Source organism: Kitasatospora sp. NPDC001540, from assembly GCF_042894345.1.
Lineage (GTDB): Bacteria > Actinomycetota > Actinomycetes > Streptomycetales > Streptomycetaceae > Kitasatospora > Kitasatospora phosalacinea_C.
Genome location: NZ_JBIAVO010000038.1, coordinates 1 through 56,664 on the forward strand (window position 1 = coordinate 1; position 56,664 = coordinate 56,664).

48 protein-coding genes and 2 pseudogenes (1 of these 50 only partly in view) are annotated in these 56,664 nt (G+C 75.9%); 31 read left to right on the forward strand and 19 right to left on the reverse strand.

All coding sequences use genetic code 11. The features are described from left to right. The first annotated feature begins 200 nt into the window (after nt 1-200). From ACFY00_RS31615 to ACFY00_RS31635, 5 genes are all read left to right on the forward strand, one after another. A complete protein-coding gene (locus ACFY00_RS31615) occupies nt 201-929 on the forward strand; it encodes a TetR family transcriptional regulator (RefSeq protein WP_388035857.1) in 729 nt (242 codons plus the stop codon). A gap of 211 nt (nt 930-1,140) precedes the next feature. Next, nucleotides 1,141-1,491, forward strand: a complete 351-nt coding sequence (locus ACFY00_RS31620; RefSeq protein WP_388035860.1) for a Zn-ribbon domain-containing OB-fold protein — start codon at nt 1,141-1,143, stop codon at nt 1,489-1,491. 232 nt (nt 1,492-1,723) lie between these two features. Next, entirely contained in the window at nt 1,724-3,130 is a 1,407-nt protein-coding gene (locus ACFY00_RS31625; RefSeq protein WP_388035862.1) for a hypothetical protein, read from the forward strand. Between the two features lie 152 nt (nt 3,131-3,282). Beyond that, nucleotides 3,283-3,654, forward strand: a complete 372-nt coding sequence (locus tag ACFY00_RS31630; RefSeq protein ID WP_388035864.1) for a tetratricopeptide repeat protein — start codon at nt 3,283-3,285, stop codon at nt 3,652-3,654. A gap of 136 nt (nt 3,655-3,790) precedes the next feature. Next, nucleotides 3,791-4,216 carry an SRPBCC family protein gene (locus ACFY00_RS31635; protein WP_388035866.1) on the forward strand — a complete coding sequence of 142 codons (426 nt, stop codon included), beginning with the start codon at nt 3,791-3,793 and terminating at the stop codon, nt 4,214-4,216. Between the two features lie 45 nt (nt 4,217-4,261). Here the strand turns inward: ACFY00_RS31635 and ACFY00_RS31640 are convergent, their stop codons facing one another. Continuing rightward, entirely contained in the window at nt 4,262-6,334 is a 2,073-nt protein-coding gene (locus ACFY00_RS31640) for a SpoIIE family protein phosphatase (RefSeq protein WP_388035869.1), read from the reverse strand. 706 nt (nt 6,335-7,040) lie between these two features. Here ACFY00_RS31640 and ACFY00_RS31645 point away from each other — a divergent pair. Continuing rightward, nucleotides 7,041-7,400, forward strand: coding sequence for a 5-carboxymethyl-2-hydroxymuconate Delta-isomerase (locus ACFY00_RS31645; RefSeq protein WP_388035871.1), 360 nt, complete (start codon nt 7,041-7,043; stop codon nt 7,398-7,400). A 110-nt stretch (nt 7,401-7,510) separates the two neighbouring features. Here ACFY00_RS31645 and ACFY00_RS31650 read toward each other — a convergent pair whose 3' ends face one another. Together ACFY00_RS31650 and ACFY00_RS31655 are read right to left on the reverse strand one after the other, a co-directional pair. Further along, nucleotides 7,511-7,861 carry a VOC family protein gene (locus ACFY00_RS31650; protein ID WP_380474124.1) on the reverse strand — a complete coding sequence of 117 codons (351 nt, stop codon included), beginning with the start codon at nt 7,859-7,861 and terminating at the stop codon, nt 7,511-7,513. A 12-nt stretch (nt 7,862-7,873) separates the two neighbouring features. Beyond that, nucleotides 7,874-8,566, reverse strand: a pseudogene (locus tag ACFY00_RS31655) (TetR/AcrR family transcriptional regulator); the annotation flags it as partial. Nucleotides 8,567-8,753: 187 nt separating this feature from the next. Between ACFY00_RS31655 and ACFY00_RS31660 the strand changes: the two are divergent. Beyond that, nucleotides 8,754-9,785, forward strand: a complete 1,032-nt coding sequence (locus ACFY00_RS31660; protein ID WP_388035874.1) for a hypothetical protein — start codon at nt 8,754-8,756, stop codon at nt 9,783-9,785. Nucleotides 9,786-9,797: 12 nt separating this feature from the next. Here ACFY00_RS31660 and ACFY00_RS31665 read toward each other — a convergent pair whose 3' ends face one another. From ACFY00_RS31665 to ACFY00_RS31675, 3 genes are all read right to left on the reverse strand, one after another. Beyond that, nucleotides 9,798-11,531 (reverse strand): hypothetical protein, encoded by a 1,734-nt coding sequence (locus tag ACFY00_RS31665; protein WP_388035875.1) that lies wholly within the window; start codon nt 11,529-11,531, stop codon nt 9,798-9,800. Next, a complete protein-coding gene (locus ACFY00_RS31670) occupies nt 11,528-12,271 on the reverse strand; it encodes an ABC transporter ATP-binding protein (protein ID WP_388035878.1) in 744 nt (247 codons plus the stop codon). The genes ACFY00_RS31665 and ACFY00_RS31670 overlap by 4 nt, the downstream gene beginning before the upstream one ends. A 102-nt stretch (nt 12,272-12,373) precedes the next feature. Continuing rightward, nucleotides 12,374-13,252 (reverse strand): alpha/beta fold hydrolase, encoded by an 879-nt coding sequence (locus tag ACFY00_RS31675; RefSeq protein ID WP_388035880.1) that lies wholly within the window; start codon nt 13,250-13,252, stop codon nt 12,374-12,376. Nucleotides 13,253-13,364: 112 nt separating this feature from the next. Between ACFY00_RS31675 and ACFY00_RS31680 the strand changes: the two genes are divergently transcribed. Then, nucleotides 13,365-13,859, forward strand: coding sequence for a MarR family winged helix-turn-helix transcriptional regulator (locus tag ACFY00_RS31680; RefSeq protein WP_388035882.1), 495 nt, complete (start codon nt 13,365-13,367; stop codon nt 13,857-13,859). 115 nt (nt 13,860-13,974) lie between these two features. On the opposite strand, the gene ACFY00_RS31685 is transcribed toward ACFY00_RS31680, so the two are convergent. Next, nucleotides 13,975-15,204, reverse strand: coding sequence for a glycoside hydrolase family 6 protein (locus ACFY00_RS31685; RefSeq protein WP_388035885.1), 1,230 nt, complete (start codon nt 15,202-15,204; stop codon nt 13,975-13,977). 226 nt (nt 15,205-15,430) lie between these two features. On the opposite strand from ACFY00_RS31685, the gene ACFY00_RS31690 reads away from it, so the two are divergent. Beyond that, complete coding sequence (locus ACFY00_RS31690) at nt 15,431-15,874, forward strand: hypothetical protein (RefSeq protein ID WP_388035888.1); 444 nt, start codon at nt 15,431-15,433, stop codon at nt 15,872-15,874. Between the two features lie 23 nt (nt 15,875-15,897). Then, nucleotides 15,898-16,980 carry a hypothetical protein gene (locus ACFY00_RS31695; protein WP_388035891.1) on the forward strand — a complete coding sequence of 361 codons (1,083 nt, stop codon included), beginning with the start codon at nt 15,898-15,900 and terminating at the stop codon, nt 16,978-16,980. A gap of 95 nt (nt 16,981-17,075) precedes the next feature. Here ACFY00_RS31695 and ACFY00_RS31700 read toward each other — a convergent pair whose 3' ends face one another. Further along, on the reverse strand, nt 17,076-17,870 hold the full coding sequence (locus ACFY00_RS31700) for an AraC family transcriptional regulator (protein ID WP_388035894.1): 795 nt from the start codon (nt 17,868-17,870) through the stop codon (nt 17,076-17,078). A gap of 49 nt (nt 17,871-17,919) precedes the next feature. Here ACFY00_RS31700 and ACFY00_RS31705 point away from each other — a divergent pair, with 49 nt between their 5' ends. Beyond that, nucleotides 17,920-18,402 (forward strand): DUF2000 family protein, encoded by a 483-nt coding sequence (locus ACFY00_RS31705; protein WP_388035895.1) that lies wholly within the window; start codon nt 17,920-17,922, stop codon nt 18,400-18,402. 39 nt (nt 18,403-18,441) lie between these two features. Here the strand turns inward: ACFY00_RS31705 and ACFY00_RS31710 are convergent, their stop codons facing one another. The 3 genes from ACFY00_RS31710 to ACFY00_RS31720 all read right to left on the reverse strand — a co-directional run bounded on the left by ACFY00_RS31710 (nt 18,442) and on the right by ACFY00_RS31720 (nt 21,566). Then, entirely contained in the window at nt 18,442-18,927 is a 486-nt protein-coding gene (locus ACFY00_RS31710; protein ID WP_388035897.1) for a hypothetical protein, read from the reverse strand. An 88-nt stretch (nt 18,928-19,015) separates the two neighbouring features. Next, nucleotides 19,016-20,314, reverse strand: coding sequence for a metallophosphoesterase (locus ACFY00_RS31715; RefSeq protein ID WP_388035900.1), 1,299 nt, complete (start codon nt 20,312-20,314; stop codon nt 19,016-19,018). Between the two features lie 607 nt (nt 20,315-20,921). Next, nucleotides 20,922-21,566, reverse strand: a complete 645-nt coding sequence (locus ACFY00_RS31720) for a hypothetical protein (RefSeq protein ID WP_388035903.1) — start codon at nt 21,564-21,566, stop codon at nt 20,922-20,924. Here ACFY00_RS31720 and ACFY00_RS31725 point away from each other — a divergent pair. The 4 genes from ACFY00_RS31725 to ACFY00_RS31740 all read left to right on the forward strand — a co-directional run bounded on the left by ACFY00_RS31725 (nt 21,547) and on the right by ACFY00_RS31740 (nt 25,587). Then, on the forward strand, nt 21,547-21,786 hold the full coding sequence (locus ACFY00_RS31725) for a transglycosylase SLT domain-containing protein (protein WP_388035906.1): 240 nt from the start codon (nt 21,547-21,549) through the stop codon (nt 21,784-21,786). The two genes, ACFY00_RS31720 and ACFY00_RS31725, sit on opposite strands and share 20 nt — an antisense overlap. 232 nt (nt 21,787-22,018) lie before the next feature. Next, complete coding sequence (locus ACFY00_RS31730; RefSeq protein WP_388035909.1) at nt 22,019-23,014, forward strand: glycosyltransferase family 2 protein; 996 nt, start codon at nt 22,019-22,021, stop codon at nt 23,012-23,014. 214 nt (nt 23,015-23,228) lie between these two features. Continuing rightward, nucleotides 23,229-24,068, forward strand: a complete 840-nt coding sequence (locus ACFY00_RS31735) for a hypothetical protein (protein ID WP_388035912.1) — start codon at nt 23,229-23,231, stop codon at nt 24,066-24,068. Nucleotides 24,069-24,468: 400 nt separating this feature from the next. After that, nucleotides 24,469-25,587, forward strand: a complete 1,119-nt coding sequence (locus ACFY00_RS31740) for a hypothetical protein (RefSeq protein WP_388035915.1) — start codon at nt 24,469-24,471, stop codon at nt 25,585-25,587. A 616-nt stretch (nt 25,588-26,203) separates the two neighbouring features. Here the strand turns inward: ACFY00_RS31740 and ACFY00_RS31745 are convergent. Together ACFY00_RS31745 and ACFY00_RS31750 are read right to left on the reverse strand one after the other, a co-directional pair. Further along, complete coding sequence (locus ACFY00_RS31745; RefSeq protein ID WP_388035918.1) at nt 26,204-27,202, reverse strand: Gfo/Idh/MocA family protein; 999 nt, start codon at nt 27,200-27,202, stop codon at nt 26,204-26,206. Between the two features lie 111 nt (nt 27,203-27,313). Beyond that, on the reverse strand, nt 27,314-28,420 hold the full coding sequence (locus ACFY00_RS31750) for a PP2C family protein-serine/threonine phosphatase (RefSeq protein WP_388035921.1): 1,107 nt from the start codon (nt 28,418-28,420) through the stop codon (nt 27,314-27,316). Between the two features lie 99 nt (nt 28,421-28,519). On the opposite strand from ACFY00_RS31750, the gene ACFY00_RS31755 reads away from it, so the two are divergent. Both ACFY00_RS31755 and ACFY00_RS31760 read left to right on the forward strand, forming a co-directional pair. Continuing rightward, nucleotides 28,520-28,975, forward strand: coding sequence for a PaaI family thioesterase (locus tag ACFY00_RS31755; protein ID WP_388035925.1), 456 nt, complete (start codon nt 28,520-28,522; stop codon nt 28,973-28,975). A gap of 166 nt (nt 28,976-29,141) precedes the next feature. Next, entirely contained in the window at nt 29,142-30,077 is a 936-nt protein-coding gene (locus ACFY00_RS31760; RefSeq protein ID WP_388035927.1) for an SGNH/GDSL hydrolase family protein, read from the forward strand. Between the two features lie 144 nt (nt 30,078-30,221). Here the strand turns inward: ACFY00_RS31760 and ACFY00_RS31765 are convergent, their stop codons facing one another. Further along, complete coding sequence (locus ACFY00_RS31765) at nt 30,222-30,644, reverse strand: CBS domain-containing protein (protein WP_388035929.1); 423 nt, start codon at nt 30,642-30,644, stop codon at nt 30,222-30,224. Between the two features lie 109 nt (nt 30,645-30,753). Further along, nucleotides 30,754-31,716, reverse strand: coding sequence for an SPFH domain-containing protein (locus tag ACFY00_RS31770; protein ID WP_388035931.1), 963 nt, complete (start codon nt 31,714-31,716; stop codon nt 30,754-30,756). 159 nt (nt 31,717-31,875) lie between these two features. Between ACFY00_RS31770 and ACFY00_RS31775 the strand changes: the two genes are divergently transcribed. Then, nucleotides 31,876-32,634 (forward strand): uracil-DNA glycosylase, encoded by a 759-nt coding sequence (locus ACFY00_RS31775; RefSeq protein ID WP_388035934.1) that lies wholly within the window; start codon nt 31,876-31,878, stop codon nt 32,632-32,634. Nucleotides 32,635-32,915: 281 nt separating this feature from the next. Here the strand turns inward: ACFY00_RS31775 and ACFY00_RS31780 are convergent, their stop codons facing one another. Both ACFY00_RS31780 and ACFY00_RS31785 read right to left on the reverse strand, forming a co-directional pair. Continuing rightward, complete coding sequence (locus tag ACFY00_RS31780) at nt 32,916-33,773, reverse strand: CHAD domain-containing protein (RefSeq protein ID WP_388035937.1); 858 nt, start codon at nt 33,771-33,773, stop codon at nt 32,916-32,918. A 440-nt stretch (nt 33,774-34,213) separates the two neighbouring features. Beyond that, a complete protein-coding gene (locus ACFY00_RS31785) occupies nt 34,214-35,260 on the reverse strand; it encodes a LacI family DNA-binding transcriptional regulator (protein WP_388035940.1) in 1,047 nt (348 codons plus the stop codon). Between the two features lie 515 nt (nt 35,261-35,775). Here ACFY00_RS31785 and ACFY00_RS31790 point away from each other — a divergent pair. After that, nucleotides 35,776-36,003: pseudogene (locus ACFY00_RS31790) on the forward strand (HAD-IA family hydrolase); the annotation flags it as partial. Between the two features lie 113 nt (nt 36,004-36,116). Here the strand turns inward: ACFY00_RS31790 and ACFY00_RS31795 are convergent. Next, nucleotides 36,117-37,094 carry an NADP-dependent oxidoreductase gene (locus ACFY00_RS31795; protein WP_388035943.1) on the reverse strand — a complete coding sequence of 326 codons (978 nt, stop codon included), beginning with the start codon at nt 37,092-37,094 and terminating at the stop codon, nt 36,117-36,119. Nucleotides 37,095-37,250: 156 nt separating this feature from the next. On the opposite strand from ACFY00_RS31795, the gene ACFY00_RS31800 reads away from it, so the two are divergent. From ACFY00_RS31800 to ACFY00_RS31845, 10 genes are all read left to right on the forward strand, one after another. Continuing rightward, entirely contained in the window at nt 37,251-38,270 is a 1,020-nt protein-coding gene (locus tag ACFY00_RS31800) for an AraC family transcriptional regulator (protein WP_388035946.1), read from the forward strand. Nucleotides 38,271-38,428: 158 nt separating this feature from the next. Further along, a complete protein-coding gene (locus tag ACFY00_RS31805) occupies nt 38,429-38,857 on the forward strand; it encodes a CU044_2847 family protein (RefSeq protein WP_388035948.1) in 429 nt (142 codons plus the stop codon). A 24-nt stretch (nt 38,858-38,881) separates the two neighbouring features. Next, entirely contained in the window at nt 38,882-41,047 is a 2,166-nt protein-coding gene (locus ACFY00_RS31810; protein ID WP_388035950.1) for a trypsin-like peptidase domain-containing protein, read from the forward strand. Continuing rightward, nucleotides 41,044-42,114, forward strand: a complete 1,071-nt coding sequence (locus tag ACFY00_RS31815; RefSeq protein ID WP_388035953.1) for an AAA family ATPase — start codon at nt 41,044-41,046, stop codon at nt 42,112-42,114. The genes ACFY00_RS31810 and ACFY00_RS31815 overlap by 4 nt, the downstream gene beginning before the upstream one ends. Next, entirely contained in the window at nt 42,111-45,887 is a 3,777-nt protein-coding gene (locus tag ACFY00_RS31820; protein WP_388035955.1) for an SAV_2336 N-terminal domain-related protein, read from the forward strand. The genes ACFY00_RS31815 and ACFY00_RS31820 overlap by 4 nt, the downstream gene beginning before the upstream one ends. 78 nt (nt 45,888-45,965) lie before the next feature. Further along, entirely contained in the window at nt 45,966-46,472 is a 507-nt protein-coding gene (locus ACFY00_RS31825) for a MarR family winged helix-turn-helix transcriptional regulator (RefSeq protein ID WP_388035958.1), read from the forward strand. Next, nucleotides 46,469-47,845 (forward strand): MFS transporter, encoded by a 1,377-nt coding sequence (locus ACFY00_RS31830; protein ID WP_388035961.1) that lies wholly within the window; start codon nt 46,469-46,471, stop codon nt 47,843-47,845. Before ACFY00_RS31825 ends, ACFY00_RS31830 begins: the two co-directional genes overlap by 4 nt. A gap of 1,057 nt (nt 47,846-48,902) precedes the next feature. Continuing rightward, entirely contained in the window at nt 48,903-50,441 is a 1,539-nt protein-coding gene (locus ACFY00_RS31835; protein ID WP_388035964.1) for an MFS transporter, read from the forward strand. A 77-nt stretch (nt 50,442-50,518) separates the two neighbouring features. Continuing rightward, the gene (locus ACFY00_RS31840) at nt 50,519-51,268 is read left to right on the forward strand and encodes a TetR/AcrR family transcriptional regulator (protein ID WP_388035967.1); all 750 of its coding nucleotides are present in this window, start codon (nt 50,519-50,521) and stop codon (nt 51,266-51,268) included. A gap of 117 nt (nt 51,269-51,385) precedes the next feature. Further along, nucleotides 51,386-52,708 carry an MFS transporter gene (locus ACFY00_RS31845; protein ID WP_388035970.1) on the forward strand — a complete coding sequence of 441 codons (1,323 nt, stop codon included), beginning with the start codon at nt 51,386-51,388 and terminating at the stop codon, nt 52,706-52,708. On the opposite strand, the gene ACFY00_RS31850 is transcribed toward ACFY00_RS31845, so the two are convergent. Next, on the reverse strand, nt 52,701-53,204 hold the full coding sequence (locus ACFY00_RS31850; RefSeq protein WP_388035973.1) for a PadR family transcriptional regulator: 504 nt from the start codon (nt 53,202-53,204) through the stop codon (nt 52,701-52,703). The two genes, ACFY00_RS31845 and ACFY00_RS31850, sit on opposite strands and share 8 nt — an antisense overlap. 305 nt (nt 53,205-53,509) lie before the next feature. On the opposite strand from ACFY00_RS31850, the gene ACFY00_RS31855 reads away from it, so the two are divergent. Further along, complete coding sequence (locus tag ACFY00_RS31855; RefSeq protein ID WP_388035974.1) at nt 53,510-55,216, forward strand: glycoside hydrolase family 13 protein; 1,707 nt, start codon at nt 53,510-53,512, stop codon at nt 55,214-55,216. Between the two features lie 408 nt (nt 55,217-55,624). After that, nucleotides 55,625-56,664 carry the 5' portion of an NADP-specific glutamate dehydrogenase gene (gdhA, locus tag ACFY00_RS31860; RefSeq protein WP_388035977.1) on the forward strand. It continues 340 nt past the right edge of the window, so the window shows 1,040 of its 1,380 coding nt (coding positions 1-1,040); its start codon is at nt 55,625-55,627; its stop codon lies beyond the right edge, outside the window.

Here is a 56,664-nt window from a genome sequence, read left to right on the forward strand (position 1 = left end):
CCGCCGCGAACGGAGCGATCTTCGCCTCCGCCAACGCCCGCACCGACTCCCGGAGCATCACGTGCTCCTCGCCGAGCCGGTAGAGGTCGAAGTCCTTGGTCATGGCAGTCTCCTCGGTGTGGCACTCAGTACCCCCGATTATGCACACTGAGTGTCGTCCGACCCAGCCCGAACACCCCGGTCGGTGCTACCGTCCGGGTATGAGCGAGGTGCACGAGCAGGAGCGGACCGCCGGGGGCGGGGCGGGGCGGCCGACGATGCGGGACGCGCTGGTGGAGGCCGCTTTCGAGCTGTTCTCGGAGCGGGGCTTCGAGCAGACGACGATCGACGACATCGTCTCGCTGGCGGGGGTCGGGCGGCGGTCGTTCTTCCGCTACTTCCCGTCGAAGGAGGCGGTGGTCTTCCCCGACCACGACGGCTGCCTGGCGGACATGACGGCCTTCCTGGCGGCGGCCGACCCGGCGGGCGACGCGGTGGAGCAGGTGTGCGACGCGGCCCGGCTGGTGCTGCGGATGTACGCGGGCAACCCGGCGTTCTCGGTGGGCCGCTACCGGCTGACCAAGCAGGTGCCCACCCTGCGCATCCACGAACTGTCGGTGGTGTGGCGCTACGAGCGCACCCTGGCGGGCCACCTGCGCACCCGGTACGCGGCCCGCTCGGACGGCGCGCTGCGGGCGGACGTGATCGCGGCGGCGGTGGTCGCCGCGCACAACTTCGCGCTGCGCTCCTGGCTGCGCTCGGGCGGCGAGGGCGACGTGGGGGCGGCGGTGGACGAGGCGCTCCAGCTCGTGGTCGACACCTGGGGCGACGGCGCCGCGGACGGTCCCGGCGGGGCCTCGCAGGACGACGAGGTGGTGGTGATGGTGGCCCGGCGGGGGACGCCGATGTGGCGGGTGGTGCAGGGCGTCGAGGCCGCGCTGGAGGGCTGAGCCCGCTCCGGCCGCCCGTCCGCCCGCGCACCCGTCGGCCCGCCGACCCGCGGAGCCGACGACCCGTCGAAGATCGGCCGGTATGACTGGCACTCCGTACCTTTACAGGAGGCACTGAGTGCCATACCTTCCTTCTGGCAGACGCCCCGACCGCACGCCCGTTCCCGGGCGGCGGTACGGCGGCGCACCCAGGCTCAGGGAGGAGACGGCCATGACCCTCACGATGCTCGCGCCGGCCGAGGCGGAACTCGACTACCGACGCTGCCGCTGGTGCCACTCGGCCAGTGCGGCGACCTGCCTGCTGTGTCCGGTGTGCGGCTCGGCGGACCTGACGCCCGCGCGGGCCTGCGGCCAGGGCACGGTGCAGCGCCTGCTGCGCCCGACCCGCCGCGGCCCGCACCTGGGGCGCCCGTACCTGATCGTGCTGGACGAGGGCTTCACCGTGCAGGCCGCGGTGCTCGGCGGCCTGCCGGGGGCGGTGCCGATCGGCGCCCGGGTGCACCTGGTGACCAGCGAGGAGGGCGGCCGGGTGCTGACCTTCCGCCTCGCGTCCCGCCCCTGACCCACCCCACCCCGACCACCGGCCGCCGCCCCACCGGCGCCCGGTCCGCGCCCCCGGCGGATGGCACTCGGTGCCATCCGCCGGGGGCGTTCCTTCTCCGGACGTCCGCGTCGTGCGCACACTTCCGACATGCCGTGGACCGTCCGTGCCTGCCTGGCGGGAACCGGTGCACGCACCGCCGCCGCGCGGGTAGGGTCGATGGCGTTTGTCGTTCCGGGGGAGGTATCCACAGGTGCTCGATCTGAGCGCACATCAGTCGGCTGCCGTCTGGCGCCCGTTGTCCGGCCCGCCACCGGTGCGGGCCTGGCGCGGCGGCCTGGCGGCCAATCCGGGGGCCCCGGCCGAGGTGCTGGAGCGGCTGCTGGCGGACGGCGCGGAGCCCGGCTGGCTGGCGCGCCGCGCGGAGCTGCCGGCGCCGGTGGTGGAGGCCGCGCTGCGGCATCCGCAGTGGCAGGTGCGGGCGGCGCTGGCCGAGCGTCCGGGCCTGTCGGCGCAGGCGCTGGCGGTGCTGGCGGGCGACCGGGAGCGCCGGGTGCGGCGGGCCGCGGCCTCGGCCGCGCACCGGGTGGCACTGCCCCCGGCGGTGCTGGCCGCGCTGGCCGCCGACCGGGACCCGGACACCCGCCGCCGGGTGCCGGGCTGCGCGGGCCTGCCGCCGGAGCTGCTGGTGCGCCTGGCACAGGACGGCTCGGCGCTGGTGCGGGCGGCCGCGGTGCGGGCGGAGTCCTGGCCGCTGCTGCCGCCGACGGTGCGCACGGGGCTGCGGGCGGACCGGGACCCGGCGGTGCGGGCCGCGGTGCGGCGGGCGCTGCGGGTGGAGCGCGAGCTGCCGGTGACGCTGGCCGGGTACATCGCGGAGAGCGACCCGGCGCGCCGGGAGCGGACGGCGGCCTCGGCGGCCGTCGAGCGGGCGCTGGGCGAGTGGCTGGTGCTGGACGACGACCCGCGGATCCGGGCCGCGGTGGCGGGCAACCCGCGGCTGCCCACCGACCTGGCGCTGACGCTGGCGGCGGACCCGCACGAGGCGGTGCGCCTGGCGGTGTCGCTGCGCGCGGACCTGACGGAGGCCCAGCGCGCCACGGTGGCCTACCGGCTGCCGGACGTGCCCCCGGCGCTGCCGTGGGTGGCGGAGCGGGCGGACGACCCGGCGGAGCTGCTGCGGCTGGCGGGTTCGGCGCACCCGCTGGTGCGCTGCGCGGTGGCCTCGCTGGAGCGGCTGCCCGGCGAGGTGGTGGCGGTGCTGGCCGCGGACCGGGAACTGACGGTGCGCCTGGCGCTGGCGGAGCACTGCGCGGACGCGCCGGGCGAGCTGCTGCGCGCGGTGTACGAGCAGTTGCTCGGCCCGGCCTCGCTGGTGGCGGACCCGCGGTTCGCGGCGCCGGGCCTGGCCCGCTGGGCGGACCGGGCGGAGCCCGCGCTGCGCCTGGCGGCGCTGCGCGACCCGGAGTTGGAGCCGGGGGTGCTGGCGGCGCTGGCCGCGGACGGGGACCCGGTGGTGGCGCGGGCGGCGGCGGGCGATCCGCGGCTGCCGCTGCGGGCGCTGCTGGGTGCGCTGGAGCCGGACGCGCAGCCGGAGGCCGCGGCGGCGAACCCGGCGCTGCCGGTGCCGTTCATGCACCGGCTGCTGGAGCTGTCCTGAGCGGTGCCGGGTCGTTCCGGGTCGTTCCGGGTGGTGCCGCGAGGGCGCTGCGGGGGTGCCGTAGGGCGCGGAATACCCCTCGGTAGGTGAATGTTCAACCGACTGTCGGGCCGTCGCGGCCCGGCAGGACCCGGAAACGGGAAGGAGCAGGCATGACCACCGACCTCCGCCACGGCAGTGCGTCCCTGGTGACCCCCGGCGAGAGCACCGCCGAGCGCTGGGCCCGCGCCCAGCTGTTCTTCGACTCCAAGGCGTACGCGGACGCCGCGCTGATCCTCGCCGGGGTCGTCGACGAGGTGCCCGAGCAGGTCGGCCCGCGCCTGCTGCTGGCCCGCGCCTACTACCACTCGGCCCAGCTGCGCCGCGCCGAGGAGCAGCTGCGCGAGGTGATCGAGCGCGACCCGGTGGAGCACTACGCGCACCTGGTGCTCGGCCGCGTCCTGGAGCGCCAGGGCCGGGCCGCCGAGGCCGCCCCGTACCTGCGGCTGGCCGCCGCGTTCGACGGGGAGTTCCCCGGGGCCTGACCCCGCCCCGCCCGCGGGCCCGCCCCTGCCGCCCCCGACCGTCCGACGGTCGGGGGCGGCGTGCTGTCGTCGCCCGGCCCGGCGCCTGGCAGGCTGGAGGGAGCGCGCCGAGGGACCCGACACGGAGGTGCGGCCGATGCCGACGCTGGAGGAGCAGATCGAGGTGACCGCCCCGGTGGGGACGGCCTGGTCGCAGCTGCACCGGGTGGCGGAGTACCCGCTGTTCGTCGCCGGGGTGGTGCAGGCCAGCGCACACGGCCGCCACCACGCGCACCTGGACGTGGAGTTCGGCGGCGGGCGGCACGCGGTGGACGCCGAGCTGACCGACCACGGGCGGGGCCGGGTGATGAGCTGGGAGACGGTCGAGGGCCCGCCGCTGCGCGGCACCTTCGCGCTGCGCCCGCTGGACGCGGCGCACACCCGGGTGCAGCTGCGCCTGGAGTACGACCCGCAGGAGCTGGCCGGGGCGCTGGGCGGCCCGCTCGGCTTCGCGCAGAGCCGGGCGGTGGAGGAGGCGGTGCGCGCCGACCTGGAGCTGTTCAAGCAGCTCTGCGAGGAGTGAACCGTTCCGGAGCCGTCCGGGCGGCTCCGCGGGGGCGCCCCGGTCTCACTCCCCCAGCGGGAGTTCGGCCCAGATGACCTTCCCGCTGGCGGGGTAGCGGGTGCCCCAGCGTTCGGCGAGCTGGGCGACCAGGAACAGGCCGCGTCCGCCCTCGTCGGTGTCGGTGGCGTAGCGCAGGTGCGGGGAGGTGGCCGAGCCGTCCCAGACCTCGCAGATCAGCGCCTGGTCGCGGAGCAGCCGGACCCGGATCGGCGGGGCGGCGTACCGGATGGCGTTGGTGATCAGTTCGCTGAGCACGAGTTCGGCGGCGAAGGCCTGCTCGGACAGGCCCCAGTCGTCGAGGCGGCGGGTGACGGCGGCGCGGATCCGGGCGACGGCGGCCGGGTCGGCGGGGACCTCCCAGTCGGCGACGTGGTCGGCGGGCAGCGCCCGGGTGCGGGCGACCAGCAGGGCGACGTCGTCGGCGGGATCGGCGGGCAGCAGGGCGGCGAGCAGGTCCTCGCAGGTCTGCCGGGGGTCGCGGCCGGGGCGGGCGAGGGCGGCGCGCAGCAGTTTCAGGCCGTGGTCGAGGTCGTGGCCGCGGGGGGCGAGCAGCCCGTCGGTGTAGAGCACCAGGCGGCTGCCCTCGGGGAGTTCGAGTTCGGCGGTCTCGTAGGGCAGGCCGGTGACGCCGAGCGGCGGCCCGGCGGGCAGGTCGACGATCTCGACCCGCCCGTCGGGGTGGACCACGGCGGGCGGCAGGTGGCCGGCCCGGGCGATCGTGCAGCGGCGGGTGACCGGGTCGTAGACGGCGTACAGGCAGGTCGCGCCGGTGATCGGGCGCTCGGCCCCGTCGGGGGCGGGGTGCTCCTGGTCGAGGCGGTTGACCAGGGCGTCGAGGTGGCCGAGCAGTTCGTCGGGGGCGAGGTCGAGCGAGGAGAAGGTGTGCACGGCGGTGCGCAGCCGGCCCATGGTGGCGACCGCGTGGACGCCGTGGCCGACCACGTCGCCGACGACCAGGGCGACCCGGGCGCCGGAGAGCGGGATGACGTCGAACCAGTCGCCGCCGACGCCCGCCTGGGCGGGCAGGTAGCGGGAGGCGACCTCCAGGGCGTGCTGCTCGGGGAGTCCGGCGGGCAGCAGGCTGTGCTGCAGGGCGACGGCCATGGTGTGCTCGCGGGTGTAGCGGCGGGCGTTCTCGACCAGGACGGCGGCGCGGGCGGCGAGCTCCTCGGCGAGGGTGCGGTCCTCCTCGTCGAAGGCCGGGCGCGGGCGGGCCCGCCAGAAGGTGGCCACGCCGAGCAGCGTCCCGCCGACCGCCAGCGGCACCGTGACCAGGGTGTGCACCCGCTGCTCGCGCATCGCGTCGACGGTGCCGGGGCTGATCTCGTCCCAGGCCGCGAGGGCGGCCGACAGGTCGGGTTCGACCACCGAGCACAGCCCGGCCACGGCCCGGGCCCGGGGGGTGCCGGGGATCAGCGGGACGGGCGAGCCGGGGGCCAGCAGCGGCGGCAGGTCGGTGACGCCCGCCAGCGCGGCGCGGCGCAGCGGGCGGTTCTGCCCGGGGCGGGGCTCGCCGCCCGCCGGGACGCCCTCGTACAGGTCGACGCTGGCGAAGTCGGCGAACGCGGGGACGAGGGCGGCGGCGAGTTCCTCGCAGGTGCGGGTGATGTCGAGGGTGGTGCCGATCGAGGCACCGGCCCGGTAGAGCAGTTCCAGGCGCAGCCGGGCGGTGTCGGGGCCGGTGGGCGGGGCGCTGTCGCGCAGGGTGGCGATCCGGCAGGACGGCCCGCCGGTGCGGGCGGTGGGGTGCAGGTCGGTGGGGTGCGGGTCGGTGGGGTGCGGGTCTGTGGCGGGCAGGTCGACGGCGTGCAGGTCGACGGTGAGGGTGCGGCCGTGGACGGCGGCGGGGGCGCCGGTGAGTTCGCCGTCCTGCTGCAGCAGGGTGCTGAGGCCCTCCGGCAGGCCGAGCGCGTCGACCGGGCGGCCCTCGCAGTCGGCGGGCAGGTCGAGCAGGCGGCGGGCCTCGTCGTTGGCGTAGCGGATCCGCAGATCGGCGTCGAGCAGCAGGACGCCTTCGCGGACGAGGACGGGTTCGGGCGCGCGGTGCCGTCCCGTCCCGCGCGCCGCGGCCGTCATCCGGGCCGTCCGGCGGGGGCGGGGGCCGGGGGCGGCGCGGGAACGGGGCGCGGGGGACGCGGGGGGATGGACAGCTGTCGCGGAGGGGCCTGGTCCGCCACGCTGCGTCCACCGGGTGCTGCCCGAAACCGGGTCATACGCTCATTCCTACACTCCCGGCTCGGACCGGGCCAATGGCCGCGCCCGGATTTCCCCGGTCGGCGATCCGGTTCCCACCGGCGTCCGTTCACCTGACAGGGGGTCAGGGCGGCGGGCAGACTGGTCCGCATGGACCAGGAGCCGGGCGGGGACGAGGAGAGGTGGGTGCACGTGCTGGAGTACCGCAACAGCGCGAAGCAGCCGTCGTGGGAGGAGCACCTGCGGGCTTGACTGCGCGCCCGCGGCATCGACTGGTTCCCGCTCGGGGGCGACGAGATCCGCCTCGACCTGCTGAACTGCCTCGGGCCGGACGGGCAGCGGTGGTGCGTGGCGCGGGTGAGCGTGGACGCGGCGGCGCTGCGCAGGCTCGGCCTGCATCCGGAGCAGCCCTCGGCGGTGCCCGCGGAACCGCCCCCGCCGCCGTGGTGGGGCCGTTGGTGACTTCCCGGTGACCGTTCTCCGGTCGGGGGCGTCCGCTGATCGGGCACCCCGGGCGCGGGGACGGGGCGGGGCGGGAGGAGGATGGGCGGATGTAGAAGCCAAGCATCTGCGCGGAGAGGTTCCCGTCATGCCGCACATCACCGTCGACTACTCCCCGCAGCTCGCCGACGCCTTCGACCGCCCCGGCTTCGTCCGCGAGCTGCACCCGCTGGTGCGCGAGTGGGTGGCCTCCCGGGGCGTGTGCAAGACCTTCTTCCGCCCGGCCGCGGAGACCTGGGTCGACACCGCGGACGGCCAGCTGGTCGCCTTCGTGCACATCGCGATCGGCCTGCTGCCGGGGCGGCCGGAGGGCCTCAAGGCCCGCCTCTCCGAGGAGGTGCTGCGCCTGCTGGACAAGCACCTGCGGCCGGTGCTCGGCCGCGAGGTGGTGCGCTCGGCCGAGGTCCGCGACCTCGCCGCCTCCTACCGCCTGCGCACCGGCTGGTAGCCGCGCGCCGACCGCCCGGTCCGGCCTCGGGGTCCGGCCATCCGGTCCGGCCTCGGGCTCCGGCCTTGGGAGCCGGTCTCGGGAGCCGGTCTCGGCGTTCGGGCGGGTCCTCAGCGGTGGCCGAGGACGTTGACCACCCGGCCGTTCGGGTCGCGGACGAAGAAGCGCCGCACGCCCCACTCCTCGTCGCGCAGCGGGTGGACGATCTCCGCCCCCGCCTCCTGCACCGCCGCGTACGTCGCGTCCACGTCGTCCACCTCCACGCTGAGGTCCGGGACGACGGGCGCGGTGCCGTCCCGGGTCGCGAGGCTGAGCTGGGCGGTCGGGTTGCCGGGGGCGAACAGCGTCATGATCCATCCGTGGTTCATCGCCTCCTCCAGGCCGAGCAGGCGGTAGAACTCCAGGTTCCTGCGCTGCGCCCCCTCCCCCGCGACCCGCAGGTTCGGCACCACCCGCCGCACCTGGCGGCGCTCCGGCCGGGCCTGCCGCTCGGCCGCGTCGAAGGCGGGCGCGAGCGGGGCCAGCACCGCGCGGAGCCGCTCGGCCAGCGAACCGGTGGGCACGACCAGGCCTCCGACCGCCGCGCCACCCGTTCCCGTGGCGCCCGTTCCCGTGGTGCCCGTTCCAGCACCGCCCGTTCCCGCGTCGCCCGCCGGGCGGAGCCAGTCCTGGAGCGCGAGGCGGACCGCCGCGGCGGTGCCGGCCGCGAGGACGCGGGCGGTCTCCGGTGCGGCGCCGTCGCCGAGCCGGGCGGCGATCGCCTCGGCGAGCGGGGGCTCGATCCCGGCGGTGGTGCCGAGGAACGCCTCGCGGAGCGCGGGCCGGGTGACGACCAGCAGCAGGGCCTCGGGGGCCTGCGCACCGGTGTCCGCGTACTGCTCGACCACCGCGTCGGTGACGGCCTCGGCCAGCCGCACGTCCGCGGGCCGGGCGATGACGGCCGCCGCGATCCGCGCCTCCCGGTCGGCGCTGACGGCGGAGGCGATCGCCTGCTCGCGGCTGGCGAAGTAGTTGTTGTAGGTGCGCGGGGAGACTCCGGCCGCCTCGGCGATCTCCTCGACCCGCACGGCGTCGGGGCCCCGCTCCAGGGCCAGGCGCAGCGCCGCCTCGCGCAGGGCCGCACGGGTGGCCCGCTTCTTCCGCTCCCGCAGCCCGGGTGTCGTCACGCGGCCAGCCTTCCACACCGCTCTGCGCGCCCGCAAACATGCCCACCCGCAAACTTTCGCCCTCGCAATCCTTCGCGGCAGCAATCTTGCGTGTAAGCAAATTTGCGTGCCCGCACTTTTCCTGTCAGTCTCGGCACGCACCGAGCAATGGTCCGAGGAGAGGAAGCACACCGTGCGGGCAAGGGGAATGACCTACGACACCGGGTTCGTCGTGCACGGCCGGACGTCCCGTCCGGACTTCGACCCGGCGGTGGTGCGACGGGAGCTCGCCGTCATCCGCGACGACCTGCACTGCAACGCCGTCCAGGTGATCGGCGGCGATCCGGAGCGGTTGGAACTGGCCGCCGCGGCGGCGGCCGGGTTGGGGCTGGAGGTCTGGTTCTCGCCCTACCCGTTGGAGTTGGAACCGGAGCAGGTCCTCGCCCTGCTGCGCGACTGCGCGGAGCGGGCCGAGCGGCTGCGGCGGGGCGGGGCCGAGGTGGTGTTCGTCGCGGGGGTCGAGCTGAGCGTGATGAACCGCGGCTTCCTGCCGGGGGACGGTCCCGAGGAGCGGGTCGGGCGGCTGATGGCCCGGCCCGAGGAGCGGGCCGGGGCGCTGCGCGAGCTGGGCGTGCGGATGAACGCCTTCCTGGGCCGGGCCGCGGCCGAGGTCCGGGCCCGCTTCGGCGGGCGGCTCACCTACGCGGCGATCCAGTTCGAGCAGGTCGACTGGACGCCCTTCGACTTCACCACCTTCGAGCTGCTGCGCTCCGCCGAGGTCGCCGACGTGTTCCGCGAGGCGGTGCGCACCCTGGCCCGGGGCCCGAAGCCGCTCGCCGTCACCGGTTTCGGCACCGCCGCCTACCGCGGCGCGGGCGACCGCGGCGGGCGGGTGCTGGAGGTGGTCGAGCACGACCCGGTGACCGGGGCGCCGGTGCGCCTGGACGGCGTGCACGAGCGCGACGAGGAGGGGCAGGCCGCGTACCTGGACGAGCTGCTGGAGGTGTTCGAGGAGGAGGGCGTGGACAGCGCGTTCGTCTACCTGTTCGCCCTCTCCGGCTACCCGCACCGCCCGGACGGCGACCCCCGGGACGACCTGGACCGGGCGTCCCTGGGCATCGTCAAGCTGCTGGAGGGCCGCCGGGGCACCGCCTACCCGGACATGGCCTGGGAGCCCAAGGCCGCCTTCGCCGCGGTGGCCCGGCGCTACCGCGGCCGACCGGCTCCCGGGACGCCGTGACCGCCCGGGACGCTAGGCCCGGGCCGCCGCAGCGGCGGCGGCCCGGGCCCGCCGGGGCAGGGCGGCCGCCCGGAGCCGGGCCCACTGGAGCAGCGCGGCGGCCAGCAGCAGGCCGAACGCGGCGGCCGGGAGCGGTCCGGCCTCCGGCCCGCCGCGCAGCACCACCGACAGCGGCAGGGCCAGCAGCGGCACCGTCACGGCCGGACCGGCCGCGTACCAGGCGGTGAACATCAGGACGCCGGTGCTCCCGCCGCTGGGCTGCGGCGAGCGGTACAGCAGGTCGTTGCGGGCCGGGCCGCGGCAGGCGTTCACCAGCCCGGCGGCGACCAGCGGCGGCACGGCCAGCGGGGCGAGCCAGGCCTGCGCGCCGCCGCCGAGCGCGAGCACCGCGCCCGCCCCGGCCGTCCCCAGCAGGAGGCCGAGGGCGGTGGGCACCACCGCGTGGCGCAGCATCAGCCCGGCGAACGGGTACGGGGACCAGGAGGAGCGGCGCACGTCGTCGGTCTCGATCCGGGCGGGCTCCAGCAGCTGGGCCAGCGCCAGGTAGCCGAAGAGCAGGGCGAGCCCGGTGACCGCCCAGGACAGCAGGCCCCGGGTGTCGCCCGCCGGGACGGCGCAGAGCAGGGCGGGCACGGCCAGCAGCACCGCGCGGCCGAGCCGGGCGGGGGTGCGGAGCAAGGAGAGGGTGTCGCGCCAGTACAGGACCAGCCAGGGCCGCCGGGGCGCGGGCAGCCGCACCCGCAGTCGGCCGCCCTCCCCGGAGGCGCTGGAGACGGCCAGCCGGGCGGCGCGCAGTTCGACCGTCCGCAGCGCGGCCAGCACTCCGGCGGCGGTGCGGGCGCGCTCCCGCAGCAGGGCCAGCGACACGGTGGCGACGGCCCGGTCGGCGAGCACCAGGCCCAGCGCGGTCGGCACCACCAGCAGGGCGGCGGCGAGCAGCCCGCCGGGGACGGCGGCGGGGGTCGGGGCCAGGGCCGCGATCCCGGCCCAGCCCCACGGGCCGGACCACAGTTCGACCCGCTCCAGCCAGTGGACGGGGTGGCCGGCGACGGCCAGCGCGCTCTGCACGGCGAAGGCGACGACCAGCGCGGTCGCGTACGGGGTCAGTCGGCGCGCCCAGCGTGCGGCCCGCGGGTCGCGCTGCACCAGCAGGCCCGCGCAGACGCCCAGCAGCGGCAGGCAGGCCCCGCCGACCAGGCACCAGGCGAGGGCGGCGGGCAGACCGGTGCGCACGGTCAGGCCGAGCGCGACCATGCCGCCGAGGGCGGCCACCAGGCCGGGGAGGACGGCCAGGGCGCAGGAGAGCCAGAACCAGGGCCGCAGCACCGGTCGGGGCCGGACGGGGTGGGCGAGCAGCCAGTCGGTGGTGGCCCGGGGCGGGACGACCGGCCCGCGCCACAGCCCGTCGCGGACGGCCAGCAGCAGGACGGCGAGCCCGGCCGCGGCGGCCCCGCTGGGCAGGCCCGCGAGCAGGCCGGGGCCGTAGCCGGTGTAGTCGGCGCCCATCGAGGCCTGCAGGAAGAGGCCGAGGCTGGGGATGCCGCCCCAGACCACCAGGAGCAGCACCGTGCAGTAGAGGGCGAAGGCGATCTGCTTGGCCCGGTTGCGCCGGTGCGGGGCGCGCAGGGCGCGCAGCAGGGCGAGCGCCTCGTCGGTCCAGTCGTCGTCCGCCGTCCACTCGGCGGCGGACGCGTCCTCTTCCTGCTCCTCGGCCCCGGCCTCGACCGCGGTGTCCGGGCCGCTCACCGGAGCCGGGCCGTTCCGGTGCCGGGGGTGGCGGCGGCGACCGTGGTGGCGGCGAGGACGCGGGCGGGCGGGCCCTGGCGGACGACCCGGCCGTCCTCCAGGACCACGGCGCGGTCGGCGACCTCCAGGGCGAGGTCGGTGTGGTGGGTGACCAGCAGCACCGCGACCCCGTCGGCGAGTTCGGCCTTCAGGAGTTCGGCGAGCCGGCGGCGGGCCTCCGGGTCGAGGCGCTGCTCGGGTTCGTCCAGCAGCAGCAGGTCGCGGGGGCGGACCAGGGCGCAGGCCAGCAGCAGGGCCTGCATCTGGCCGGAGGAGAGGGCGGTGGGCAGGGCGTCGGCCCGTTCGGTGAGCGAGCGGTTCTCCAGCACCTGGTCGACCCAGTCGGCGGCGTCGGCGACCCCGTGCGCGACGGCGACCAGCAGCAGGTGCTCGCGGACGGTGAGGTCGGGGTAGCAGGCGACGGTGTCGCCGACGACGGCGACCCGGGCCCGGATCCGGGGGTCGTTCTCGTCCATCGCCAGGCCGTCGAAGCGGACGGTGCCCTTGGTGGGCAGGTCGCGTCCGGCCGCGACCCGCAGCAGGGTCGACTTGCCGGAGCCGTTGTGCCCGAGCAGGGCCACGCACTCGCCGGCCGCGAGGGCGAGGTCGACGGGGTGCAGCACCTCCCGGCCGCCGTACGAGCGGCTGACGCCGGTCAGTTGCAGCAGTGCTCCGCGTGGTGCGGAGGAGTTCTCGGCCATCCGGGCGGTGCCTCTCGACGAGTGATCGCCCAAGTATGGACCGTGGCCCGCGCCCGACCCCCACCGGCCCGGGCGTCGCTGCGGGCCGGGCGGTCAGGGCGGTCAGGGCGTCGGGAGGTCAGGCGTCGGGGAGGGGGCGAGGAAGGCGGTCAGTTCGGCGTCGAGTTCGGCGGCCCGCAGGTACGGGAGGCCGTGGTGGGAGACGCCCGCCAGGGTGCGGACGCGGGCCTGCGGGAGCAGCTTCGCGGCGCGGGCGGCGAGGGTGCGCGGGTCGTGGGTGCGGCTGTCGGCGGCGGGCAGCAGCAGGCAGGGCGCCGTCAGGGTGGCGAGGGCCGCGGGGGTGGGGCGGGGGCCGGTGACGGGGCGGGTGGCGGGGAAGGTCGCGGCGAGGCCGTACAGCCGGGTCCAGTCGGGGTCGAGGGGGACGCCGCCGGTCTCCCAGGCGAGGAAGGCCCTGGCCCGGCGCTCGCTGGGGCGGGCCAGCATCGGGGCGGCGTGCAGCAGGTACGAGGGGCGGTAGCCGGTGAAGCAGCCGGTGGGGTCGAGCAGGGCCAGCCGGGAGACCCGGTCGGGGCGGCGCAGGGCGTGGCTCAGGGCGATCCAGCCGCCGTGGGAGTGGCCGCACAGGTCGACGCGGTCGGTGCCGACGAGGGCGTCGAGGACGGTGTCGAGCCAGCGGTGGAGGTCCTCGACGGTGCGCGGGGGCGTGCGGTCGCCCGCCTCGGAGCGGCCCGCCTCGCCGATCCGGTCGACGGCGTACACCCGGGCGGTGCGGGTGAGTGCGGCGGCGTTGGCCCACCAACTGGCGGCGGTCGCGCCGCCGCCGTGGAGCAGCAGCAGGGGCGGGGCGTCGGACGCTCCGGCGGCGTTGACCCGGGTGGTGCCCCAGGGGGTGTCGAGGTCGAGGGTCTCGACCGGGACGGGCCAGCGGTCGAGCAGGGCGTCGTAGGCGGACAGGAAGGCGGACCGGTCGAATCCCATGCTGGTCTCCGGGGGAAGGTTTTGTCTCGCTCGGCAATCTTCTCGCTCAGCGAGATAATATGCACACCGGAGCCACCCCGGACAACCGACCCGACCCGTCGAAAGGCCCGGCATGACCGACCCGACCCCGACCCCGACCCCCTCCCCGGATCCCGGCCCCGGCCTGCGCACGGTGCACCAACTGCGCGCGCTGACCGTCGAACTCGACCTGCTGGCCGCCGCGTTCGCCCAGCGGCACGGCCTGCACCCGACCGACCTGCGGGCGCTGATCGCCCTGCTGGACGCCGCCCGGGAGGGCACGCCTGCCACGCCGGGCCGGCTCGGCCGCGAGCTGGGCCTCAACTCGGCGGGCACCACCGCCGTCCTGGACCGGCTGGAGCGGCTGGGCCACGTCCGCCGCGCCCGCGATCCGCACGACCGGCGGCGCGTCCTGCTGGAGGTCACCGAGCGGGCGATGGCGCTGGGCCAGGGCTTCTTCGGGCCGCTGATCGGCGAGACGGTCGCGCTGGTCGACGGGCTGTCGGCGGCCGAACGGGAGACCGTGCTGGGCTTCCTGGCCGCGATGCGGGGGATCGTCGCCCGGCACGCCGACGCGGCGGGCGACTGAACGGGCGGACGGGTGAACGGCGGACGGGCGGACGGGCGGACGGGTGAACGGCGGACGCCCGGGCGAGTGGTCACTCGCCCGGGCGTCCGTGGGTGGTGCGGGTCGGTGCTGCGGGTCAGTGCTGCGGCAGCAGGCCGGTGTTGAAGGTCAGCTTCGGGGCGGCGTTCTGCGCGAGCGCGTGCGCCTGCTCGGGCCACCAGCCGCCCGCGGCCGGGTCGACCGAGCCGTACTCGGGGTCGGCCGGGCCCGCGGTGCCGCGGGTGCAGCTGCCGTCGGACTCGCCGGGGACCTTGATCCACAGGAAGGCGTCCAGCAGGGGCCGGCCGGTGTTCGCGGTGGGACGGGAGCCCAGGCCGCGGCCGGGCGGGTTGCACCAGGTCTGCGGGTCGCCGGTGTACTTGCCGGGCTCCGGCGTCCAGGCGCCCTGGCCGTTGCGGCTGCTGTCGATCACGAAGTGGGTGAGCTTCGCGTCGGCCGGGACGCGCTCGGCGTACCAGGCGTCGGCGTCCGCGGCGGGCCAGTACTGGTTGGCGCAGGAGTCGGCGGTGGCGCCCGGGGTGTTCTGCAGGTACCAGACGCACTTGGAGACCAGGGTGCCGTAGCGGGTCAGCGCGGCGTCGGTCTGGTAGTTCGACACGTTCAGGAAGAAGCCCTGCGCCTTGGCGACGCCGCCGTCGATCAGCAGCTGCGCCTGGGTGCCGACGTTCTGCCAGCTGCTGTGCCCGGCGTCCAGGTAGACCATCGCGCCGCGCTGCTGCTCCAGCCGGTCCACCGCGCCCGAGATCTCGGCGAGGCGGTCCTGCTGCTGGGCGGCGGTGCCGCCGCAGTACGCGGGCGACAGCGCGAGGCCGTCCGGCTCCAGGATGACCACGGTCCTGCGGTCGCCGATGCCGCGGGCCAGGGCGTCGATCCAGGCCGCGTACTCGGTGCTGTTGGAGGCGCCGCCCGCCGAGTACTGCGAGCAGTCCCGGCCCGGCACGTTGTACGCCACCGCGACCGGCACCTGCCGGGCCCTGGCGGCCTTCGCCTGCAGCGCGGCCATCGCGTCGGTGGTCTGCTGCGGGGCGGCCGTCCCGTTGAACCACTGCGCGACCGGCCAGGACGCCAGCTCGGCCATCGCCAGGGCGCCCGGCAGGTCGTGGGCCTTGAGGTCGGTCAGCGCCTGCTGCGCGGCCTTGCTCGCCGGGTCGACGTAGAACCGGGTGTCCGGCGCGAGGCTCCGCGCCCCGGACGCGGCGGGCGCGGGCGGCGCGGCCTGGGCCGGGACGGCGGTGGCGAGTCCGAGGCCGGACGCGAGCAGCACGGCCAGCGGGGCCGCGGCTCGGACGGGGTGGGGTGGACGCATGGCAGGTCTCTCCGTCAGGGGTGGGCGAACGGAGCCGCCATGCAGCCAGCCCCGGCGACACCCCGTCAAGGCCACCCGCCCGCACCCGCCCGAACCCGCAGCCGGGCCCTCCCCCGGGGTGAAACTTTCACCTCCGCCGGACCCGGCCCGGGCGGGTACGGTGGGCGGCGGGGCGTTCCCGGGCGGGTGGGACGGGGCGCGCGGTCCGCGAGTGGTGGAGGCGGAGTTGACGGAGTTCCCGGTCCTCGGGATCCCCGGCTGGAGCGGGCACCGGGGCATGGCCGTCGTCGGCGGGAGCAGCAGCGGCGGCGGACCGCGCGTGGTCGACTCGGTGGTCCACTCGTACCTGACCGCCGGGCGCCGCTCCGCCCCGCTGCTGGTGTTCGCCCAGTCGGCCGTGCGGGAGCAGAGCGCGGCCGCGCTGCGCAACCTGCTGGGCCACCGAGGGCGTCCGGAGCACGCCGGGCTGCTCGGGACACCCGACCTGGAGGAGACCACGGTCACCGTCACCGGGGTGCCCCGGCCCGCGGTCCGCCACCACTGGGCGGACCGGCGGGTGGCCCTGCTGGTCTTCGACTGGGAACGCACCCACGTCAGCGTGGCCTCCTGGGAGCACCCGCTGGACGAGGCCCTGCTCGCCGCCCTGGGCCCGCTCCGCCCCCGGCCCTGAGCGCACGGCGCTACGCTGCCGCGGTGCCCCGACCCCCGGCCCCGCCGCTCACCCCCGACGTCGCCCGCGAGCTGCTGCGGCTGACCCGCGCCGAGATCGGCCCCGGCCTCACCGGGCACGAGCTCGACGCGGTCGAGGAGCGGTACGGCTTCCGGTTCGCCGCCGACCACCGGGTGCTCCTCTCCGCCGGGCTGCCGCTCGGCTCGCGCGCGTGGCCGGACTGGCGCGGCGGCGACCCCGCGGACCTGCGGTCCCGACTGGACGCGCCGGTCGAGGGCGTGCTGTTCGACGTGGGCAACAACGCCTTCTGGCACCCCGGTTGGGGACCGCGCCCGGCCGACCCCGCGCAGGCGCTGCGGGTGGCCCGGGCGGAGCTGGCGGACGTCCCGCCACTGGTGCCGGTGTACGGGCACCGCTACCTGCCCGGCACCGCGGGCGAGTCCGGGCACCCGGTGCTCTCCGTCCACCAGACCGACATCATCCACTACGGCAACGACCTCGCCGACTACCTCCGGCACGAGTTCGGCCGGGGCCCGTACCCGGTCGTCCGGGCGCGCTCCACCGTCGACTTCTGGACCTACCTCGTCGAGGACGGCTCCGAGGGCTGGACCACCCCGCACGACCCGTACGCGACCACCGCGGAGGAAGCGGTCGAGCACCTGCGGATGCTCGCCCTGGAGTTGCTGGTCGGTCGGGACGTCGACGAGTGGCTGCTGGCGCAGGCGGGGCTCGCGGCGCTGGTGCTCGGGGTCGAGGCGCCGTCGCTGGCGGAGCTGGCGGGCCTGCCGGTGGAGGAGGCCGCACGGATCCGGGAACTGTTCGGCCGGGTGCTCGCCGAACTGGGCATCGCCGACGCCCTGCCCGCCGACGACACCGACCTGTCCTGGGAGGCCGCCCGCTGGGAACTCGTCCGTTGGTGGCTGCGCCTGATCACGAACGGCACCCTCCGCCCACGCGTCGGCGCCGAGGTGATCGCCTACGGCGGCTGGGCCGACCTGGCCCGCCCGGCGGCCCTGACCTCCCTGGTCGGCCTCACCGACCCCGCCGAGATCACCGCCGAGGCCGAACGCCTCCTCGCCGGGCCCTGGCCCCCGCACCCGCGCTGACGCGTGGCGCCTGCCCGAAAACGCCCACCACTGCCGCCGTCGCCACCCCGCGAAGCGGCCGGGCAGCGCACCGACCCCGGCCCGCCCCTTGCCCGTTACCGCCGCCGCGCGAAGCGGCCCGGGGTGGTGCCGACGATGCGGCGGAAGTGGCGGGTCAGGTGGGACTGGTCGTGGAAGCCGAGGGTGGCGGCGACGGCGGTCGGGGGGTGGCCGTCGAGGAGGAGGTGGCGGGCGCGGTCGATGCGGCGGGCGGTGAGGTACTGGTGCGGGGGCAGGCCGAACGTCGCGGTGAAGGTGCGGACGAGGTGGGCGGGATGGGCGTGCAGGCGGTGGGCGGCGTCGTCGAGGGTGGTGCGTTCGGTGAGGCGGGCGTCGAGCAGGTCGCGCAGGTCGTGGGCGAGGCCGGGCGCGGGCGGTGGCGTGCTCGTGCGGGGGTGCAGGTGGTGGCGCAGGCGTTCGGCGATCAGGGCCAGTCGGCTCTCGGCCTCCAGCTCTTCGCCGGGCGCGCCGAGGGCGGTGTGCAGTTGGCCGACCCGGCGGTGCAGCAGCGGATCGGCGAGGTCGGGGCCGTCGACCGCAGGGCCGATCAACTCGCTGCCGAGCCGGTCGAGTTCGAGGTAGACGACGCGTTTGCGGAAGCCGTCCTCGGTGGCCGGTGCGCCGTTGTGCGGGACGTGCGGGGGCAGCAGGCTGACGGTGTCGCGCGGGGTGCCCCGGTGGTGGCGGTCGAGGTCGTAGCGGACGGCGCCGTCGTCGACGATCAGCAGCGTCCAGGAGTCGTGGACGTGCATGGGGTAGCGGTGCGCGGTGAAGTGCGCGTGGAACACCTCGACCACGCCGGGGACGCGCGGCCGCCAGGCGGTGGTCTCCTCCGGCGGCGCTGCGGGCATGCAAAGAACGTACAAGATCCGGCGGCGGGGCGGGCGGCAGGCTCGGTCCATGGACAACACCTCGACCGCCCCCGCCCCCGCCCCCGCGACCGTCGGCGGGAGCGCCACCACGACCGCCCCCGTGCGCTTCGACAGCAAGATCGCGGTGCTGCTGCGGGAGGACCTCGCGCCGTGGCAGCGGCTGAACGTGACGGCCTTCCTGGTGAGCGGACTGGGCACCGCCGTACCGGAGTTGATCGGCGAGCCGTACGCGGACGCGGACGGCACCGGCTACCTGCCGATGTTCCGGCAGCCGGTGCTGGTCCTGGAGGGCGGGCGCGAGCTGCTGACGACGGCGCACGGGCGGGCGCTGGCGCGGGGGCTGCCGCTGGCGGTGTTCACCGCGGACCTGTTCGCCACCGGCAACGACCGGGACAACCGGGCCGCGGTCCGGGCCGTGCCGACGGCGGGGCTGGACCTGGTCGGCCTGGCCCTGCACGGGCCGCGCAACGCGGTGGACAAGGTGCTCAAGGGCGCCCGGATGCACCCCTGAGCCCCGGGCCCACGGCCCGGGCCGGGAGCCCGGGCTCGGTCACTTCCGGTCGGTGCCCTGGTGGCGGGCGATGGCCGGGACGACGCTGACGAAGGAGGACAGCTTCTTGCCCTCCTCGCCCTGCAGCACCCGCAGGGCGTTGTTGAACGGGAAGGCCGTCAGGCCGAGGACCTCGACCGCCGGAGGACCGGCCGGGTCGTCCCCCGGGACCCACCGGCCGCCGTACTCGTGGACCAGCAGCTCGCCCGCGTACATCGAGAGCAGGTTCCACCAGAGGTTGAGCCGCTCCCCCTCCAGGGGGCCGTCGGCGGTCAGGTCCTCGCTCAGGGCGTCGAGCTCGGCCAGCGTGGCGACCGTCCCGTCGAGTCGGCGGCCGTGGTTGTCGGCCGCCAGTTCCACGCACGCCGCGGCGCCGGACGCCGGGTCGATCCGCGGGTCCCCACCCTGCCGCTCCTCGTCCTGCCGCTCCTCGTCCTGCCGTTCCTCGTCCTGCCGTTCCTCGTCCTGCTGCGGTTCGCGTTCCATGGACGGTGATCCTGCCGACCGGCGCCCGGTCGCCGCCACCGGTTTTCCGGGGCCGAACGGCCGCCCCGCGCATGGGAGTTGCCGTCGGTCAGGCCTGCAGCGAGGCGAGGGTGACGACCGTGATGTCGGACGGGGCTCCCACCCGGACCGGCGGGCCCCAGGCGCCCGCGCCGCGGGTGACGTAGAGCTGCGTGTCGCCGTAGCGCTCCAGGCCCGCGACGGTGGGGTTGGCCAGTTCGGCGAGGTAGTTGCCGGGCCAGAGCTGGCCGCCGTGGGTGTGGCCGGAGAGCTGGAGGTCGACGCCGTGGTGCACGCTGTCGTGGATGGTGACCGGCTGGTGGGCCATCAGCACGGAGGCGCGGCTGCGGTCGCGGTCGCCGAGCGCCTTCGCGTAGTCGGGGCCCTGCCCCTGCGCGGTGCCCGCGAGGTCGTTGACGCCCGCCAGGTCGAACCAGCCCAGCTCGACCCGCTCGTTCTCCAGCGGGTGCACGCCCAGCTCACGGACGAACTCCACCCAGGGCGCGGCGCCGGAGAAGTACTCGTGGTTGCCGGTCACGAAGTACGCCCCGTCCTTGGCCCGCAGGTCCGCCAGCGGGCGGGCGGCCGGGCCGAGTTCGGGGACGGTGCCGTCGACCAGGTCGCCGACCACGGTGATCAGGTCCGGCTGGACGGCGTTGATGGTGTCGACGATCCGCCGGGTGTGCGAGCGGCCGAGGATCGGCCCGAGGTGGATGTCGCTGACCACCGCGATCCGGTACCCGTGCGCGGCGCGCGGGAGCTTCGCCAGCGGGACGGTCACGTGCTTGAGCCGCGGCCCGCGCAGCACCCCGTACGTGCCGTTGCCGACCACCCCGACGGCCACCGCCGCCGCGCCCCCGGCCACCAGCCGGGAGACGAACAGCCGCCGCGACGCCCCGGCGGGTTCGGGCGCGGTGGCGGGTTCGGACGCGGGCGCGGCGGGCGCGGCGGGCTCCGCGGGGGCCGGAGGCGCGGCGGGGACGGTGACGGGCGCGGGGACGGTCGCCGCGGGTTCCGGGGTCCGGCGGCGGTGCGGGCGGTACCGGCGGTGGAGGTGGTGCGAGCGGTGCAGCAGGGGGCGCAGGGCCTCGCCGGCCAGCAGGGCGAGCAGGAGGTAGAGGCCGACGGCCGTCCAGAGGTAGCCGGGCCAGGCGAACCAGCGCTCGACGGCGAGCGGGAAGGCGCGTCCGCCGACCAGCGCGAGCAGCATCAGGGCGGGCAGCAGGAAGGCCAGGACGGTGCCGGTGCGCCGGTACCGGCCGCCGGGGCGGGAGACGTCGCGGACCAGCCGCCGCCATAGGTACCAGTGCGCCGCCCCGAGCAGCCCGAGCACTCCGATGGCCGCCACCGCCATCACCGCGATCTTCATCCGGCCAGTATCGGTGCCGGTCCGGGCGCACCGGTCGGCGGGGCGGCTCCGGGCGGACGGTGGGTGGTCGGGCGGGCGCGGTGGGTGGCGGTCCGGGTTCGGTTCCCGTTCACCCCCTGTGAGCCCGCGCACATCGGGGCGGTGGTCCACGATCCCGGGTAGTTGGTGTGCGGCGGACTGCGGTGGCGGTCGTTCCGGGGAGCCGGTCCGAATGGCCGGGCGGGGAAAAGCACCAGTTCAGTCGCGGTGCGGCGAGGTGGTGGCCGGGGCCCGGAGGGGCGGTTCCGCGGTCCGGGCGGGTGCGGGCCGCGGCGGCGCCGCCGTCGGGGCGGCTACTACGGTGCGTAGTTTCGGGGGCCATTGTTCGGCTGTTCGGCGTCTGCCAAGAATGTCCCCGTCCGCCAGGCAGTCCGGCCGGTTCGAGCGCCGGACTCCCTGCCACCGCGTGCGCCGGGTGCGCCCCGGCCGGTCTCCGGCCGCCGGGCCCGTGGCGCGCCCCCGCGTCCCGGTCGGCGGCCACCGTGTCCGTCCGGCCGTCCGGCCCCGCGCGAGGAGAGGTCTCCGTGCACCATCGCAGGACCCTGACCCTGTCGGAGAAGCTCCGCCGTCACCGGAACGTCCTGGTGACCGGCATCGCCACCTTCGCCGTCGCGGGCACCGCCACCCTGGCGCTCGCGCTGCCGCAGAACGCCGACCCGGCCGCAGCCACCGCCGACCCGGCGCCGGCCAACCAGCCACAGCTGGCCGCGGACGCCTTCGCCTCCCGGTCCTCGGCGGCGACCGCGGCCTCGGCATCCGCGTCCACTTCGACTTCCACTTCGGCTTCCGCGTCCGAGGAGGCCCGGGCGGAGGCGGAGGCGGCCGCCTCGGCATCGGCTTCGGCCCGGGCGGAGGCGGAGGCCGCCGCGTCGGCGCAGGCGCAGGCGGCGGAGGAGGCCAGCGCGAGCGCGTCGGCGTCCGCACAGGCGGAGGCCAGCGCCGAGGCGGAGGCCGCCACGAAGGCGAAGGCCCGGGCGGAGGCGGCGGCGAAGGCATCCGCAGAGGCGTCCGCGGCGGCGAAGGCCCGGGCGTCCGCCTCCGCTTCCGCTTCCGCGTCCGCTTCGGCGGCGTCCCGGGCGCAGCAGCGCCCGTCACTGGCCGCCACCGCCTCCCCGTCCTCCCCGTTCTCCGCATCCTCGGCGTACAGCGGTACGCCGCAGCAGATCGCGGCGCAGATCGTGCCGGCCGGGCAGTTGTCGTGCTTCTCGAACATCGTGGAGCGCGAGAGCAGTTGGGACGTGCACGCGACCAACGCCTCCTCGGGCGCGTACGGGCTGATGCAGGCGCTGCCGGGGTCGAAGATGGCCTCGGTGGGGGCGGACTGGCGGGACAATCCGGTGACGCAGATCAAGTGGGGCCTGCAGTACATGAACGAGGCGTACGGCAGCCCGTGCGCGGCGTGGTCGTTCTGGCAGGCGAACGACTGGTACTGAGGGACGGCTGCGGGGCCGCTCGCACGGGGTCTCCGCAGCTCCACCACCGCGCGTACATCTGACGATACGTCAGCAAGTCGCGGCGTTCCGTCCCCTATCCGGACATTTCATCGCACAATCATGTCCGTTCGGTGAAGATTCAGCCAACGTCCCGTGGCCGATGTCCGGTATCGCCGCTTTGGTGCGGCTTCCGACCTTTGCCTGAGGCTGTCCCCGCCCCTAGCCTCCGGCCATGGCCCCACCACTGATCACCGTCGTGCTGCCCGCCTACGACGAGCAAGGACAACTGAAGGATTGTCTCGACTCGCTGCTCGGGCAGTCCTTCCGCGAGTTCGAGATCATCGTGGTGCAGACCCCGTCCGAGCACTGCCCCGAGCGGCTGGTCGAGGCGTACGAACTGCGGGACGCCCGGGTGCGGGTGCTGAGGCTGGACGCCGAGACCGGGATCGGGCGGGCCCGGATGGCCGGGGCGGCGCACGCCCGCGGCCAGTACCTGCTGTTCCTGGACGCCGACCACCTGCTGCCGGAGGACGCGTTCGAGGCGATGGACGCGCGGCTCGCAGAGACCGGCGAGGTCGACGTGCTGCTGTTCGGCCACAACCGGGAGTACCGGGGCAAGCTCTGGCCGGGCAACGCCGCCGAGCTGCTCTCCGCCGTCGGGCCCGCGGTGTTCTCCCCCTCCGAGCGCCCCGAACTGTTCGGCGCCCCGCCGCTCGTCTGGGACCGGCTGATGCGCAGCGGGACCATCCCGGCGTTCCCGGACGGCTTCTACGAGGAGGTCCCGGCGGTGCACCGCTCGCTGCTGGCCGCCACCCGGGTCGCGGTGCTGGACCGCGAGTGCGTCACCATCCGCCGCCGCCACACCCTGCACCCGGCGGGCAGCGAGGGCGCCAGCCACTTCGACGTCTTCGACCGCTACGAGAGCACCTTCGAACTGCTGGACGCCCAGCCCGCCGAGGCCGAACCGGTCACCGCCACGGTGCGCCCGCACCTGTTCACCCGGATGATCCGGCACTACCTGTTCGTCTTCGACCTGCCGGGGTGCCTGACCCGTGCCGAGCGCCCGCAGTTCTTCCAGCGCGCCGCCGAGCACTACAAGCGCTTCCTGCCGCAGGGGTACCGGCGCCCCGAGGGCCGCGAGGGCATCAAGTTCTCGCTGCTGGCCTCGAATTCGTACGCCACCTTCGAGGTCGCCAAGTTCTCCCGGTTGGCGGGCGGCCGCCGCTGAGCCGCCCCCGCGAGGACGACCGCGACCCACCGACGACCCGCCGACGTCCCACCGACGACACGGCTGCGACGGTGTCCTGACGCCCCGTCGACCCGGTCCGCGGGGTAGAGTCCGTGCCCGCGGACAGTTCGAGTCCGCCCGCGCTCTGCTCACCGCGCCCAGTTCCGTGCACGCAGGCACGCACGTACCACCGGACCGGAAGGCGAACTCCCCGATGTCCTCCACCGCTTCCCCGTCGGCAGCCCCGACGCCGGACCCGACGCCGGACCCGGCCGCCGACCCCTCGGCCACCGACCCGACCGAGACCTCCGGCGGACCGCTCCCGGGGCCGTCGGGTCAACTGCCGCCGCAGCGGCAGCTCTCCGGCTGGACGCTCCTGCTGCTGGGGGCGCTGCTGCTGGTCGAGGCCTTCCTCTGCATGGCCGTGCTCATCAGCGTCTGGACGCCGCTCACCACGCTGACCGCCGAACACGCCCCCACCGGCGACCCGTTGCCCTGGACGGTGCTCGGCCTCGGCCCCTGGCACCTGACCTCCAACACCGCCATGCTGCTGGCCGTGCTCGCCGCCAGCGGCCTCGGCAGCTTCGTGCACGCGGCCACCTCCTTCGCCACCTACGCGGGCAACCGGCAACTGCTGCCCAGTTGGCTGCCCTGGTACCTGCTGCGCACCGCGATCGGCGGCGCGCTCGCGCTGCTGGTCTACTTCCTGCTGCGCGGCGGCCTGTTCGCCAACGGCACCGACGGCACCGCCACCAACCCGTACGGCTTCGCCGGGATCGCCGGGCTGTGCGGCCTGTTCTCCAAGCAGGCCACCGACAAGCTGCGCGAGGTCTTCGACACCGTCCTGACCACCAAGGACGGGGCGGGCGACGACGAGCGCGACGACAAGATCCAGCCCGTTCCCACGGTCTCCCCCGCTCTCGCTCCCGCCTCCGTTCCCGTCATGGCCCCCGCTCCGGCTGCGGCGGCCACCGCGCTCCCCCAGCCGGAGCCCGCCGATCCGGGCCAACTGGTGATCCCGCAGCAGCCCTCCACCGCACCCGACGGCACCTGACGCCACCTCAACTCCGCCCCAACGGACGGCTGGCGCTCCCTCCGGTGACCAGCGCCACGCCGTCGTAGCACGCGCCAAGCACCACCGGGGCGCGCTGGAAGCGGTGGCTCCAGCGCGGCGCCATTGCCTCGAACTCCCGTACGCCCTGCGGCTCGTGGAGCCAGGCGTGTTCCGAAGGTGCTGGGCGCAGCCACTCGTTGGCGGTGGCGGCCAGCTCGGCCCCGGCAACGCCCGCGGGGCTCGCTACTCACCCGAGCCGCCAGCGGTGGAGCCGTCGCCGACGACTGGCTGAGGGAAGCGACCCGTCCCCCGGAGGGCTGCGGAGCTGCCGGTCCGGGCTTGTCCGGTCCCCACCCGGCTGCCGTGGAGGTCCGCACCGGAAGTTGCTAGCGTCGCAGCCATGTCCGAAGGTGCGTTCGAGTCCGTGTCCGGGTGGATCGCCGAGTTGCTCGCGCAGATGCGTGCGGGCTCCGAGGAGGGGTTCCGTGCTGCGCTGGCCTCGTTGGCGGAGGTGGCGCGGGCGGGCGGGCCGGCTTCGTTGACGGCGGCCGTCGAGGGGCTGGCCCCGCTGCTGCCGACCCTGCACGGGTCGTTCGCGAGGGCGGCGGTGCTGGCCGGGGCGTGCGTGGAGCGGGGCGGCTCGCCGATCGCGCTCGCGGGGGTGCTGCCCGAGCGGACGGCGGTGGCGCTGCGGATGTTCGCGATGGTGCCCTCGCTGTGGGCGCAGCAGGTGCCGGACGGGTTCCCGCCCGCACCGCGGGAGGCCCGGGTGGACGAGTTGGTGCGGGTCTGCACGGCGGCGGGCGCGCGGGGCGGCTACGACGCGGCGACGATGGAGGCGGTCGCGCTGTCCTGGTTCGACGCCGAGGACTGGCTGAAGGCCACCCTCACCGCCCTGACCCGCCGCGAGTTCCGGGACGCGGTCGACCCCGCGCAGCTCCGGGAGCTGTCCGCAGCCACCGAGGAGGTCGCCGAACTGGCCTCCGTCCCGCCGGAGTTCGGCCTCGGCGGGGTGGCCGGACGGGCCCGCTGGGTGCAGCAGCTGACCACCGTCCTGGACGACGAGCCGCTGGTCGTCCTGGACCGTGCCTCGGGGCGCGGCTTCGCGCTGACGATGAGCGGGATCGGCGACAACTTCCAGTTGCACACCCTGCTCGCGGACCGCCTGATCGGCAGTCGGCTCCGCGGCCTGCTGCCGGGCGAGCGGCCCGCCCCGAGCTGGGTGGCGGCCGCAACCCACGGCGACCCGCGGCGACCCGCGGACGATCCGGTGTTCCGCCGCTTCCGCCTGTTCGACGGCCACGGCGGCTACGTCGCCCCCGAGGGCGTCCCCGCCGACGTCCGGCCGCTCGACGGCGTGCGGGTGCTGGTCCTGGAACCGCCCGGGGAACCGTTCGGCTGGACCAGCGGGCGGGTCTTCGAGGGGCTCGCACCCACGCTGCGACTGGAGCGCCGCCTGCCGCGCGAGGAGGCTGCCGCCTGGCTCGGCCGCACCACCCGGCCCGGGGGAACGGCCTGACCGGGGAGACCGGAGAGCTCGAGCCCTCCGGGACGCGCCGAGGGTTGCCGGCGTTCGGGCTGGCTGCTGCGGGGGAAGGCCGGGAGCCGTGACCCCTCGGAGAACCGGCGCCCCTTTCCCCACGAGAGGCCGCTGTCCGAGATCGCGTTCCGGGAGGATCCGGAGCGGGCCACCGTTTCGATCGTCGCGGAAGCCCGGCCCCTGAGGATCCGGGGAGGATCGGAAGCCCTCGACCTCCTCGCCGACAACCTCGAGGACTTCGCCGCCGAGACCGACTACCGGGCCACCCTGTCGGCCGCCTCTCCGCCCGGGGCCCGGCGGTCCTCGACCCCGCACCTGCCCGGGGTCGTGGAGCACGTGGTGCTCAACGCGGGCCGGACGCCGGTCGGCACCGCCGACGAACCGGTGGAACTGCGCCCGGGGCCCCGGCCGGCGGGAGGTCGGCGCTGCGCACCGCCCGTACGGGGCCGGACCACGGCGTCGGACGAACTCCGGCCCGCAGTACGGCCGTTCGGGCCGCACTGCGGGCCGGACCCGTCCGCCCGCACGGGCGGGGGCGCTGCGGGCCTGCGGGCAGGCCGAGGGGCCGTGCGAGCCGGGAGGCCCTGACGGGGGATCACTCGCCCGGGTAGCGGACCCCGATCCGCTCCCGCACCGCGTCGAGGGTGCGCATCACGGAGAGCGTGGAGTCCAGCGGCACCAGCGGGGACTCGGTCTCGCCCGCCCGCAGGCAGCGCATCACCTCGGCGGCCTCCAGCCCGTAGCCGTTCCCCACCCTCGCGGGGCCGGTGAAGACCTCGGGCTCGGCGCCGTAGCGGTGCAGGGTGAACCCGGTGGGGTGGAAGAAGTCCCGGTCGATCTCGATCCGGCCGGCGCTGCCCTGGACGGAGGCGCGCTGGCCGCACTGCACGTCCAGCGAGCAGGACAGCAGGGCGGTCGCGCCGTTGGCGTAACCGAGCAGGATGCCGGTGTTGGCGTCCACCCCGAGGTCGGTCAGCCGGGCCCGGGCCTGCACCGACTCCGGTGCGCCCAGCAGCAGGTGGGCGAACGCGACGGGGTACACCCCGAGGTCGAGCAGGGCGCCGCCGCCCGCCTCCGGGTCCCACAGCCGGTGGGTCGGGTCCTCTTCCGCGGTGAACCCGAACTCGGCCTGCACGGAGCGGACTTCACCGATCGCCCCGTCCGCGACCAGTTCGGCGATCCGCCGCACCGTCGGGTCGAGGTACGTCCACATCGCCTCCATCAGGAAGACCTCGCGCTTGCGGGCGAGCGCGACCAGTTCGGCGGCCTGCCCGGCGTTCAGCGTGAACGGCTTCTCGCACAGCACCGCCTTGCCCGCCTCCAGCAGCAGCGCGGTCGCGGTGTGGTGCGCGGCGTGCGGGGTCGCCACGTAGACGACGTCGACCTCGGGGTCGGCGGCCAGCTCCTGCCAACTGCCGTACGCGTGCGCGATGCCGTGCCGCTCGGCGAAGGCCCGGGCGGTCTCCTCCCGCCGGGAGGCGACGGCGAACGCCTCGGCGCCGGGGACGGCCGCCAGGTCCGCCACGAAGGAGGTGGCGATCCCACCGGTGGCGAGGACGCCCCAACGGATCGGGCGGTCAGTGATCGGCTGCACGGGAGGTTCCTCCGGTCCGACGACGGTGCGGGCCGCCCCACCCTATCCAGCGCCCCACCTGCGCGGACAGCCCCGTCCACGGGCCGAACGCCGCCCGCCCGGGGCGCCCCCTCAGCGCGTCCGTGCGACGGCGACCAGCGCGGCGTCGTCCATCAGGCGGCCGCCGACGTGGGCGAGCAGGTCCAGCCGCAGCGCGTCCAGCAGGGCGCGGGGGCCGTCGGCCGGGAGGGCGGCGGCGCGGTCGGGCAGGGGGTAGAAGGCGCCGTCGGCGCCGCGGGCCTCGGTGACGCCGTCGGTGTGGAGGAGCAGGGTGCTGCCGGGCGGGAAGTCGAACTCCTCGGTGCGCCGCTCGACCGGCCCCAGTGCGCTCATGCCGAGCGGCGGTGCGGCGCGGCGCAGCGGGAGGGGCCGGGCGCGGCCGGGGGTGAGGAGCAGCGGCGGGGGGTGCCCGCAGTCGGCGATCCGGGCGGTGGGGCGGTCGTCGGGGAGGTCGAGGACGAGGGCGGTGACGAAGTTCTCCTGGACCTCCTGGCCGCTGTCGGCGAGTTCGTCGAGGTGGCGGCGGTAGGAGGCTTCGAGGGCGTCGGCCAGGGCCGCGGGGTCCTCGTGCCGGTGGGCGAGTTCGCGGAACGCGCCGAGCAGCGCGGCGGCGTCGCCGACGGCGGCGAGGCCCTTGCCACGGACGTCGCCGATCAGCAGCCGGGTGGCGCGCGGGGTGCGGACGGCGGCGTACAGGTCGCCGCCGACGTTGGCCTCGTCGTCGGCGGCGAGGTAGCGGGTGGCGATCCGCAGCGGCCCGGCGCGGTCGGGCAGCGGGCGCATCAGGACGCGCTGGACGGCGTCGGAGACGGTGCGGACCCGGTCGAGTTCGCGGTCGTGGCGTTCGCGGAGGCGGGTGTAGGCGACGATGACGCAGGTCACCACGGTGAGGGCGAGCAGTTGCGCCTGGTGGTTGGGGGTGAACAGGCCGCCGTGCAGGGTGGCGATGACGGCCTGCGCGACCAGGGCGAGGACGCCGACCAGGGCGGTCAGCCGGGTGCCCCCGATGGAGGGGGTGATGGCGGGGGCGACCACCAGCAGCGGGCCGAGGTGGATGTTCGGGGAGATCGAGATGTCGACGGCGGAGATCAGCACGATCAGGCCGAGCGGCAACAGCACCATCAGGTGTCCGGTGCGCCACTCGCCCAGCAGTCCGGCCAGTCTCCGCCGCGCTCCCACCCCACCACCATGCACCGCGGCCGCCACCCCCACGACCCGGTGCACGCTGCGCGCACGGACTATGGCGCTGCGTCACCACCGGCCCCTACCATCGGCTCCATGACCACCTCCCCCACCCCCGCCACCGGCGGCGCGGACCGCAAGCTCACCCCCGCCGAGGCGGACGGGATCCTCGCCGCGCACTTCGCCCCCTGGGTGCAGGAGCTGGGGCTGTCCGTCGTGGAGACCGGCGAGCGCCACGCGGTGCTCCGGCTGCCCTGGTCGGACCGGCTGGCCCGGGAGGGCGGCGGGCTGTCCGGGCAGGCGATGACGGCGGCGGCCGACACCGCCACCGTGATCGCGATCTCCGCGGCGCTCGGCGGTTTCGCGCCGATGACCACCGTCCAGTTGTCCACCACCTTCCAGCGGCCGGCCCGCGACACCGACCTGCTGGTCACCGCGCGCCTGACCAAGCTGGGCCGCCGGGTCGCCTTCGCCGACATCACCCTGGCCACCCCGGACGCCCCGACCGACCCGGTCGCCCACGCCACCACCGTCTACGCCTTCCCCGGCTGAGCGGCCCCGCCCACGCGGCCCCGCCCGGGCAGGGCGCGGACGGGCAGGGCGCGGACGGGAAACGGGGGCGGGGACCGGCAGTCGGGCCGGGACCCCTACCCACCGGCGGTACCGGGCAGTAGCCTCCCCTGGTCGATCCGATCGTGATCCACCGCCTGGAGGTTCCGTGCGCCCGATCGCGCGCCGCCGCACGCTCGTTGCCGCCGCTCTCGCCGCCCTGACGCTCGCCGCGGCGGGCACCGTCCCCGCCGCCGCCGCGCCGGGCGGGCAGCCCGGACCGGACGGGAGCGGCGGGAGGGGCGGCCCGCACCGCCCCACGTACTACCTGGCGCTCGGGGACTCGCTGGCGGCGGGCTACCAGTCGACGCCGACCGGCGGTCACGTGGTGGGCCGGGGCTACGCGCAGGACCTGGCCCGGACGCTGGGCGCGCGGGCCGCGCAGCAGCACCGCGCGTTCGAGTTCACCGACCTGGGCTGCCCGGGCGAGACCACCGGCACCATGGCGGACGGCGGCTGCCCGTACCCGCACTCCTTCTCCGGATCCCAACTGGAGGCCGCCGTCGCCTACTTGGCGGCGCACCGGAAGGACGAGGTGCTGGTGACCATCGACATCGGCGCCAACGACGTGCAGCGCTGCGCCGCGGGCGGGACGCTGGACCTGCCGTGCGCGCTGAACGGCATCGAGCAGGTCCGCACCGGGCTCGACCGGATCCTGGGCCAGTTGCGGGCGGCGGCGGGCCCGCACACCCGGATCGTCGGGATGAACCTGTACGACCCGTTCCTGGCCGCCTGGACGACGGGCGACCGGGGCAAGGAACTCGCCACCGCCTCGGTGCGGTTGAGCGATTCGCTGAACCAGGTGATCGACTCGGTGGACGCCCGCCACCGCGTCCCGACGGCCGACGTGGCGGGCGCCTTCGCCACCGACTCCTTCACGCCGACGGTGCCGCTGGGCGGGCAGCAGGTGCCGTTGAACGTGGCCCGGATCCTGCAGTGGACCAACATGGCGCGCGGCGACATCCACGCCAACGACGCGGGCTACCAGGTGATCGCGGACGCCTTCCTGGCCGAGGTGCCCAAGCAGTACCTGCGCCTGAAGTGACGCCCTGCGGGCCCCCGCTCACCCGGCGGCGAGCGGGAAGTCCTCGCCTCCGGCGGGTCGGAGGCCTGACGGAGGGTCGGAGGCCCGCCGGAGGGTCGGAGGCCGCCCGCCCCCGGTTGCGGGTGGCCGGTGGTGCGGCGGGGTTCAGCGCGCGGTGACGGCGGTGACGAACTCGGCGAGGCGCTCCTGCGAGAGGTGGCGGGCGATGTCCGCCTCGCTGATCATGCCGACGAGCCGGTGGTCCGGGTGGTTGATCACCGGCAGGCGGCGCACCCGGCGCTCCTCCATCACCTGCAGCACGAGGTCCGCCTCCTCGTCCTCCTCGATCACCATCGGGCGCCCGGCGGCGAGTTCCACGCAGCGGACGGCCGCGGGGTCGCGCCCCTCGGCGACGCACTTGAGGACGATGTCGCGGTCGGTGAGGATGCCCAGCAGCTTCTGCCGCTCGCCGCAGATCGGCAGCGCGCCGACGCCGCGGTCGCGCATGATCCGGGCGGCTTCGGCGAGGGTCTGCTCGCCGGTGACGCACTCCGCTCCGGGGTGCATGATCTCTTTCGCGGTGGTCATGACCGGACCTCCCGAGGTGGCTGGCGCACGGCGGCCCCGTGCACGGTACGTCCGTCCCCTCCATGCTCGCCCCGGGCGGGGGCGGTCCGCCACCGCTGGGGCGGGCCGCTCAGGCCGCGTGCGGCGGGGCCACCCGCAACGGGCCCTGGCCGTCGGCGCGTTCGGCCGCGGCGGCGACCTGCGGGAGTTCCAACTGCTCCACGCCCCGCGCGTCCTCCGGGCCCCGTTCGCCCTCCGGGCCCAGGTCGTCCTCCGCGCGCCCGTCCGGGCCGATCGCCCCGGCGGCCCGGGCCGCCTCGGTGGCCTGAGCGGTGGCGCGCCCGGTGGCGCTCTCCAGGAAGCGCAGCAGCTCGACCGGGAACGGCAGCACCAGGGTCGAGTTCTTCTCCGCGGCGACCTCCACCACGGTCTGCAGCAGCCGCAGTTGGAGCGCGGCGGGCGTCGCGGCCATCACCTTCGCGGCCTCCGAGAGCCGAGCGGACGCCTGGAACTCGCCGTCGGCGGTGATGATCCGGGCCCGCCGCTCCCGGTCCGCCTCGGCCTGCCGGGCCATCGAGCGCTTCATCGACTCGGGCAGCGCCACGTCCTTGATCTCGACCCGGTCGATCTGGATGCCCCAGCCCAACGCCGGGCTGTCCAGCATCAGTTCGAGCCCCTGGTTGATCGGCTCCCGGTTGGCCAGCAGGTCGTCCAGCTCGCTCTTGCCGATGATCGACCGCAGCGAGGTCTGCGCGACCTGCGACATCGCGAAGCCGTAGTCCTGGACGTCGACGATCGCCTTCACCGGGTCGACCACCTTGAAGTACACCACCGCGTCGACCCGGACGGTCACGTTGTCGCGGGTGATGCCCTCCTGCGCGGGGATCGGCATCGTGACGGTCTGCACGTTCACCCGCCGCAACCGGTCCGCGACGGGCAGGATCCGGGCCAGCCCCGGCCCGCGCACCTCGCCCCGCACCCGGCCGAACCGGAACACCACCCCGCGCTGGGTCTGCTGGACCATCCGCACGCTCAACCCGGCGTACACCGCCAGCACCACCAGCAGCGCGATCAACGCGCCGACCACGATCATCGCCGTCACCTCGACCCGAGACCGAGAAACCGAGAACCCGGGCCGCGCCCGGACCCGTACCTCCACGCTACTCCGCACCGTCCCGCACCGTCCGACGCCGGAGCGCGGCCGACCGCGCCGTGCCGCCCCGGACCGGTCGCCGATCGTAGGATTCCGACCATGGAACCGACCCCCGCACCGTCCCCGGCCGTGCTGGCCCCGCAGGTCCGCGACCTCGCCGAGCTGGACGAGCTGGTGGTCGACTGCCGGGCCTGCCCGCGGCTGGTGGCCTGGCGCGAGGAGACCGCGCTGGTCAAGCGCCGGGCCTTCCAGGACCAGGAGTACTGGGCCCGTCCGATCCCCGGCTTCGGGCCGTACGACGCCCGGCTGCTGCTGGTCGGCCTCGCCCCCGCCGCGCACGGCGGCAACCGCACCGGCCGGATCTTCACCGGAGACCCCTCCGGCGACCTGCTGTACGCCTCGCTGCACCGGCTCGGCCTGGCCAACCGCCCCGAGTCCACCTGGCGCGGCGACGGCCTGCGGCTGCACGGCGTGCGGATCACCGACCCGGTGCGGTGCGCCCCGCCGGAGAACAAACCGACCAACGCCGAACGCGACACCTGCCGCCCGTGGATCGTCCGGGAGTTCGAACAGCTCCGTCCCACCGTCCGCGCCGTGGTCGCCCTCGGCGGCTTCGCCTGGCAGGCCCTGCTCCCCGTCCTGGCCGCCGCGGGCTGGCAGGTGCCCCGCCCGAAACCGGCCTTCGGCCACGGCGCCCACGTGGCGCTCCGCCCCGTCGACCCGGCCGACCCCGAACTGCACCTCTTCGGCTGCTTCCACGTCAGCCCCCGCAACACCTACACGGGGCGCCTCACCCCGACGATGGTCGACGACCTGCTGCGCGCCGCCGCACGGGCCGCGGGGCTGGACCCGACCTGAGCCCGGCCCCCGCACGAGGGCCGCGTCACAAGGGCCACGTCACGAGGGCCACGTCACAAGGGCCACGTCACAAGGGCCCCGTCACAAGGGCCCCGTCAGGGGCCCGGGGAACGGCGGGTCCGAGCTGCTGGTGGCCGGAGCCCATCGGGATGTCCGTGCTGCTTCGGGCCGCGGTAACAGAACCCGAAGCCAATGGCACGCACCGGCACTGCACCGTGAGCAGCCCCGAGCCCGCCGTTCCCCGGGCCCCTGATCGTTCCCGCCCCGTCTGCCGAAGAGTCTCAGCGCAGCTTCCGCGGCCGCCGGGCGGCCTCCTCCCAGGCCTGCGGCAGCAGCTCGCGGGCGAAGGCGAGCTCGGCGGTCTGGCGGCCGTAGAGCGCGCCGTAGCCGAAGCTGCCGTCGGAGAGGGTGCGGAGGGCGTCGCGGGCGACGACGGCGTCCTGGTGGCGGCCGAGGACGTCCTGGAGGGCCTTCATCCGGCGGGTGAAGGCGCGGGCGGGACGGCCCGCGGTCTCCCCCGCGTAGCGGGCGCGTTTGGCGGCCTTGCGGGCGTCGTGCAGGGCGCGTTCGAGGGCCGGGCCCTCGGGGGTGTGGCGGGCGGCGGCGAGGCGTTCGGCGGTGCGGCGGTGCTCGCGGCGCAGGGTGCGGGTGAGTTCGGGCCCGTAGGGCTTGGCGGCACGGGAGTTGAGCGGCGGGTCGGCGGCGAGCGCGGTGAGGGTGGCGAGCAGGCGGCGGAAGCGTTCGGTGTCCAGGGCGGCGAGGACGCGGGTGCGGGCGTCGCGGGTCTCGCGGGCGTGCCAGGCGGTGAGTTCGCCGAGGACGCGGTCGCGACCGCTGCCGGGGGGCAGTTCGCGGGCCTGGGCGAGCAGGCGGGCACCGAGGACCTCGGCGTCGCGGGCGCGGCCGAGGGCGCGGCCGAGCCAGCGCAGTTCGTCCTCGGTCGAACTGTGGTCGCCGCGCAGGTGGCGGCGGTGGGTGCGCAGGGCGCTGCGCAGGCGGCGGGTGGCGACGCGCATCCGGTGGACGGCGTCGGGCCGGTCGGCGCGGACGTCGGGCTCGAGGGCCGCGAGTTCGGCGGTCTGGGCGCGCAGGCGCGCGGTGATGGCCTCCCCCGCGCTGCCGTTCTTCCGGTGGGCCACGTCGTCACGTCCTTCCGTGCTGTCCAAGGGTAGGCCGCCCACGAACGCCTGTCCGTTCCGCCGCACGGCAATCGTCCGCCCCCGTACGGACCGTCAACCGGACGCCTCGGGGCCCCCCCCCGCATGCCCGTGCCGCCGCGCTTGCGCGTCCGCGGTCGGCGAACCGGGGTGCGCGGCAGGGCGGTTCGGGGCCGGTCGGAGCGGGCGCACGATGGGTGGACGTGGTCGATCCCGCCGTGCCCGTCCTCTCCTGTCCTCGCCGCACGGGCGCGGCGACCTGGTGGCGGTGACCGGGCTGGTGACCTGCCCGCACCGGAACCACCGGCGACAGCGCCGGCTCGTCCGATCGGCTTTCCGGCGCTCGCAGTTGGTGCGCTGCGCCGACGCAGTGCGGGCCGAGGCGGACGCGGCCGCCGGGTGGCCGACCGTCGCGGACGGGGCTACCTCCTTCGGGTGGGCGGGACGGGGGTGAGCAGCGGGCCGCTGCTCTGCCGGGGGGTGAGGACGGGGGCCAGCAGGACGAGTTCGTCCTCGGGATCGGTGCCGCGTTCGGCGGCGGCGATCCGACGCATCACCTGGTCGACGGCGACCCGGCCGAGTTCCTGGGCGGGCCCGGTGACGGCGGTCAGCCCGGGGGCGTACTGCTCGGCGAGCTGTTCGGGGCAGAGTGCGACCACCGAGGCGTCCTCGGGGACGGTGCGTCCGCTGGTGGGCAGCAGTTGCAGCAGCGGGCCGATGGCGTTCTCGTTCTGCACCACGAAACCGGTGGTGTCGGGCCGGTCGGCGAGGATCCGGGCCAGGGTGCCCGCCGTGGATTCGTAGGTGCCCTCGCAGGGGCGGTGGAGGAATCTCAGGCCCCGGGTGAGGGCGCGCTCCCGGAATCCGGTCAGGGTGCGTTCGGCGTACCCGGCGTGCCGCTGGTAGACGGCGGGGGCGTAGCCGATGAAGGCGACGTCCCGGTGGCCGAGGTCGGCGAGGTGGTCGGCGCACTGGGCGCCGGCCGCGGCGAAGTCGTGGTCGACGCAGGACAGGCCGGTGCTGTCGGCGGGCAGGCCGATCAGCGAGGCCTGGATGCCCTGCTCGCGCAGGATGGGGATGCGCTCGTCGTCGAGTTGGACGTCCATCAGGATGACCCCGTCCGCGAGTCCGCTGGCGGCGACCCGGCGGACCCCGTCGGGGCCCTCGTCGTTGGTGATCAGCAGCACGTCGTAGCCGTACTGGCGGGCCGCCATGGTGACCGAGACGGCGATCTCCATCATGATCGGCACGTACACGTCGGTGCGCAGCGGCACGACGAGCGCGATGATGTGGGAGCGCCGTCCCGCGAGCGCCCGGGCGCCCGCGTTCGGGTGGTAGCCGAGCTCCTCGACGGCCTGCTGGACGCGGCGGCGGGTGGCCTCCGAGATCGAGCGCTTGCCGCTGAGCACGTAGCTGACGGTGCTGGGCGAGACGCCCGCGTGCCGGGCCACGTCGGCGAGATTCACCATGGGTGCGGTTCCTGCTTTCCTGGTCGGTGGGGGGTGCGGCCCCTTGCGGCGCCAGACTACTGACGGCGGATCGTGCGCGGACCCCCTGCGGCCGGCTCTTGACGGCGCGGGGGCGGGCGCGGGGGCGGCGCGGAAGTGCTCCCTGCGCGGGACGGTGACGCCCTGGCTCGGTCACGGACCGTGCACGACACCCGCTCCGCCGCCCCGTTCGACGCCTCCTGTGCGTCCTGGACCGCGTCGTCCGCTTCTACGACCCGGACGAGGTGGAGCGCCCGGAGCGGGCCGTCGGCCTCGCTCGCGGCACCACCGCGAAGATCGCCTACGCCCCGGGGCGGGACCTGCCGCTGCTGCTGGGCCGGATCGGCCGGGAGGAGTGGGCCGCCTCCGTCGCCGAGGCGCCGGCCGCCCTGGTCCCCGCCGCGCGGGCGACCGAACTCGCCGCCGCTTCCGCCACGCCCCGTCCCGGGTGGACCGGCAGGTGGTCGAGCTGCTCCGGCGCGTGTGCCGTCCCGCTGGTGCCGGTCACCAACGCCGCCGTCCGGCTCGACGAGGACCTCGCCCACCTCGGCATCGCCGACCTGGCCGACCTGGCCGACCACGTGGTCAACAGCTCCCGCCCCCACCTCGCCGAGCCCGACCCCGGGATCTACCGGATCGCCGCCGGACTCGCGGGCGTCCCCGCCCACCGCTGCGCCTTCGTCGACGACAGCCGCACCAACACCGAGGCCGCCCGGCGGACCGGCACGACCGCCGTCCGCTACCGCGGCGTCTCCGACCTCCGGCGCCTCGTCACCCCCGGCCTGGACGGGGCCGCCGCACCGGCCGCCCGCTGCACCCCCGCCCCCGGGGAGCCGCCTCAGGGGGTGAGCAGCACCTTCCCCCGGATCCCGCCGGACTCGCCCAGGCGGTGCACCTCGGCGAGGTCGGCGAGCGGACGGGTGGCGCTGATGTCGAGGACGAGTGCGCCCCGGTCGACCAGTTCCACCAGGGCGGCCAGTTGCTGCGGGTCGTTGCGGGCCACCAGGTGCGTCGCCGTCACCCCGGAGCCCGCGGGGGCTTCGACGGGGGTGGTGACCGAGACGGCCCGTCCGCCCGGGCGGACGGTGGCGACCAGGGCGGCGGTGTCGGCCGGGCCGAGCGGGACGAGGTTGAGCAGCAGGTCGACGGGCTCGCCGTCCAGGGCGGCGGCGACCGGTCCGGCCGTGTAGTCGATCAGCAGGTCCGCACCCTGCCGCCGCACCGCGTCGGCGCTGCGCGGGCTCGCGGTGGCGATCACCTCGGCTCCGGCGTGCTTGGCCAGTTGCGTCGCGAAGCCGCCGATGCCGCCCCCGGCGCCGTTCACCAGCACCCGCTGCCCCGTCGCCAGCCGCCCGTGCTCGAACAGCGCCTGCCAGGCCGTCAGCCCCGCCACCGGCAGCGCGGCCGCGTGCGCGAGCGGCACCGACTCCGGCGCGGCCACCAGCGCCCCGGCCGGGGCCACCGCGTACTCGGCGGCTCCGCCCCCCGCGTCCACCCGGCCGACCACCCGGTCGCCGACGGCAAACTCCGTTGTTCCCGGCCCCAGTTCGACCACCGTGCCGGAGACGTCCCAGCCCGGCGCGTACGGCAGGTCCACCGGCAGGAAGGACTGCAGCAGCCCGGCGCGCAGCGCGGCCTCGGTCGGGTTGAAGGAGGTGGCCGCGACCCGCAGCAGCACCTGCCCGGCCACCGGGCGGGGCCGCGGCGCGTCCGTCTCGAGGCGGAGCACGGACGGGTCGCCGAAGGCGTGCAGGCGTACGGCCCGCATCGTCGCCGTCCCGTCCGCGGTGCGGTGCGTCGTGGTCGTGGTCGTCATGGTGGTTCCCCTCGTTCCGGCGCCGGTCCGTGCCGCGTTCGTGCGCCCCGTGCCGCGCTCGTCCTCGTACCGAGAACCTACGGCCGCCGTGGCGAGACGATCCATGTGTCAGGGTGCCCTTTTCCTACGCGAGCGTCTCGCCCGTAGGCTCGCCCCGTGGACGTGCTGAGCGATGTGGTCACGGTGGCGCGGACGGGGCGGCCCCGGTCGGCCCGGGTGCGGTGGCACGCACCGTGGGCGCAGGAGTTCGCCGCGGTGCCGGGCGCGTTGGCCTTCCAGCTGGTGCTGGAGGGACGGTGCTGGCTGCTGCGTCCGGACGCGGCGCCGCTGCGGCTGGAGCGGGGGGACGTCCTGTTCCTGCCGCGGGGCAGCGGGCACGTCCTCGCGGACTCGCCGACCGCCTCCGACGTCGCGCCCGCGTGCACCCCCGACAGCTTCCCGACCGGCACCGGCCCGACCGGCACCAGCCCGGCCGACACCGCCCTGGTCGCCGCCGACCGCGTGGACCGGCTCGGCCTGGACGGCCCGGCGACCGTGCTGCTCTGCGGGGCCTACCGGACCGACCCGTCCCGGACGCACCCGCTGCTGCACACCCTGCCGGAGCTCCTGCACCTGCCGTCGGCTCCGGCCGACCACCCCGAACTCCACGCCGCGGTCGGCCTGTTGGCCGCCGAGGCGAACGGCCCGCGGCTGGGCACCGACGCGATCGTCCCGGCCCTGCTGGACACCCTGCTGGTGTACCTGCTGCGCCGCTGCTTCACCGACCCCGCCGTCCGGAACTCCGGGGATGCCCCGAACTCCCCGGCAGGAACGGCCGATTGGGCCGCCGCCCTGGGCGACCCCGCACTCGCCGCCGCCCTGCACGCGCTGCACACCGCCCCGGGCGAACCCTGGACGGTCGCGGGGCTGGCCGCCCGGGCGGGCCTGTCGCGGGCGGCGTTCGCCCGGCGCTTCGCCGCGACGGTCGGCCTGCCGCCGCTGCGCTACCTGACCTGGTGGCGGATGACCAGCGCGGCCCGCCTGCTCCGGGAGACCGACGCCCCGCTGCGCACCGTCGCCGCCCACCTCGGCTACACCTCCGAGTTCGCCTTCGCCACCGCGTTCAAGCGCGCCCACGGCCGACCCCCGGGGGCGTACCGCCGCTCACCCTCCGGCCTCTTCGCCGAAGGAATCTGATGCCAGGTCAACTACCTTGTGCTGATTGCCACCTGCCGATGTGATCCGCGTCGTCCCCTCGGGCGGGACGAATTCCGGCCGAGCGGCCCGGGCCGCCGCACGGGCGTTCTAGCATGGGGGTCGCCGTGGGGAGCGGCGGCCTGGGGAGGGGCGGGGAGATGCAGCAGCTGGTCGAGTTGGCGATGCCGGACGGGCAGACGGTCTGGGCACTGGTGGAGGGCCCGTCGGGGCCGCGCGACAGCGGGCTGGGCGGTCAACTCGCCACCCGACTGGAGGGGTTGCAGGAGTCGCTGCACGCCGTCGCCGCCAACGTGCGCAGCGCGGTCGCGGCGGCCCGGCCCGACGAGGTGTCGGTCGAGTTCGGGCTGGAACTGGCCGCCGGGCGCGGCGGGGTGGTGGCCGCGCTGACCGGGGTCGGCGGGAAGGCCACCTTCAAGGTCGCCCTGAAGTGGACCGCCGACGGCCCGTCCGCCGCACAGCCTCCTGCCGAGCAGCCGTCCGCTGAGGAACCCTCCGAGGAACCGTCCGTTGAGACACCTACCGCAACCGACCCCGCCCCCGCCGACCCCGCCCCCGCCGGGGCCTGAGCACGGCGGGCCCCTGCGCACGCGATGCGGCACTCCACCGACCCACTGACCGCCCTGCAGGCGCTGCTGGAGCGCTGCCGGGTCCGGGTGAGCGGCCGGACGGACGGCAGCGGGTTCTTCGTCGCGCCCGGCTACGTGCTGTCCTGCGCGCACGTGGCGGGCGGCACGGCGGGGGCGCGGGTGCGGGTCGAGCACGGGGAGGTGGCGTACGGCGCGACGGTGCTGGCCGCCGCGCCGGACGAGTCCCTGGTCGACCGTTCCCCGTGCGCGCTGTACCCGTACCCGGACCTGGCGCTGCTGGAGGTGGAGGACCCGCCGGTCGGGCACCCGTGCGTGTGGCTGGACCCGGAGTCGCCGTCGTCCGGGACGAAGCTGACGGCCGCCGGGTTCACGCTCGAACTGGGGCCCCGCACCGCCCTGTTGGACACCGGTGGGTGGACCGGCCCGTTCGGGCGGGCGCTGCTGGAGCTGGTGGCGGGCGAGGTCAACCGGGGCCTGTCGGGCGGGCCGGTGCTCAGCCACCGGTCGGGCGGGGTGGCCGCGGTGGTGAAGGCCACCCGGCAGGAGGACAGCGCGATGGGCGGCTACGGGGTGCCGGTGTCGGCGCTGCGGCTGCTGGACCCGGCGGCGTACCGGCGGGTGCTGGGCGCGCACGACCGCTTCCACGCCGCCGACGACCGGTGGCGTTCGCTCGCCGACGCGCTGGCCGAGGAGCAGCGGGCGGGCGCGGGCGCGGAACGGTCCGCGGACCGGGCGTTCCTGGCGCTGCTCGCCGAGCTGCCCGCCGGTCCCTCCGCCGAGCTGCGGGCCGCGTTCCTGCGCGCCGCCCCGCCGGGCACCCCGGAGCCGGACCTGCCGCTGCTGGACCGTCGCGACGCGTACCTGGAGCTGGCCGCCCGGATCACCCTCGGCGGCGACCGGCTGACGCCCGAACTCGCCTACTGCGCCGACCTGGTGCGCTCCCTGCCGCCCCACCTGCCGGTGGCCCGGGGGCTGCGCGACCGGCTGCTGATCCGGGCCGGCGAGACCGGCCGGGGCGAGGCGGCCCGGGAGCGGATCGCCGACGACCCGCACGCGGCGACGCTCAACGGATCGGCCACGGGAACAGCCGCGGGAGCGAGTGCGGCGGGCGGCGCGTCGCGTCCCTCGGTGATCGGCCGGGTCCGGCACTCGCTGCGCGACCGCGGCCGGTACCACGTGATGGTGTGGCAGTTCCGCAGCGCCGCGGAGATCGTCCCGGCCGGGGCCGAGTCCGGTGAGCTGACGCTTCCCCAGGCCCTGTCCCTGTTGGCCGAGTTGCTCCCGTCGCAGATCGAGGTGGTGGAGGCGCTGGACGGGAGCGATCGGGCCGTACTGGTCGAACTGGTGCTGCCGCACGAGGCGTTGGACGAGGACTACGCGGACTGGCGGCTGTGGCCGGGACTGGACTGGTGGACGCTGGGACGCAAGCACCAACTGGTGGTCCGCCCGCTGGAGCGCCACCAGGAGCCCCGGCTGCACCACGCCTGGCGCAGGCGCTGGGAGCGGCTGGACGTCCAGGCGCTGGACCGGGCGCTGGTGTGCGTGTGCGGGCGCGGCCGCCAGCACCCGAGGGCGCTGGACGCCGCGTTCAACACCGACCCGGAGCTGACCGCGCTGGCCCTGGCCGGGGCCCCGCGCGGCGAGGTGCTGTCCCGGGCGTTCCGGGTGGCGGTGGCCTCCGGCGTGCCGGTGATGCTGTGGGAACGCGACCGCGACCCGCGACCGCTCGACCGGGAGGTCTGTGCCACCGGCTGCGCCGCCCCCGGCCGGGGCGACTGCCCGGACGACCGCTTCCTGCGCGCGGCCCGCAAGGCGCTCACCGGCACCCACCGGGACGCCCTCCCCGACCGGGTGTACGACCTGCGCAACGAGGCCGAACTGGACGAACCCGCGCCCGCCCCGGCCCAGGGCCCGGCCCAGGATCCAGGCACGGACACGGACACGGCCCCGGGCGCGGCCCCGGAGCACGCCCCCGCCCCGGACGGCCGGGACGCCCCGCTCGGCCACCGCGTGGTCCTGCTCTGGGACGACCCGGCCCGCCAACTGCCGCGCACCCGCCTCGCCCCGGCCACGGTCGCGGACCCGACCACCGCCACCGCCCGGCCCGCCGACGCGGCGGGGCCGCCTTCCGTTCCCTCTCCCCGCCCCCAGGAAGGACTCCCCCGATGACCCTCTGGCCCATCTACCAGGGCGTGGACGAGCCCCACGACCGGATCGCCGACCTGCCGCCCCCGCCGCCCTGGCGGGAGTTCGACGGCGGTGCGGACGGCACCCTGGCCCGGGTGGACCGCGACGCGGTCGGCGGCGGCCGTCGGCGGCTGCCCCGGCGGGCCGCGTACCGGGCCGACGAGCGCACCGTCGACGCCGTCAACACCGCGCTGTACCTGCGCCGCCCGCTGCTGGTCAGCGGCGATCCGGGCGTCGGCAAGTCCACCCTGGCCGACGCGGTGGCCCGCGAGCTGCGCCTGGGCCCGGTGCTGCGCTGGTCCGTCAACAGTCGCACCACGCTGCGCGACGGCCTGTACCGCTACGACTCGCTCGGCCGCCTGGAGGACGCCGGTCTGGCCCGCCACCAGCCCGCCCCCGCCGTCGACCCCACCGGAACCGCCTGGTCGACCGGAACGCCCCCCGCCGCCCCCTTCGCCGACCTCGGCCGCTACGTCAGCCTGGGCCCGCTCGGCACCGCGCTCGCCCCGTACGCGCTGCCCCGGGTGCTGCTGATCGACGAGATCGACAAGGGCGACCTGGACCTGCCCAACGACCTGCTCGACGTCTTCGAGGAGGGCGGCTTCGAGATCCCGGAGCTGACCCGCGCCGCCGACCAGCAGCCGACCGTCGCGGTGCGCCCGCACGACGGCGGGCCGGCCGTGTCGGTGACCCGCGGGGTGGTGCAGTGCCGGGCCTTCCCGTTCGTGATCCTCACCAGCAACGGCGAGCGGGAGTTCCCGCCCGCGTTCCTGCGCCGCTGCATCCGGCTGCACCTGCCGTCCGCGCACCAGGACGGCGAGCGGCTGCGCGCGATCGTCGAGGCCCACCTGCCGGGGGCGGGCGCGGCCGCCGAGGCCGCCGTCGGGGCGTTCCTGGCCCGGGCCGCGACGGGCGAGCTCTCCACCGACCAACTCCTGAACGCGGTCTACCTGTTGAGCCCGTCCGGCGGTTCCGCCGGGCCCGACCGGGAGCGCCTGGTCGACCTGGTCATGCAGCACCTCAACGACTCCGCGACCGGTCGGCCGTGACCACCGCTCCCGGCCCCGATCCGGAGCGGGACGCCGTCCGCCGCCTGGCCGCGCTGCTCGCCGACCTCACCGAGGACCCCGCCCCGACCGGCCGCGAACTCGCCGAACTGCTCTGGCTGCACGCCCTGTTGGACGGTCCTACCGGTCCCGGTCCCGACGGGCCGTCCTTCCCCCGCGCCACCGGGGGAGCCGAGGCTTCCGCCCGCCCGCCGCGCACCCCCGCCCGGCCCCGCCCGATCCCGGAGCGCACCCCGCCGCCCGCCCGGGACCGTCCGCTCCACCTGCCCGACCCGAACCCCGGGCCGCACCCCGCCCCGGCCTCCGGCCCGGACCCCGACCACCCGACCGGCCAGGACGCCCCGCCGCCGCACACTCCACCACCACCCCCGCCCCTGCCCGCCGCGCCGATCCGGGTCGGCACCGCCCGCGTGCTGCCCCGCCGCCGCGAACTCACCCGTGCGCTGCGGCCGTTGAAGCGCCGGGTGCCGTCCGTCGACCGCACCGTGCTGGACGAGGAGGCGACCGCCGAGCTGCTCTCCCGCGATCCGCGCTGGTGGCCCGTCCTGGCGCCCGCCCTGGACCGCTGGCTCGGCCTGCGGCTGGTCGTGGACGCGCGCGGCGACAGCGCGGCGCTCTGGGAGCCGCTGGCCCGCGAACTGTTCGCGCTGCTGGCCGGATCCGGCCTCTTCCGGGACGTCCGACTGCACCACCTCACCGGGCCCGACCTCCCGGACGAGGACACCGGCCCCGGCACCGCCCGCCCCGGACGCACCGCCACCTTCGTCCTCACCGACGGCGTCCACCCCGACTGGGCGGGGCCGCGGCTGCGCGCCGCGCTGCGCCGCCGGGCCCTGGCCGGTCCGACGGCCGTCCTGCACACCCTGCCCGAACACCTGTGGTCGCAGACCGCGTTGGCCCCCGAGCCGGGCCGTTTCCGCACCGCCGCCCCGGCCGATCCGCACCCCCGCTTCACCCCGTACGCCCTGGCCCCGCCCCCGCAGCCGCCCGGCACCCTGGCCGTGCCCGTGCTGGGCCTCACCCCCGAGTGGCTCGCCCCCTGGGCCCGGGCCGTGGCCGGGCCGCACGCCTACGACGCGCCCGCCGTCCTGCTCGGCCCCGATCGTCGTCCCGGCCGTCGCCCCGGGCCGAGCGAGGTGCGCCGACTCGCGCTGCCGACCGGCGACCTCGACTCCTTCCTGGCCCAGGCGCAGCCCCGGGTCTTCCGGCTCGCCGCGCTACTGGCCACCGTGCCGCTCAACTTCGGCGTGATGCGGCTGGTGCAGTCCGCGATGCTGCCGGAGAGCCCGCCCGCCGACCTCGCCGAGATCGTCTTCAGCGGCATCCTGTACGTCGTCCCCGGCCGGTCGGCCACCGAACCCCTGGACCGCGCCTACGAGTTCGCGCCCGGTGTCCGGGAGCGCCTGCTCGCCACCCTGCGCCGCGACGAGGCCGAACAGGTCGTCGCGACCGTCTCCGCCCACCTGGCCACCCACCGCCCGGGGGTCAACTCCCGCTTCACCGCGGCCGTCCCGGACCCGGACGGCCCGCTCGCCCTCCCCGCCGACGCCCGTCCCTGGGCCCGCACCACCGTCCCGGTGCGGGCCGGATCCACCACCGCCGGACGCCGTTTCTTCCTGCCGGTCGTCGGCGCCGCCGTCCCCGGCGGGAGCGAGCCGGGCGCAGTGGCCCTGGTCGCGCAGGCCACCCTGCTCGCCCAGGCCTTCAGGCAACTCGGCTACCAGGTAGCCGAGTTGAACGGGCAGCAGCCGACCCTACAGGTGCTGCGCGACTGGGCGGGGGATGTCCGGCTCGGCCCCGACGACCTGGTGGTGGTCCACCTGACCGGCCACTCCGTCGCGGCCTTCGGCCAGCAGGCCGAACTGCTCCTCCCGGAGGGCCTCTTCGAGACCGGCCACGGCCGCCGGGTGCGCTCCGCCTCCCTCCAGGAGTTCCGCCTCGCCCTCGGCCGCCCCGGCCGCCTGCTCCTGATCATCGACCAGTACCCGCTCCGCGCCGAACCACCCTCCTCTCCGCCGGGGCACCCGCAGCTCACCCTCCTCGTCCGCCGCGGCCCCTCCAGCGAGGATTTCGTCGAGGCGCTGGCCGCCCGGATCACCGCGATCGCCGCCGGCGCCGTCCCGCCCGTCACCAAGGCCGACCTGCTGAACTCCCTCGCCCTACCGTCCGAGCGCAGCCTCCCCGCGGACGTTGCGGAGACCGTCCTGCCGTTCTTCGCCCCCGACCCGCTGTCGTCCGTACCGCCCTTCCTGCTCGACGAGTTGATGACCTGGATCGCCCACGATCACGGGGGCGGCACCGTCCGGGAGGTCCTCCAGAGCCCGCAGTTGCGGCTGACCACGCTGCTGCGCTGCCTCCAGCGGCTGGTCGCCGGCCTCCGGCCGGTCGTCCTGGACGCGCGCGGCCTGGACTCCGACCGCCTGTGGGGAAGGCTGGACGCGCAACTGGGTTCCCGCAGGTCCGGCACCGTCCTGGAGCACCTGGTCGAGCACCGCCACCGCCTGCTCCTGGTCGTCGTCACCCCTGCGCCGCTGCGCAGCTTCCTCCGCACCGTCGCCACCGCCGGGGTCCGCGTCCTGCTGGTCGGAGCGTCCGGCGCCTCGCACGACCGCCCGGCCAGGCTCCGCCCCGACCGGAACGAGGCGCAGATCCTCGAAGCCGCCGAGGAGGGCGCGTCCTTCGAGGAGACCGACCGCTCGCGGGCCGCCGACGCCTACCGCCTCGTCCTGGACCTCGCCCTGGCCGGTGGCAGCCATTGGTGGCCGCTCGTGGCGACCACCGCGCTGGACCGGCTCGGCGCCCCGCGCTCCACCCCGTACCCGACCCAGCTGGACCGGATCCAGGCCGCCCTCACCACCGTTCCGGGCGCTGCCGACGCCCTGCTCGACCTCTCCGCCCTGATCCACTCCGGGCCGCCCGACTTCGTCGGACAGGTCCACGCGACGCTCCGGGCCCTGATCGACCACCGCGGGGAGCCGGCCACCGGCGTCCACGCGGTCGTCGACCCCGCCTCCCTGGACGCCCTGGACCGGAGGGACCGCGCGGCCGTCCGCAGCTGGATCGACAACGAGCTGGTCGAGACCTCCGACGCCCCCGAGGAACGCCTGACCGAACTCGCGACGCTCCTCGACCTGCCGCTGATCTCACCGCTCCCCACCGGCGTCCCCCTCCCCCCGTGGGTCTCCCGCCTCGAGCCCCGCCCCGGCCCCGGCCGGGTGGTCCGGCTCGTGGCGCACCCGGCCTCCGGTCGACCCGCCCTCCCCGCCGAATCCCTCGACCGCCTCACCCGGCACCGCTGGCGGTGCCCGACCACGGGCTGCAGCCGCTACCGGACCCGTCTCGCCCCGCCGCCCCTGCCGAGCGTCAACGCCGAGGGGTCCGCCGTCTGCACCGCGCACCGCACCCTGCTGGACCCGGTCGGGCCCCGACCGCTGCTGGCCCACCTCAAGGCCGTCACCCTGCAGTTCTGTTCGGCCCAGTTCACCGTCGAGGAGCAGTCCTCGTTCCCGCTCTCCCTCTCCCCCGACAGCGTCCCCCTCGTGGTCTCCTTCCAGGACGGCGCCGTCACCGTCCGGGCCACCGACATCGGCGCCCGCCACCGCCCCGCCGCCACCGCCCCCTGGCAGGACCTGGTCCCCGAGCGGCCCCTCCCCTTCCCCCCGGGCGCCCGCGTCGCCACCACCCCGTACACCACCCTGGTCCGCACCGGCACCCCCCTGCCCGGCGAGGCCCCTCTGCCCGCCCCCGGCCTCTGACCTGGGCGTTCGCAGGTCGGGCGGCGGCCTCCCCGTATACGTAACAGAACTTATACAAGTGCTGTTACGATCGACCGCATGACAGCACCCCAACCCCCCGTTCCCGACCCCACCGAACAGAGCCTGTGGCGCCCGCTGCGCCTGCTCCAGGACGCGATCGAGGCGGACATCGCCCGGGTGTACGCCGAGTCCCCCGTCGAGGGACTCCGGTCGAGCTTCGTGATGGAGCTGCTCCGGCTGCACGCCCGCGGGCCGATGACGATCACCGAGCTGGCCGAGTCCGTCCAGCGCACGCACTCGGCGCTCAGCCAGAAGGTCGCGGCGATGCAGCGGGCCGGCTGGGTGGAGACCGCGCCGGGGGCGGACGCCCGGAGCAAGCGGGTGGCGCTGACCGCGAGGGCGCGGGAGGTGGTGGGGCGGCTGGCGGCCGAGTGGGAGGCCACCGAGGCCGCGCTCGCCGAACTGGAGGCCGAACTCCCGTACCCGCTCAGCCGGGTGGTCGAGGACATCGAGCGGGCCCTCGCCCGCCGGAGCTTCCACGACCGGATCACCGCGAAACTCGCCGAGGACCCGCGGTGGCGGTGAGGCGGACGACGGCGGGAGCGGCGGCGCGGGCGCGGTCGGCGAGGGCGGGCCGCCTGCTGATCGACCTCGCACCGCTGCGCGGGTCGGCGGCGTTCCGGCGGCTGTGGGTCGGCGGGGCGGTCTCCGGGCTCGGTGGTCAGATGGCGCTGGTGGCCGTGGTGTTCCAGGTCTGGGAGGACACCCGCAGCACGGTGTGGACCGGGGCGGTGGGCCTGGCGCAGGCGGTCCCGCTGCTGGTGCTCGGGCTGTTCGCGGGCGCGCTGGTCGACCGTTCGGACCGGCGCGCGCTGTACCTGCTGGCCACCTCCGGGCAGGCCGGGTGCGCACTGCTGCTCGCGCTGCAGGCGGCACTCGGCCGCTTCCCGACCGCCGGGGTGGTCGCGCTGGTGACGGTGCAGTCGGCGTTCGTCGCGTTCGCGGGCCCGGCGGCCCGGACGTTCCTGCCGCGGCTGCTCCCGGCCGAACAGGTCGCGGCGGGCGTGGCCCTCCAGCACGTCACCTTCCAGGGGACGATGCTGCTCGGGCCCGCGCTCGGCGGGCTGCTGGTCGCGGGAGCCGGGCCGGGCGGCTGCTACCTGGCCGACGCGCTGAGCTTCGCGGCCGCCCTGTACGCGGTCTTCCGCCTGCCCCGGATGCGTCCGACCGCGGGGGACCCGACCGCCGGGGGCCCGAGCACGGGGGACCCGACCGTCGGGGGCCCGACCGCCGGGGTTCCGACCGCCCTCCGCTCGGGCCTGCGCGAGGTGCGGGACGGGCTGGCGTTCCTGGGCCGGACGCCCGTCGTGCGGGCCGCGCTGCTCACGGACCTGGCCGCCACCGTGCTGTCGATGCCGGTCAGCCTGTTCCCGCTGGTCAACGCCGAGCGCTTCCACGGGGGGCCGCGCACGCTCGGGCTGTTCCTGACCGCGATCGCGACGGGCGGCGCCGTCGCGTCCCTGCTGTCGGGGGCGTTCACCCGGCGGGCGAACCAGTCGCTGGTGATGCTCTCCGCCGCCGCGACCTGGGGTCTCGCGCTGGCGCTGTTCGGCCTGGCGCCGGGCCCGTGGACGGGGCTGGCGCTGCTCGTCCTGGCCGGGGCGGCGGACACCGTGTCCGTGGTCGCCCGCGGCACCGTGGTCCAACGGCACACCCCGGACCGGCTGTTGGGACGGGTCGGCGCGGCCGAGCAGATCGTCGGGCAGGCCGGCCCGAACCTGGGCAACCTGCGCGGCGGCCTGGTCGCCGCCGCGACCTCGGGCGCGACCGCCCTGGTCAGCGGCGGCCTGCTCTGCGTCCTCGCCGTCGCCCTGATCGGTGCGGGCACCCCCACCCTGCGCCGCCCGCCCGCACCTGCGCCCGCTCCCACCCCCGCACCGGACCTCCCGCTCGACTGAGCGGCTCTCGGACCGACCACCGGCCCCGCCTTACCCGTGTGGGTGATGACCGCCGTCACCCGCACGGGTAACGTGAACGTACGCATGCGGATGAGGTCGACCGCCCGACCCGCACCCGACTCCGCCCCCCTCCCCGCACTCATCCGCCGCGGCCGTCCGCCGCACCCAGTGCCCCACCGTCCGCGCCGGGCCGGTGCGTGCTGCCGCGCGAGTTCCCCCCCTCCTTCCAAGTACCGCTCTGTGCCGATGAGTTGTCATGGCCGAGCGCTGCGCTTTCGTGCTCCCCGGCCAGGGGGCCTACCTGCCGGGCGTGCTGGCCCGGCTCGGTCGACCCGCCCCTCCCGCCTCCGGCTCGACGAACGGGCCCCGTCCCTGGAGGAGTTGGTGCGGGACTCCCCCGCCGACCTGCACCCGACCCTGTTCGCCGCCGAGCTCCCCCCGTTCCGTCTCCCGCCGGAGCGTCACCGGATCCACCCGGGTGTCCTGTTGGGGCGCAGCTTCGGCGAACCGGTCGCCCTGGCCGCCGCCGGGGCGTACCGACCGGAGGACGGCCTGGCGCCGGTGGCCGTCCGCGACGAGGCCTTCGCCGCCCGCCCGCCGGAGCCGGGCGGGATGCGGCACTGGAGCTGTCCGCCGCATCCTGGCCCACCTGCTGCCGCAGCGCTCCGGGCGGATCGCCAACATCCGCGACCCGGCCCCGGGGCGGTGCGCCTACGCGGCCGCCAAGCACGCGCTGATCGGGTTCACCCGGGTGCCGGCCAAGAAGGTCGGGGGACGTACGGCGTCACCGCCAACTGCGTCTGCCCGGGCCCGGTGCGGCACTTCACCGACCGCACCGCCACCGGACGGCCGACCCGCCCGGACGAGGTGGCCGCGGCGGTGCTGCTGCCGGCCTCCCGGGCGGGCGCGGGCATCACCGGCGCCGGCCTCCCGGTCGACGGCGGCATGACCGCCCGAGGCGGCCTCCCGGGAAAACCCTTGTACACCGTAGAAGAACTCCTCTACGGTGTACAACGAACGGCCGCCCCGGCCGCCCCGGCCCTCCCCTGGAGTCCCCTTGTCCCACGCCCCCGTCCCCCCGCCCGCCGCCCCGCACCCGCGGCGGTGGGCCATCCTGGCGGTGGTCTGCCTGGCCACGCTGGTGGTGCTGCTCGACAACACCGTGCTCAACGTGGCCATCCCCTCCCTGACGGAGGAGCTGGGCGCGGGCACGGCCGACGTCCAGTGGATGATCAACGCGTACGCACTGGTCCAGTCCGGCCTGCTGCTGACGGCGGGCAGCCTGTCCGACCGGTACGGGCGCAAGCGCGCGCTGCTGGTCGGCCTGGCGCTGTTCGGCGCCGGGTCGACGGCCGCGGCGCTGGCCCAGTCCTCCGGCCAGTTGATCGCCGCCCGGGCCGGGATGGGCATCGGCGGCGCGCTGCTGATGACCACCACGCTGGCGGTGGTGGTGCAGGTGTTCCAGGGCGCCGAGGTGCCGAAGGCGATCGGCGTCTGGGGGGCCGTCAGCTCGCTCGGCTTCGCGGGCGGCCCGCTGCTCGGCGGCGTGCTGCTGGCGCACTTCTGGTGGGGTTCGATCTTCCTGGTCAACATCCCGGTGGCGCTGCTCGGCCTGGTCGCGGTCGCCCGCCTGCTCCCCGAGAGCAAGGACCCTTCGGGCCGCCGCCCGGACGTCCCGGGCGCGGTGCTGTCGACGCTCGGCATGGTCGGCCTGGTGTACGCGATCATCTCCGGCCCGGTGCACGGCTGGGGCTCCGGCCCGGTGCTGCTGTCGGGGGCGGTCGGCCTGGCCGCGCTGGCGGGCTTCGTCGCCTGGGAGGCGCACACCCCCGCCCCGATGCTGGACCTGGCCTTCTTCCGGAACCGTCGCTTCAACGGCGCGGTGGCGGGCGGCGTCCTGGTCGCGTTCGGCATGGCGGGCTCGCTGTTCCTGCTCACCCAGTACCTGCAACTGGTGCTCGGCTACCGGCCGTTGGAGGCCGGCCTGCGGATGTCGCCGCTGGCCCTGGTGATCGTGCTGCTCAACCTGTCGGGCGTCGGCGCCCGGCTGCTGTCGAAGGTCGGCTTCGCGGGCGCCGTCGCGATCGGCATGGGGCTGCTGGCCGGTGGCCTGGCGCTGCTGGCCGCACTGGGCTCCGGCCACGGGTACCCGGGGCTGCTGGCGGGTCTGCTGCTGATGGGCTGCGGCATCGCGGTGGCCAACCCGGCGATGGCCGCGGCGGTGATGGGCGCGATCCCGCCGGAGCGGGCCGGGGCCGGCGCGGGCGTGCAGGGCACGGTCACGGAGTTCGGCGGCGGCCTGGGCGTCGCGGTCCTCGGCGCGGTCCTCGGCTCCCGCTTCGCGGCGGGCCTGCCGCCGGAGGTCCCGGCCCCGGCGGCGAAGTCGCTGCCCGAGGCGCTGGCCGCCGCCCCGGACGGCACCGCCGCGCAGGCGGTGCACGAGGCCTTCGCCCACGGCCTGACGTCCAGCCAGCTGATCGGCGCCGCGGCCGTCCTGCTCGGCGGCCTGCTCTCCGCGTCCCTGCTGCACCGGGCCGACCGCCCGGCCACCGGCACCCCCGCCCCCGGTCCGGAGCCCGTCCCCACCGCCCGCTGACCGCCCCGCCCCTCCGCCCGTGTCCCCTCCGCCGCAGGCCGTACGGTGGTGGCACCCCGTAGAAGCGAAGGAGCACCGTGGCCACCAAGCGAGCCTCGCAGGTCAAGAAGAGCGTCTGGCTCACCCCCGGCCCGGTCCGCGGCCGCCGCTCCCCGCGGGCGGGCGAGGGCGGACCGGGCAGCCTGGACCGCGAAGTGATCGTCGCCGCGGCCGTCCGGCTGCTGGACGAACTGGGCGAGTCGAGGTTCTCGATGCGCGCGCTGGCCGCCCGGCTCGACGTCACGCCGATGTCGCTGTACTGGTACGTCGCCGACAAGGACGACCTGCTGGAGCTGGCCCTGGACGTGGTGGCGGGCGAGATGACCGTGCCCGAGGCGGGCGACGGCACCGACTGGCAGGACGGCCTGCGCGCCCTCGCGGTGACCTGGCGGGCCGCCATGCTGGCGCACCCGTGGGCGATCCGGATCTACGGCGACTACCTGAACATCGGGCCGAACTCGGTGCGCTACTCCGCCCGCGCCCTGGAGATCGCCCGCTCCTCCCCGCTCTCCGAGGCCGACGCGATGGCCGCCCTCTCGGCGATCTTCCAGTACACCTACGGCTTCACCGCCACCGAGGTCAACTGGTCCGAGAAGGCCGCGGAGGCCAACGGCAGCACCGACGACCTGATCGAGGAGATCACCGAGGCCGTCCGCGACCTCCCGGGCGTCGCCGACTCCGGCATCCTCGTCGAGCGCCCCCGCGAACCCGACCACCTGCTCCGCGAACGCGACTTCCACCGCGCCCTCGACTGGCTCCTGATCGGCATGCGGTCCGGGCTCCGCTGACCACCCCCGCTGCCCCCTGCGCCGACCGCCCCGCCGCGGCCGGCCGGGCGGATGGGCTAGGGTCCTGCGCGTGCTCAATCCCGCTGCCCTCCCCGCGCCCCTCCCGTTGCGTGCCCCGTGACTCTCGCCCGCGCCCTGATCGACGTCCGGCCGCTGCGGACCTCCCGCCTGTTCCGGTGGCTGCTGCTCGGACGCACGGTGTCCACCCTGGGCAGCTTCATGACCGTGGTGACCGTGATGTTCCAGGTGTGGGACCGCACCCGCAGTCCGGCGTGGAGCGGGGCGGTCGGCCTGGCGCAGGCGCTGCCGATGATCGGGTTCGGCCTGTTCGCGGGGGCCTGGGTCGACCGCGCCGACCGGCGCCGGATCTACCTGCTGGGCAACGCGGGGCAGGCGTCCTGCTCGCTGCTGCTGGCGGTGCAGGGCTTCACCGGGCACGTGCCGGTGGCCGCGGTGCTGGCGCTGGTCGCCGTACAGGCGTCCTTCGGTGCGCTGGGCGCCCCGGCGGCGGGGGTGTTCGTCCCGCGCCTGCTGCCGAAGGACCAGGTCGCGGCGGGGCTGGCGCTCAACCAGGCCTCGGGGCAGGCGATGATGCTGCTGGGCCCGGCGGTGGCGGGCGTGGTGCTCGGCTGGTGGGGCGTCGGGGTGTGCTACCTGCTGGACGCGGCGAGCTTCGGCGTCTCCTTCGCGTGCGCGTTCGGGCTGCCGCCGCTGCCCCCGGTGGGCGGCGCGTCCCGGGCGGGCCTGGGCGGGGTGGCGGACGGGCTCCGGTTCCTGGCGGGCCACCGGGTTGTGCGGGGCGCGCTGCTGACGGACCTGGCGGCGACGGTGCTCTCCATGCCGGTGTCGCTGTTCCCGCTGGTGAACACCGAGCGCTTCGACGGGAACCCGCGCACCCTCGGCCTGTTCCTGTCCGCGCTGGCGGTGGGCGGGGTGGTCACGACGGCGCTCTCCGGGCCGGTGACCAGGTTCGGCCGCCCGGGTCCGGTGATGCTGGCCGCCTCGGCGGTCTGGGGCGGCGCGCTGGCCGCGTTCGGCCTGACGGACCGGGCCTGGTCGGGCCTGCTCCTGCTGGCCGTGGCCGGCGGCGCGGACGCGCTGGCGGTCCTCGCCCGCAGCACGATCGTGCAGACCTGCACCCCGGACGCGATGCTGGGCCGGGTGACGGCGGCGGAGACCGTCGTCGGCCAGGCCGGGCCGCAGCTGGGCAACCTGCGCGCGGGCCTCGTCGCGGCCTGGGGCGGGGCCGCGGCCGCGCTGGTCGGCGGCGGCCTGCTCTGCCTGGCGGCGGTCGGCGCGGTGGCCGCCTCGACGCCGCAGCTGCGCCGCGGCGCGACGGACGCCGGGGACCCAGCGGACCCAGCGGACCCAGCGGACCCAGCGAACGCACCGGAGGCACCGGAGGCACCGGAAGCACCGGAAGCACCGGCCCTCAGGTGAACTCCTGCTGGCAGCGCTCCAGCCAGTCGAGTTCGGCCTGCAGGTGCAGGACCTCGCCCTCGATCAGGAGGCGGGAGACGCCGTGGTCGGGGGCCCGGTCGGCGGTGGCGTGCAGGCCGCGGATGGTGGCGAGGCAGTGGGAGCGCTGGAGGTCGATCAGGGTGCGCGGATCGGCGAGGCGGGTGCGCGGGGCGAGGACGAGCTTGAGGAAGAACTCCTCGCGGACCTTGCCGCCGTCGGAGGGCCGGGCGAACCAGTCGGCGAGCACGCGCCGGCCGTCCTCGGTGAGGGCGAAGACGCGTTTGGCCGGGCGGCCGTCCTGGGCGACGTCCTGTCCTTCGATCAGGCCGGACTTCTCCAACCGGCCGAGCGTGACGTACACCTGACCGTCGTTGGTGCGCGCGTAGGCCGGGCCGAGCGTGGACTCCAGGGCGCGCCGGAGCTGGTAGCCGTGTGCGGGGCCCGTGGCAAGCAGCGCGAGGAGCGGAAGCCGCACTCGGTTGCCTCCTTCGAGGTGGGTGGGGGGAGTGCGCCGTGCGGCCGAACTTCGTCGGTCGTACGCCGGGCGGCTCTCCTTGGCTTTGCCCTACCCCGTTGTGCGCCCCCTTATTCGCCCTGATTCGCCCCAACTGGTGGCACTCGAAGGCTCAGCAGGTGACATCTTCATCTCCCGTCTCCTGGACAGGCCCTTTGGCCTATACCTAACATCTAGGTATCCCCGAGGAACTGACACGACGTCAGCCCCTGCGGACCTGTGCCTGTCAGCGCGACCTCCCTCGCGCGCTCCCGTGAAGGTGACGCATGATCACGTCCGTCGTCCCCGCCGACCCGTCGCGCCCCGCGGAGGGCCTCCCGGCCTCGGCCGTCCTCACCGCGGACGGCCCGCTCCCGGCGGAACACCCGGCCCCGGCCGCCCCCGACGTGCTGTGGTGGCGCGACGCGGTGATCTACCAGGTGTACGTGCGCAGCTTCCAGGACTCCGACGGCGACGGCATCGGCGACCTGCCGGGCGTGCGGGCCCGGCTGCCGTACCTGAAGCGGCTGGGCGTGGACGGGGTCTGGCTGAACCCGTTCTACCCGTCGCCGCAGCACGACCACGGCTACGACGTGGCGGACTACAAGGGCGTGGACCCGATGTTCGGCACCCTGGAGGACTTCGACCTGCTGGTCGAGGACTGCCGGAAGCTGGGCCTGCGCCTGGTGCTGGACACCGTGCCCAACCACTGCTCGGCCGAGCACCCGTGGTTCCTGGAGGCGCTGGCCGCCGCCCCCGGCAGCCTGGAGCGGGCCCGGTTCCACTTCGCGGACGGCCGGGGCGCGGACGGCGAGCTGCCGCCGAACAACTGGCGGGCGATGTTCGGCGGTCCGGCGTGGTCCCGGATCACCGAGCCGGACGGCACCCCGGGCCAGTGGTACCTGCACATGTTCACCCCGGAGCAGCCGGACCTGAACTGGCGCAACCCCGAGGTGCCGGTCGAGTTCGAGAAGGTGCTGCGGTTCTGGCTGGACCGCGGCGTGGACGGTTTCCGGATCGACGTCGCGGCGGGCCTGTTCAAGCACCCCGAGCTGCCGGACTCCCCGGACCCGGACGCGGACGAGCGCACCCGCGACTCGGTCAACCCGCTGGCCTGGAACCAGCCCGAGGTGCACGAGGTGTGGCGCTCCTGGCGGGCGATCTGCGAGGAGTACACGGCGCTGGACGGCCGCCAGCGGCTGCTGGTCGGCGAGGCCTCGGTGCCGACCCCGGCCGAGCAGGCCAAGTACGTGCGCGGGGACGAGCTGCACCAGGCGTTCTTCTTCCACCTGCTGCACGCCCCGTGGGACGCCGAGCACTTCCACCAGGTGATCGACGCCGCGGTGCGGGACATCACCGCGACCGGCTCGACGGTCACCTGGGTGCTGAACAACCACGACCAGGTCCGCACCACGACCCGCTTCGGCAGCCCGGAGCGGGCCCGGGCGGCCGCGCTGCTGATGCTGTCGCTGCCGGGTGCGGCGTACCTGTACCAGGGCGAGGAGTTGGGCCTGCCGGAGGTCGACGACCTGCCGGACGAGGTGATCACCGACCCGATCTTCCACCGCACCGGCAGCCGCAAGGGCATCCGGGACGGCTGCCGCGTCCCGCTGCCGTGGGCCGGGACCGAGGCGCCGTACGGGTTCGGCCCGGAGGGTTCGGCGCCGACCTGGCTGCCGCAGCCCGCCTCGTTCGCCCGGCACACCGCCGAGCGGGCGCTGGCCGACCACACCTCGCCGTACCACCTGTACCGGGAGGCGCTGCACCTGCGCCGCCTGCTGCCGCAGTTGGGCGAGGGCACGCTGCGCTGGATCGAGACGCCGCCGAACGTGCTGGCCTTCACCCGGGGCGACGGCCTGCTGGTGGCCACCAACTTCGGCACCGTCCCGGCCCCGGCTCCGGTGACCGGCCAGCCGCTGCTGTCCTCCGGACCGTGCCCGGCCGGGGTGCTGCCGCCCGCCACCACCGCCTGGTGGATCCAGCCGCGGCGCTGACCCCGCCCCGTCCCGCCCCCGGCGCCCGTTCGGCCGCCGGGGGCGGACTGCTGCGCGCCCCCGCGCACCCCCACGTCCCCTCGCCGACTCCCAGGACACGCCCGGAATTCGCAGCGAACTCACACCGTTCACCGAGTTTCGATCGTAAAGCCCGAAAATGGGCCGCCGATGACCCGCCCTTTACCTGTCGGGCGACCGAAATAACCCATTCGGGCGTTCACATCGTGGACAAGCGGTCGATGTCCGCAGGTCAGCCCTGGGACAATGGTGCAGACCACCGGTCCACCCCGTCGGCCGACGCGTGTCAGGCGCGCCGGTCGACGGTCCTCAACGGCGAGGAGGACCAAGGGCGCTGCCCGGGACGGGAGCGCCCCCGTGCACCACCCGATCACGGAAGGTTGTGCCCGAATGCCGGCCACCCCCAGCCCTGCCGCGTCCACCGACGCCGGCGCCCGCCTGATCGAGCCGCTGTACCAGGAAGTCCTGCGCCGCAACCAGGGCGAGAACGAGTTCCACCAGGCGGTCCGCGAGGTCCTCGAAACCCTCGGCCCGGTGCTGCAGCAGCGCCCCGAACTCGTCGACGCCCGGATCGTCGAGCGCGTCTGCGAGCCCGAGCGCCAGCTGATCTTCCGGGTGCCGTGGTCCGACGACCGGGGCGGCATCCACGTCAACCGCGGCTTCCGGGTGGAGTTCTCCAGCGCCCTCGGCCCCTACAAGGGCGGCCTGCGCTTCCACCCCTCGGTCAACCTGGGCATCGTCAAGTTCCTCGGCTTCGAGCAGATCTTCAAGAACGCCCTGACCGGCATGCCGATCGGTGGCGGCAAGGGCGGCTCCGACTTCGACCCCAAGGGCCGCTCGGACGCCGAGATCATGCGCTTCTGCCAGTCCTTCATGACCGAGCTGCACCGCCACCTCGGCGAGTACACCGACGTCCCCGCCGGGGACATCGGCGTCGGCGGCCGCGAGATCGGCTACCTGTTCGGCCAGTACAAGCGGATCACCAACCGCTACGAGTCGGGCGTGCTCACCGGCAAGGGCCTGGGCTGGGGCGGCGCGCAGGCCCGCACCGAGGCCACCGGCTACGGCTGCGTGATGTTCACCGAGGAGATGCTGCGCACCCGCGGCGAGAGCCTGGCCGGCCAGCGCGTGGTCGTCTCCGGCTCCGGCAACGTGGCCATCTACGCGATCGAGAAGGCCCAGCAGCTCGGCGCGACCGTGCTCACCTGCTCCGACTCGACCGGCTACGTGGTCGACGAGAAGGGCATCGACCTGGCCCTGCTCAAGGAGGTCAAGGAGACCCGCCGCGGCCGCGTCTCCGACTACGCCGAGGCGCGCGGCCCGCACGTGAAGTACGTGGCCGGCACCGGCGTGTGGAACGTCGCCTGCGACGTGGCGCTGCCCTGCGCCACCCAGAACGAACTGCACGAGTCGGACGCCCTCGCGCTGGT

What these genes read in the sequence shown, in the direction of transcription:
- ACFY00_RS31825 (WP_388035958.1), top strand. Translation starts at nt 45,966, where the DNA reads ATGACAGCACCCCAACCCCCCGTTCCCGACCCCACCGAACAGAGCCTG.
- ACFY00_RS31755 (WP_388035925.1), top strand. Translation starts at nt 28,520, where the DNA reads ATGACCACCTCCCCCACCCCCGCCACCGGCGGCGCGGACCGCAAGCTC.
- ACFY00_RS31715 (WP_388035900.1), bottom strand. Translation starts at nt 20,314, where the DNA reads ATGAAGATCGCGGTGATGGCGGTGGCGGCCATCGGAGTGCTCGGGCTG.
- ACFY00_RS31660 (WP_388035874.1), top strand. Translation starts at nt 8,754, where the DNA reads ATGACCTACGACACCGGGTTCGTCGTGCACGGCCGGACGTCCCGTCCG.
- ACFY00_RS31640 (WP_388035869.1), bottom strand. Translation starts at nt 6,334, where the DNA reads ATGACGGCCGCGGCGCGCGGGACGGGACGGCACCGCGCGCCCGAACCC.
- ACFY00_RS31645 (WP_388035871.1), top strand. Translation starts at nt 7,041, where the DNA reads ATGCCGCACATCACCGTCGACTACTCCCCGCAGCTCGCCGACGCCTTC.
- ACFY00_RS31685 (WP_388035885.1), bottom strand. Translation starts at nt 15,204, where the DNA reads ATGCGTCCACCCCACCCCGTCCGAGCCGCGGCCCCGCTGGCCGTGCTG.
- ACFY00_RS31810 (WP_388035950.1), top strand. Translation starts at nt 38,882, where the DNA reads ATGCGGCACTCCACCGACCCACTGACCGCCCTGCAGGCGCTGCTGGAG.
- ACFY00_RS31805 (WP_388035948.1), top strand. Translation starts at nt 38,429, where the DNA reads ATGCAGCAGCTGGTCGAGTTGGCGATGCCGGACGGGCAGACGGTCTGG.
- ACFY00_RS31705 (WP_388035895.1), top strand. Translation starts at nt 17,920, where the DNA reads ATGGACAACACCTCGACCGCCCCCGCCCCCGCCCCCGCGACCGTCGGC.
- ACFY00_RS31630 (WP_388035864.1), top strand. Translation starts at nt 3,283, where the DNA reads ATGACCACCGACCTCCGCCACGGCAGTGCGTCCCTGGTGACCCCCGGC.
- ACFY00_RS31775 (WP_388035934.1), top strand. Translation starts at nt 31,876, where the DNA reads ATGGAACCGACCCCCGCACCGTCCCCGGCCGTGCTGGCCCCGCAGGTC.
- ACFY00_RS31710 (WP_388035897.1), bottom strand. Translation starts at nt 18,927, where the DNA reads ATGGAACGCGAACCGCAGCAGGACGAGGAACGGCAGGACGAGGAACGG.
- ACFY00_RS31620 (WP_388035860.1), top strand. Translation starts at nt 1,141, where the DNA reads ATGACCCTCACGATGCTCGCGCCGGCCGAGGCGGAACTCGACTACCGA.
- ACFY00_RS31765 (WP_388035929.1), bottom strand. Translation starts at nt 30,644, where the DNA reads ATGACCACCGCGAAAGAGATCATGCACCCCGGAGCGGAGTGCGTCACC.
- ACFY00_RS31680 (WP_388035882.1), top strand. Translation starts at nt 13,365, where the DNA reads ATGACCGACCCGACCCCGACCCCGACCCCCTCCCCGGATCCCGGCCCC.
- ACFY00_RS31770 (WP_388035931.1), bottom strand. Translation starts at nt 31,716, where the DNA reads ATGATCGTGGTCGGCGCGTTGATCGCGCTGCTGGTGGTGCTGGCGGTG.
- ACFY00_RS31730 (WP_388035909.1), top strand. Translation starts at nt 22,019, where the DNA reads ATGGCCCCACCACTGATCACCGTCGTGCTGCCCGCCTACGACGAGCAA.
- ACFY00_RS31815 (WP_388035953.1), top strand. Translation starts at nt 41,044, where the DNA reads ATGACCCTCTGGCCCATCTACCAGGGCGTGGACGAGCCCCACGACCGG.
- ACFY00_RS31795 (WP_388035943.1), bottom strand. Translation starts at nt 37,094, where the DNA reads ATGACGACCACGACCACGACGCACCGCACCGCGGACGGGACGGCGACG.
- ACFY00_RS31700 (WP_388035894.1), bottom strand. Translation starts at nt 17,870, where the DNA reads ATGCCCGCAGCGCCGCCGGAGGAGACCACCGCCTGGCGGCCGCGCGTC.
- ACFY00_RS31615 (WP_388035857.1), top strand. Translation starts at nt 201, where the DNA reads ATGAGCGAGGTGCACGAGCAGGAGCGGACCGCCGGGGGCGGGGCGGGG.
- ACFY00_RS31855 (WP_388035974.1), top strand. Translation starts at nt 53,510, where the DNA reads ATGATCACGTCCGTCGTCCCCGCCGACCCGTCGCGCCCCGCGGAGGGC.
- ACFY00_RS31720 (WP_388035903.1), bottom strand. Translation starts at nt 21,566, where the DNA reads ATGTTCGAGAAGCACGACAACTGCCCGGCCGGCACGATCTGCGCCGCG.
- ACFY00_RS31635 (WP_388035866.1), top strand. Translation starts at nt 3,791, where the DNA reads ATGCCGACGCTGGAGGAGCAGATCGAGGTGACCGCCCCGGTGGGGACG.
- ACFY00_RS31785 (WP_388035940.1), bottom strand. Translation starts at nt 35,260, where the DNA reads ATGGTGAATCTCGCCGACGTGGCCCGGCACGCGGGCGTCTCGCCCAGC.
- ACFY00_RS31675 (WP_388035880.1), bottom strand. Translation starts at nt 13,252, where the DNA reads ATGGGATTCGACCGGTCCGCCTTCCTGTCCGCCTACGACGCCCTGCTC.
- ACFY00_RS31735 (WP_388035912.1), top strand. Translation starts at nt 23,229, where the DNA reads ATGTCCTCCACCGCTTCCCCGTCGGCAGCCCCGACGCCGGACCCGACG.
- ACFY00_RS31670 (WP_388035878.1), bottom strand. Translation starts at nt 12,271, where the DNA reads ATGGCCGAGAACTCCTCCGCACCACGCGGAGCACTGCTGCAACTGACC.
- ACFY00_RS31740 (WP_388035915.1), top strand. Translation starts at nt 24,469, where the DNA reads ATGTCCGAAGGTGCGTTCGAGTCCGTGTCCGGGTGGATCGCCGAGTTG.